The organism is Streptomyces sp. NPDC048644, from assembly GCF_043199105.1.
GTDB lineage: Bacteria > Actinomycetota > Actinomycetes > Streptomycetales > Streptomycetaceae > Streptomyces.
Genome location: NZ_JBICVO010000027.1, coordinates 1 through 46,159, shown reverse-complemented (window position 1 = coordinate 46,159; position 46,159 = coordinate 1). Strand labels below are relative to the sequence as shown.

43 protein-coding genes, 1 tRNA gene and 2 pseudogenes are annotated in these 46,159 nt (G+C 71.1%); 18 read left to right on the top strand and 28 right to left on the bottom strand.

Annotated elements, in window-relative coordinates; genetic code table 11:
* The 9 genes from ACGFNI_RS34600 to ACGFNI_RS34560 form a co-directional block, all read right to left on the bottom strand.
* Positions 1-96, bottom strand: a 96-nt coding sequence (locus tag ACGFNI_RS34600) for an S-adenosylmethionine synthetase N-terminal domain-containing protein (RefSeq protein ID WP_352332740.1), incomplete at its 3' end; no start/stop codon positions are given.
* A gap of 51 nt (positions 97-147) precedes the next feature.
* The gene (locus tag ACGFNI_RS34595) at positions 148-1,728 is read right to left on the bottom strand and encodes an AMP-binding protein (RefSeq protein ID WP_393689528.1); all 1,581 of its coding nucleotides are present in this window, start codon (positions 1,726-1,728) and stop codon (positions 148-150) included.
* Between the two features lie 2 nt (positions 1,729-1,730).
* Positions 1,731-2,729, bottom strand: coding sequence for a methyltransferase (locus tag ACGFNI_RS34590; RefSeq protein WP_393689526.1), 999 nt, complete (start codon positions 2,727-2,729; stop codon positions 1,731-1,733).
* Positions 2,730-2,841: 112 nt separating this feature from the next.
* On the bottom strand, positions 2,842-3,267 hold the full coding sequence (locus tag ACGFNI_RS34585; protein ID WP_393689524.1) for a PaaI family thioesterase: 426 nt from the start codon (positions 3,265-3,267) through the stop codon (positions 2,842-2,844).
* Between the two features lie 28 nt (positions 3,268-3,295).
* Positions 3,296-3,778: a PaaI family thioesterase gene (locus ACGFNI_RS34580; RefSeq protein ID WP_393689522.1), complete on the bottom strand. Its 483-nt coding sequence runs from the start codon at positions 3,776-3,778 to the stop codon at positions 3,296-3,298.
* The gene (locus tag ACGFNI_RS34575; RefSeq protein WP_393689520.1) at positions 3,759-4,955 is read right to left on the bottom strand and encodes an acyl-CoA dehydrogenase family protein; all 1,197 of its coding nucleotides are present in this window, start codon (positions 4,953-4,955) and stop codon (positions 3,759-3,761) included. The genes ACGFNI_RS34580 and ACGFNI_RS34575 overlap by 20 nt, the downstream gene beginning before the upstream one ends.
* 31 nt (positions 4,956-4,986) lie before the next feature.
* Complete coding sequence (locus tag ACGFNI_RS34570; protein WP_393689519.1) at positions 4,987-6,885, bottom strand: FAD/NAD(P)-binding protein; 1,899 nt, start codon at positions 6,883-6,885, stop codon at positions 4,987-4,989.
* Between the two features lie 106 nt (positions 6,886-6,991).
* Positions 6,992-7,363, bottom strand: a complete 372-nt coding sequence (locus ACGFNI_RS34565) for a carboxymuconolactone decarboxylase family protein (protein WP_393689517.1) — start codon at positions 7,361-7,363, stop codon at positions 6,992-6,994.
* Positions 7,364-7,633: 270 nt separating this feature from the next.
* Complete coding sequence (locus ACGFNI_RS34560; protein ID WP_393689516.1) at positions 7,634-8,188, bottom strand: winged helix-turn-helix transcriptional regulator; 555 nt, start codon at positions 8,186-8,188, stop codon at positions 7,634-7,636.
* Positions 8,189-8,292: 104 nt separating this feature from the next.
* On the opposite strand from ACGFNI_RS34560, the gene ACGFNI_RS34555 reads away from it, so the two are divergent.
* A complete protein-coding gene (locus ACGFNI_RS34555) occupies positions 8,293-9,720 on the top strand; it encodes an MFS transporter (protein ID WP_393689514.1) in 1,428 nt (475 codons plus the stop codon).
* Positions 9,721-9,878: 158 nt separating this feature from the next.
* Here ACGFNI_RS34555 and ACGFNI_RS34550 read toward each other — a convergent pair whose 3' ends face one another.
* Positions 9,879-10,880, bottom strand: coding sequence for a LuxR C-terminal-related transcriptional regulator (locus ACGFNI_RS34550; RefSeq protein ID WP_393689512.1), 1,002 nt, complete (start codon positions 10,878-10,880; stop codon positions 9,879-9,881).
* A gap of 995 nt (positions 10,881-11,875) precedes the next feature.
* On the opposite strand from ACGFNI_RS34550, the gene ACGFNI_RS34545 reads away from it, so the two are divergent.
* Genes ACGFNI_RS34545 through ACGFNI_RS34530 form a run of 4 tightly spaced genes read left to right on the top strand, consistent with a single transcriptional unit; the run spans position 11,876 to position 15,492 of the window.
* Complete coding sequence (locus tag ACGFNI_RS34545; RefSeq protein WP_393689510.1) at positions 11,876-12,313, top strand: XRE family transcriptional regulator; 438 nt, start codon at positions 11,876-11,878, stop codon at positions 12,311-12,313.
* Positions 12,310-12,819 (top strand): hypothetical protein, encoded by a 510-nt coding sequence (locus ACGFNI_RS34540; RefSeq protein WP_393689509.1) that lies wholly within the window; start codon positions 12,310-12,312, stop codon positions 12,817-12,819. Before ACGFNI_RS34545 ends, ACGFNI_RS34540 begins: the two co-directional genes overlap by 4 nt.
* Before the next feature lie 7 nt (positions 12,820-12,826).
* Positions 12,827-14,044: an MAB_1171c family putative transporter gene (locus tag ACGFNI_RS34535; protein WP_393689508.1), complete on the top strand. Its 1,218-nt coding sequence runs from the start codon at positions 12,827-12,829 to the stop codon at positions 14,042-14,044.
* A complete protein-coding gene (locus tag ACGFNI_RS34530) occupies positions 14,035-15,492 on the top strand; it encodes an amidase (RefSeq protein WP_393689506.1) in 1,458 nt (485 codons plus the stop codon). Before ACGFNI_RS34535 ends, ACGFNI_RS34530 begins: the two co-directional genes overlap by 10 nt.
* 293 nt (positions 15,493-15,785) lie before the next feature.
* Here the strand turns inward: ACGFNI_RS34530 and ACGFNI_RS34525 are convergent, their stop codons facing one another.
* From ACGFNI_RS34525 to ACGFNI_RS34515, 3 genes and pseudogenes are all read right to left on the bottom strand, one after another.
* On the bottom strand, positions 15,786-16,064 hold the full coding sequence (locus tag ACGFNI_RS34525) for a hypothetical protein (RefSeq protein WP_393689504.1): 279 nt from the start codon (positions 16,062-16,064) through the stop codon (positions 15,786-15,788).
* A 279-nt stretch (positions 16,065-16,343) separates the two neighbouring features.
* The gene (locus ACGFNI_RS34520; protein WP_393689503.1) at positions 16,344-16,841 is read right to left on the bottom strand and encodes a hypothetical protein; all 498 of its coding nucleotides are present in this window, start codon (positions 16,839-16,841) and stop codon (positions 16,344-16,346) included.
* 71 nt (positions 16,842-16,912) lie between these two features.
* A pseudogene (locus tag ACGFNI_RS34515) lies at positions 16,913-17,111 on the bottom strand (DUF2127 domain-containing protein); the annotation flags it as partial.
* A gap of 490 nt (positions 17,112-17,601) precedes the next feature.
* On the opposite strand from ACGFNI_RS34515, the gene ACGFNI_RS34510 reads away from it, so the two are divergent.
* The 5 genes from ACGFNI_RS34510 (at position 17,602) to ACGFNI_RS34490 (ending at position 21,283) form a co-directional block, all read left to right on the top strand.
* Positions 17,602-17,766, top strand: coding sequence for a hypothetical protein (locus ACGFNI_RS34510; protein WP_227049380.1), 165 nt, complete (start codon positions 17,602-17,604; stop codon positions 17,764-17,766).
* 60 nt (positions 17,767-17,826) lie between these two features.
* Positions 17,827-18,120: a Dabb family protein gene (locus ACGFNI_RS34505; protein WP_393689501.1), complete on the top strand. Its 294-nt coding sequence runs from the start codon at positions 17,827-17,829 to the stop codon at positions 18,118-18,120.
* A gap of 349 nt (positions 18,121-18,469) precedes the next feature.
* Complete coding sequence (locus ACGFNI_RS34500) at positions 18,470-19,279, top strand: RNA polymerase sigma factor SigF (RefSeq protein ID WP_393689499.1); 810 nt, start codon at positions 18,470-18,472, stop codon at positions 19,277-19,279.
* A 201-nt stretch (positions 19,280-19,480) separates the two neighbouring features.
* Positions 19,481-20,317 carry an RNA polymerase sigma factor SigF gene (locus ACGFNI_RS34495; RefSeq protein WP_393689498.1) on the top strand — a complete coding sequence of 279 codons (837 nt, stop codon included), beginning with the start codon at positions 19,481-19,483 and terminating at the stop codon, positions 20,315-20,317.
* A 114-nt stretch (positions 20,318-20,431) separates the two neighbouring features.
* Positions 20,432-21,283, top strand: a complete 852-nt coding sequence (locus ACGFNI_RS34490) for a hypothetical protein (RefSeq protein WP_393689496.1) — start codon at positions 20,432-20,434, stop codon at positions 21,281-21,283.
* Positions 21,284-21,307: 24 nt separating this feature from the next.
* On the opposite strand, the gene bla is transcribed toward ACGFNI_RS34490, so the two are convergent.
* Both bla and ACGFNI_RS34480 read right to left on the bottom strand, forming a co-directional pair.
* Positions 21,308-22,240 (bottom strand): class A beta-lactamase, encoded by a 933-nt coding sequence (gene bla, locus ACGFNI_RS34485; RefSeq protein WP_393689494.1) that lies wholly within the window; start codon positions 22,238-22,240, stop codon positions 21,308-21,310.
* A 231-nt stretch (positions 22,241-22,471) separates the two neighbouring features.
* Positions 22,472-22,696, bottom strand: a complete 225-nt coding sequence (locus tag ACGFNI_RS34480) for a hypothetical protein (protein WP_393689492.1) — start codon at positions 22,694-22,696, stop codon at positions 22,472-22,474.
* Positions 22,697-23,111: 415 nt separating this feature from the next.
* Between ACGFNI_RS34480 and ACGFNI_RS34475 the strand changes: the two genes are divergently transcribed.
* The 3 genes from ACGFNI_RS34475 (at position 23,112) to ACGFNI_RS34465 (ending at position 27,203) form a co-directional block, all read left to right on the top strand.
* The gene (locus ACGFNI_RS34475; RefSeq protein WP_393689490.1) at positions 23,112-23,585 is read left to right on the top strand and encodes a MarR family winged helix-turn-helix transcriptional regulator; all 474 of its coding nucleotides are present in this window, start codon (positions 23,112-23,114) and stop codon (positions 23,583-23,585) included.
* Between the two features lie 11 nt (positions 23,586-23,596).
* On the top strand, positions 23,597-26,182 hold the full coding sequence (locus ACGFNI_RS34470) for an MFS transporter (RefSeq protein ID WP_393689488.1): 2,586 nt from the start codon (positions 23,597-23,599) through the stop codon (positions 26,180-26,182).
* Positions 26,183-26,360: 178 nt separating this feature from the next.
* Positions 26,361-27,203: a YceI family protein gene (locus tag ACGFNI_RS34465; RefSeq protein WP_393689486.1), complete on the top strand. Its 843-nt coding sequence runs from the start codon at positions 26,361-26,363 to the stop codon at positions 27,201-27,203.
* A 75-nt stretch (positions 27,204-27,278) separates the two neighbouring features.
* Here the strand turns inward: ACGFNI_RS34465 and ACGFNI_RS34460 are convergent, their stop codons facing one another.
* Together ACGFNI_RS34460 and ACGFNI_RS34455 are read right to left on the bottom strand one after the other, a co-directional pair.
* A complete protein-coding gene (locus ACGFNI_RS34460; protein ID WP_393689484.1) occupies positions 27,279-28,049 on the bottom strand; it encodes a TetR/AcrR family transcriptional regulator in 771 nt (256 codons plus the stop codon).
* Between the two features lie 115 nt (positions 28,050-28,164).
* A complete protein-coding gene (locus tag ACGFNI_RS34455; RefSeq protein ID WP_393689482.1) occupies positions 28,165-29,712 on the bottom strand; it encodes an MFS transporter in 1,548 nt (515 codons plus the stop codon).
* 373 nt (positions 29,713-30,085) lie between these two features.
* Between ACGFNI_RS34455 and ACGFNI_RS34450 the strand changes: the two are divergent.
* Positions 30,086-30,618: pseudogene (locus tag ACGFNI_RS34450) on the top strand (GNAT family N-acetyltransferase).
* Between the two features lie 72 nt (positions 30,619-30,690).
* On the opposite strand, the gene ACGFNI_RS34445 reads toward ACGFNI_RS34450, so the two are convergent.
* Genes ACGFNI_RS34445 through ACGFNI_RS34430 form a run of 4 tightly spaced genes read right to left on the bottom strand, consistent with a single transcriptional unit; the run spans position 30,691 to position 36,459 of the window.
* Entirely contained in the window at positions 30,691-32,814 is a 2,124-nt protein-coding gene (locus ACGFNI_RS34445; protein ID WP_393689480.1) for an ArnT family glycosyltransferase, read from the bottom strand.
* Positions 32,814-34,226: a glycosyltransferase gene (locus tag ACGFNI_RS34440; protein ID WP_393689478.1), complete on the bottom strand. Its 1,413-nt coding sequence runs from the start codon at positions 34,224-34,226 to the stop codon at positions 32,814-32,816. Before ACGFNI_RS34440 ends, ACGFNI_RS34445 begins: the two co-directional genes overlap by 1 nt.
* 26 nt (positions 34,227-34,252) lie before the next feature.
* Complete coding sequence (locus ACGFNI_RS34435; RefSeq protein ID WP_393689476.1) at positions 34,253-35,749, bottom strand: sensor histidine kinase; 1,497 nt, start codon at positions 35,747-35,749, stop codon at positions 34,253-34,255.
* 8 nt (positions 35,750-35,757) lie between these two features.
* A complete protein-coding gene (locus tag ACGFNI_RS34430) occupies positions 35,758-36,459 on the bottom strand; it encodes a response regulator transcription factor (RefSeq protein ID WP_393689532.1) in 702 nt (233 codons plus the stop codon).
* Between the two features lie 427 nt (positions 36,460-36,886).
* Between ACGFNI_RS34430 and ACGFNI_RS34425 the strand changes: the two genes are divergently transcribed.
* The gene (locus tag ACGFNI_RS34425) at positions 36,887-37,426 is read left to right on the top strand and encodes an NADPH-dependent FMN reductase (RefSeq protein WP_393689474.1); all 540 of its coding nucleotides are present in this window, start codon (positions 36,887-36,889) and stop codon (positions 37,424-37,426) included.
* A 48-nt stretch (positions 37,427-37,474) separates the two neighbouring features.
* On the opposite strand, the gene ACGFNI_RS34420 is transcribed toward ACGFNI_RS34425, so the two are convergent.
* The 3 genes from ACGFNI_RS34420 to ACGFNI_RS34410 all read right to left on the bottom strand — a co-directional run bounded on the left by ACGFNI_RS34420 (position 37,475) and on the right by ACGFNI_RS34410 (position 39,771).
* The gene (locus ACGFNI_RS34420; protein WP_393689472.1) at positions 37,475-38,350 is read right to left on the bottom strand and encodes an amidohydrolase family protein; all 876 of its coding nucleotides are present in this window, start codon (positions 38,348-38,350) and stop codon (positions 37,475-37,477) included.
* Positions 38,351-38,539: 189 nt separating this feature from the next.
* The gene (locus ACGFNI_RS34415; protein WP_393689470.1) at positions 38,540-39,487 is read right to left on the bottom strand and encodes a DUF2797 domain-containing protein; all 948 of its coding nucleotides are present in this window, start codon (positions 39,485-39,487) and stop codon (positions 38,540-38,542) included.
* 207 nt (positions 39,488-39,694) lie between these two features.
* Positions 39,695-39,771, bottom strand: a tRNA-Met gene (locus ACGFNI_RS34410).
* A 107-nt stretch (positions 39,772-39,878) separates the two neighbouring features.
* Here ACGFNI_RS34410 and ACGFNI_RS34405 point away from each other — a divergent pair.
* Positions 39,879-40,268 (top strand): hypothetical protein, encoded by a 390-nt coding sequence (locus ACGFNI_RS34405; RefSeq protein WP_393689469.1) that lies wholly within the window; start codon positions 39,879-39,881, stop codon positions 40,266-40,268.
* A gap of 97 nt (positions 40,269-40,365) precedes the next feature.
* Here the strand turns inward: ACGFNI_RS34405 and ACGFNI_RS34400 are convergent, their stop codons facing one another.
* Entirely contained in the window at positions 40,366-40,512 is a 147-nt protein-coding gene (locus ACGFNI_RS34400) for a hypothetical protein (RefSeq protein WP_393689467.1), read from the bottom strand.
* A gap of 1,511 nt (positions 40,513-42,023) precedes the next feature.
* On the opposite strand from ACGFNI_RS34400, the gene ACGFNI_RS34395 reads away from it, so the two are divergent.
* A complete protein-coding gene (locus ACGFNI_RS34395) occupies positions 42,024-42,659 on the top strand; it encodes a molybdopterin-dependent oxidoreductase (RefSeq protein ID WP_393689530.1) in 636 nt (211 codons plus the stop codon).
* A 75-nt stretch (positions 42,660-42,734) separates the two neighbouring features.
* On the opposite strand, the gene ACGFNI_RS34390 is transcribed toward ACGFNI_RS34395, so the two are convergent.
* Positions 42,735-43,184: a DoxX family protein gene (locus ACGFNI_RS34390; RefSeq protein WP_393689465.1), complete on the bottom strand. Its 450-nt coding sequence runs from the start codon at positions 43,182-43,184 to the stop codon at positions 42,735-42,737.
* Between the two features lie 180 nt (positions 43,185-43,364).
* Between ACGFNI_RS34390 and ACGFNI_RS34385 the strand changes: the two genes are divergently transcribed.
* Entirely contained in the window at positions 43,365-44,294 is a 930-nt protein-coding gene (locus tag ACGFNI_RS34385; RefSeq protein WP_393689463.1) for an FkbM family methyltransferase, read from the top strand.
* 47 nt (positions 44,295-44,341) lie between these two features.
* Here ACGFNI_RS34385 and ACGFNI_RS34380 read toward each other — a convergent pair whose 3' ends face one another.
* Positions 44,342-45,100: a glycosyltransferase family 2 protein gene (locus ACGFNI_RS34380; RefSeq protein WP_393689462.1), complete on the bottom strand. Its 759-nt coding sequence runs from the start codon at positions 45,098-45,100 to the stop codon at positions 44,342-44,344.
* A gap of 422 nt (positions 45,101-45,522) precedes the next feature.
* Entirely contained in the window at positions 45,523-45,981 is a 459-nt protein-coding gene (locus ACGFNI_RS34375) for a hypothetical protein (RefSeq protein ID WP_393689460.1), read from the bottom strand.
* Between the last annotated feature and the right edge of the window lie 178 nt (positions 45,982-46,159).

The window sequence follows — 46,159 nt, the reverse complement described above, 5'->3', positions numbered from 1 at the left end:
CAACAGCGCATCGAGAATCGTGTCGCTGATCTGATCAGCGATCTTGTCGGGGTGGCCCTCGGTCACGGACTCCGAGGTGAACAGGCGGCGGGACATCTACTCATCCTTTCCTGGCAGTTCAAGAGACGGGGCGGGGGACGGCTCCCGTCATGGAGTGGTGGCTTTCTCCTCGGAAACGAGTGCACGGGCCCGTTCGCGCAGCAGGTTCTTCTGCAATTTGCCGGTCGACGTCGTGGGCAGCCGGCCGAAGAAAACGCGCCGCGGCGCCTTGAAACGGGCCAGCCGGGACCGCACGAATTCGATCAGCTCCCGTTCGCCGACACAGCCGCCGGGACGGTGGGTGACAAAAGCGATCGGGACCTCGCCCCAGACGTCGTGCGGACCGGCGACCACGGCCGCGTCGGCCACTTCCGGGTGCGCGGTCAGCGCGTTTTCCACTTCCACCGACGTGATGTTCTCGCCACCGGAGATGATGACATCCTTGGCGCGGTCCTTGATCTCCACATAGCCGTCGGGATGGCGCACCGCGAGGTCTCCGGTACGGAACCATGCGCCGGCCGTCGCGTCGGCAGTGGCCTGCTCGTCCCGGAAATAGCCCAGCATGACGTTGTTGCCGCGGAGCAGGATCTCGCCGACCGAATTGCCGTCGGCCGGGACTTCGTTGCCTGCCCGGTCGACCACCCGCGCGGGTTCGCCGACGACATTGGCGATGCCCTGCCTGGCGACCCGTCCGGACCGGTCGCCGGGGGCCAGGCCCTCCCATTCGGGTTGCCCGACGCACAGCAACGCGTTTCCGAAGGTTTCGGTGAGGCCGTAGAAATGCGTGACGTCCAGGCCGAGTTCGGTCACCCGGGCCAGCAGTGTCGGGCGCGGTGGCGCCCCGCCGGCGAATACCCGCACGGGGCGCGCCAAAGGGGTCGCGTCAGAGTGGTCGGCGAGCATCGACAGCACGGTCGGCGCCGCACACAGATGCGTCACGCCGTCGGATATGAGTGCCCGCCAGATTTCGACGGGATCGACCTTGCGCAGACAGTGATGCACTCCGCCGGCCGCGGTGACCGCCCACGGGAAACACCATCCGTTGGTGTGGAACATCGGCAGGGTCCACAGATAGCGCGTCGCGGTGTCCATGGTGGTGTGGAACGCCATGGCGAGCGCATTCAGATAGGCGCCCCGGTGGTGGTACATCACGCCCTTCGGGCGACCGGTGGTTCCACTGGTGTAATTGATCGCGAGCAGCCCCCGCTCATCGGTCACCTCGACGCGGCGGCGGGGGGAATCGGCGACCAACTGGTCATAATCGTCCGAGGTGATGACGCCGGGCCGTTCGCCCGGCTCGCCGAGTGCGTTATCGAGCAGCGGCAGCAGTTCGGTGTCCGCCAGAACCAGGCGGGCGCCGCTGTGTTCGATGATGTAGCCGATTTCACCGGCGGAAAGCCGGGTGTTCAAGGCGACCAGCACCGCGCCGGCCAGCGGCACCCCGTAATGCGCTTCGAGCGTCAGATGGGTGTTGGGCGCGAGCACGCACACCCGGTCACCCGGCTGCACACCGTGTCGCGCGAGCAGTCCCGCCAGCCGCTGGGCCCGCTCCCACAACTCCGCGTAGGTGCAACGGAATTCTCCGTCGACGACGGCGGGGCGGTCGGCGAACACAGCGGCGGCGCGACGCAGGAACGAAACCGGTGTCAGCTCGGTGAATGCCTGGCCGGTCGCGGATGTGGGCGCCATGGTTACGCGCGCTTCGCGACTATGGCGAACATGTCGAGGGACAGCGGAAGCACGGAGTGGAGGGCGAGTCCCGAGCGGTCGAAAAGGTCCGCGTATTCCTTTTCGCTGCGCTCGGTTCCGCCGACCAGGACCATCATCTGCATGTCGAACCAGAGCCCGAGCGAGGATTCGCCGGTCGGCGGGATCGTGCGCTCCAGCACGATGACGGTGCCGTCCGGGTTCAGGGCGTCACGGCAGCGCTTCAGCAGGTCAACGCAGGAGGCGTCGGAGCGGCTGTGCAGAATGCGCGACCACAGGTAGACGTCGCCGCCGTCTGGCAGTGCCTCGGTGTAGTCGCCCTCGGCGTAGGAAACCCGGTCCGTCAGACCGCGGTCCGCCATGGCTTCCTTCGCGGCCTCGATCACGTGCGCCTGGTCGAACAGCACGCCCTTGGTCTGCGGGGACGCCTTGAGAACCTCGGAAAGCAGGCCGCCGGTGCCGCCCGCGATATCCACCACGGTGGGGGTGGCGGAGAAATCGAAGACGCGGGGCAGGTCGGTGAAGAACGCGCCGCCGGCCATGGTGCCGTCGAATCGCCGGGCGGACTCCTGATTGGCGGTGAAGTACGGGTACATCGAGGCGCCGAACGTGGCCTCGAACGCCGGCTGACCGGTCTGGACGTTGTGGAGCAGATTCCCCCACGTCTGGTAGAACTCCTCGCCGTACATCAGCACGAGATCACGCAGCGAATCCGGGGCGTCTTCCTTGAGGAGTTCGCTGGACGGCGTGAGGGAAAAGCCGGTCTCGTCGTCGCCCTGGAGCACGCCGAGGCCCACGAGGAAGCGCATCAGCTGGAAAAGGGAGCGCTCGTGGGTACCGGTCACCGCGGCCAGTTCATGGCTGGTCGTGTGTCCCGCGGCGATGTGCTCGGGGAGGTTCAGCTTGGTGGCCACGTAGACACTCTGCGATGCCCAGTAGCCGATCATCAGGTCCAGTACCTTGCGGGTCGGTGACGCAGTCATGCGCTTTCCTTTCAGGATTCCCACGTTCCCGGGCGTCCCGGGTTCCGTGGTGGTTCTCGGTCGGCACGCCCGGTGGAGGCGTGCGTCGTATGCGCCGGATTTCGGGTCGTCGTCAGCCGTTGCCGGAATTCCGCGCCGGAACGTTCTGGAGCCGCAGCTGTCCGCGGGCCAGCAGGGTGCCGCTGCCTTCGGCGGACACGTCCACCGACCAGACCTGCTGGAGTTCGCCCTGGAATACCGGATAGGCGGTGACCACTGCCGGGCCCTGTACCGTCGTGACGAATACGTCGGTCATGTTGTGCACGCCGACGGCGAACAGGCCCTGGTCGTGCACGGCGCGTGAGGCGCCCACGCTGGCCGCGCGTTCGACGACGGTGCTGTAGACGCCGCCGTGGACGACGCCCCACGGATTGTGGTGCTGCGGGCCGAGTTCGATACGTCCCGCCACCGCGTCCGCGGTGATCTCGTCGAATTCCAGGCCGAGCGCGGCCAGAAAACGGCTCGCCTTGTCGAGACTCATCTCAGGGAATGTGGCCATGCTCTCTCCTGTAACGGCTGCGTGCGGGTCAAGCAGGACCCCGGTCGAGGTCGACGTTCTGCAAGCGGATCTGCCCGCGGGCGAGGGGCCGTTCAGCCGAGATCGTGACCGCCCAGATCTGCTGGGTGCGCCCCTGGTGCACGGGCTCGGCGGTGACCTCGGCGCGGCCTTCGGTCCGCGAGCGCAGCAGGTCGGTGGAGATGTGCAGGGCGACGGCGCGCTGCCCGTCGCCCGCCACCGCGAGGGACGCGCCGACGGTGGCAGCGCTTTCGACGGCCGTGGTGTAAACGCCGCCGTTCACGATTCCCCACGGCGTGTGGTGGTCCACGCCGAGGTCGATATGGCCGCGTACGCGGGTGCCGTCCGCCTCGTCGATGACCAGCCCGGCGGCAGCGGCGAATTCACCGGCGACGCGGAGCGCGAAGTCGGGCAGCGCGGCCCCTGTCGTACGGTTGCGCACCGTTCCGGCCCGCTCATCGGCGGTTGTCAGGTCAGCGGAATGCCTGGACACCGGTCACCGCCTTGCCGATGGACAGCAGGTGCATTTCCTCGGTGCCCTCGTAGGTCAGCACCGTCTCCAGATTGACCATGTGCCGGAACACCGGGTATTCCAGGGTGATTCCGTTGCCGCCCAGAATGGTGCGGGCACTGCGCGCGACGTCGAGTGCCGCCCGCACATTGGCCAGCTTGCCGACGCTGATCTGGACCGGCTGGAGCGTGCCGCTGTCCTTCAGCCGGCCGAGCCGGGCGGCAAGCAGCGATGCCTGGGTGATCTGTACGGCCATCTCCGCCAGCTTTTGCTGGGTCAGCTGGAATCCGGCGATCGGCCGCCCGAACTGCTCGCGCTGACCGGCGTAGTCGAGCACCGTCTCGTAACAGGCGCGGGCGGCGCCGACCGCGCCCCAGATGATTCCGAAACGTGCCTCGCTCAGACAGGTCAGCGGCCCGGAAAGGCCCCTGGCTTCGGGCAGCATCGAATTTCCCGGCAACCGTACGGATTCCAGGACGAGTTCACCGGTCACGGAAGCGCGCAGGGAAAGCTTCCTGGTGATCTGGTTGACGGTGAATCCGGGGGTGTCCGTGGGGACGACGAAGCCGCGGATGCCCTTCGTGCCCTGTTCGGGATCGGTCTGCGCCCAGATCACGGCCACCTCGGCGATCGGGCTGTTGGTGATCCACAGTTTCGAGCCGTCGAGCACCCAGTCGTCGCCCTGCCGCCTGGCCCGCGTCCGCATCGTGCTGGGATCCGATCCGGCGTCCGGCTCCGTCAGGCCGAAACAGCCGACCGCGTCTCCGGCGGCCATGGCCGGCAGCCACTGCTGCTTCTGCTCATCCGATCCCCACCGGTGGATGGCGTACATGGCCAGCGAGCCCTGCGTCGAGACGAAGGAACGCAACCCCGAGTCGACGGCCTCCAGTTCGCGGCAGGCCACGCCGTACGCGGTGGCGCTGGTGCCCGCGCAGCCGTACCCGTCCAGGTGCATGCCCAGGAGTCCCAGCGCCCCGAAGCGCTTGGTGAGGTCACGCGGCATCGTGTCGGCTTCGAACCACTCGGCGATGTACGGGGCCAGCTCCGTCCTGGCGAAGGACCGCACGGTGTCTCTGATGTCCCGTTCGGTCTCGCCGAGTTCGTCGTCGACCGCGAGAATGTCCAGGGGGTCGGGCTCCGCGACGGAAAGCGGGCTCATGTTTCACTTCCTTCTCGTGTCAGGAATACGGTCACGCGGAAAGACCCAGTACGGCACGGGCGATGGAATCGCTGTCGCCGACCGTGATGGAGTTGACGTGCGGGCGGATGCCGGTCTCGGTGACCCAGTTCACGCCCTCCGTCGGGACGCCGAACACATAGCGCTTGGCATGGATCGAACCGTCGCTCCTGATGACACGGAAAGGCCGCTCGGTGACCGCGACGCCCCCGGTGATGTATTCACCGGCCGAAGCGGTCCGCACGGTGAAGTGCTTGACCTGCTGCTGCTCTTTCAGGTGGACCAGAATCGAGTTGCTCGTCCTGGCGAGATCCACCTTGGGCAGCCGCGCATCGATCAGTACGGTGCTCCGGTGGACGTCGTCGGGTACTGCCGAACGCCCGACGAACACCCCTTCCGCCTCGTCGAATTCCACCGAGAAGCGCGGCCCCGCCACCTCGACCACACCGCAGTCGATCAGGGCGATCAGCTCTTCGATCCGGCTCCACGGCGGGCCCAGGGACAAGAACGCGTGCAGCGAATTGAACCAGCCCTCCACGTCGTTCTGGTAGGAGCTGCCCTCGATGCCGCCGTTCTTCATCACGTACCGCATCTCGTTGCGGATGTCGCGCAGGACGTCGAGCGCGGACTTCACGGCACTGCTGACGTTTCCCTGGCGTGCCTCGAATACGTCGGTGACCAGGTACGCCCGGAGGAATGCATGCCAGGACCCGGCCGACGCGATATCGGTCTCGGTCCACGGCTGCGCCACCCTGGACCAGTCCCAGTACTGTTCTTCCGGCACGTCGAACTTGCGCAGGACGACACCCTCGGAGTCACAGGACCAGGGGAGGAAGGTGTAGAGCGTGCTGAATTCTTCCGCCGCTTCCTTCCCTTCCCTGATCTCCACCAGGCGCGTGTAGTAGACGGTCTCGACTTCCTTGGCGACCAGCGGCCAGCAGTCGCGCCGGAAATCCAGTGCGCCGTCGGGTCCTGCATTCGACCGCAGCTTGTCGATGTGCACTTCGGTGAGCACCTTCGGCTCGTAGCGCCGGTCGCCCTTTTCGTTGTCCGCCCGGCCGTGCAGCGGCACGCCGCGGCGCGATCCGCAGACGATGTGCGGCTCCTTGCCTGACGGGAGGTAGCGGAGCGTGCCGTCGCGCCTCTCGTACCTGCCGCCGCGGCCCGCGGTGAGCAGCGACATGTAGTCGAAGAAGGACAGTCCGAGGCCGCGGACGAGTATCCGCTGGCCAGGGGCGATCCGGTCGAGGTCGACGTCGGCGGGGTTGGCCGGCGGCTGGAACAGACCGCTCACGCCGTCGGCGAAGCTCCGCAGCCGCTGCTCGGCGGCGGACAGGCCCACCGCGCCGTGCCCCGTGGCGAGCACCAGCTCGTCGACCTCGACCGCCTGCCCGCCGTCACCGGTCACCAACTGGCCGCCGCCGTCGGTGTCGAGCACCGAGACGACCTTGCAGCGGTGTTCGCGTATGTCGATGGTGGCCGGGCGGTTGCGCACCAGCTCGCGGTATGCCCATTCGAGATAGTGCCCGTAGAAGGACCGGCGGCAGTAGGTGTTCTCGTGCACCTCAGCGGCCTCCGCGATGACCTCGGCGCCATAGGTTCCGGAAAGGTCACCGGCCGCCAGTTTGACCGACCATTCGTACAGGCTCGGACCGTAACGGACCGGACCTGATATCTGCACGCTGTCGTCCGCGAAGGCGGTGATCTGGGAGGAGACGATATTCATGATGAGGTCGGGGGACTGATCGGTCCGCCAGACGTCACCGGAGCCGAAATTCCAGGGTTCGAAGAGGTTGATCACGATCGGGGTGTCGACCCGGTCCCGCGCGTTCTCCACAATGCGCTCCAGGACGGACAGACCGCGGGGGCCCACGCCGATGATGCCGACTGTGTGCACTGTCCTCTGTTTCATGATGGGACTCCGTCAGGTTTTCCCAATTAAGTTGGTGCGGAACGTGGTGGGCCGACGGGCCCGCGGCGGGCGAATGGCCTCGGCCGGATCTTTCAGGGCCGTCGGTTCAGCACACTTCATCGCTGATCTGCTTGATCGACCGCACGGTGTCGATCGCGGCGGGAACCCCGCAGTACACGGCGGAATGGACGGCGACCTCGACGAGTTCGTCGACGGTGCATCCATTGCGCAGTGCGCCGCCGATGTGCAGTTCCAGCTCGTGCTTACGGTTCATCGCGGTCAGCATGGCGACCGTCAGCAGGCTTTTGAGTTTCCGGTCGAACGCCGGCCGCTGCCAGACGGTTCCCCAGGCGAATCGCACGACCAGGTCCTGCAACTCGGCTGCGCCGGCCCAGGCATCGGAAACGCCGTCGACATATGCGTTTCCCAGGACTTCGCGCCGTAGTGCATCGCCGTTCTCCCAATCGGATCCACGCATGCGTGATCCCCTCCCCCGAAACGCCATGGAATGATTCGCGTCCTCAAGGGCGGGGTGTCTCCCCCGGAGCCGCCGCCGTGCCCTCGGAGAAAAGCCTGGCAGAAAGGCATGCGGCGCCGACAGGCCAGGCAACTGTCGTGATCAGGACTGTCGTAAACAGGAGAGTGACAAGGCGGGCATTTCACACGGCCCGGCCGCGGCGGCCCGTCGGGGCGCGCAACCGTGTCCTGAAGACGACGGCGGGCGGCGTACGGCCCGCGGCGCCGTCGCTCAGGAAGCGGCAGGGCCGGTGCGGGCCGGCTCCGGGAACAGGTCCGTCATCAGCCGGTGCGGGCCACCGCGCAGCACCGCGCTGACCCGGTCGTCGCGCAACCCCGGGTCGGCGCCGGGACCTTGACGTACCGCGAGGTCGGCGGGCGGGGGGACGACGCCGCAGGCGGGGCACTCACCGCCGGAGTCGATGTCCGTGCCGCACGGCGCGTGGCTGAAGAGCCGCCGGGCGCCCTGGGGGGCGAGCCAGCGTTCGCCCCACTGCGCCAGGGAGTACACCATCGGCCAGAGGTCGGCCCCGCGCTCGGTGAGGACGTAGTCGACCTCGACTCCCGTGACGTGCGGGTGGCGCTCGATCACCCCGACGGTCACCAGGGCCTTGAGGCGGTCGGCGAGCACGGCGCGGGGGATGTCGAGGTGGGCGTGGAAATCGCCGAAGCGCCGCACCCCGTAGAAGCAATCGCGGAGTACGAGGAGCGTCCAGCGCTCCCCGACCACCTCAAGTGCGCGGGCCATCGAACAGTCCTGACCCGCGTAGCCACGTCCCAATGCCACCCGCTCAGTTTAACAGTACATTCACCGAACTGTGCAGTTCAGTGAATGAACTACCCTGCTAGAGTGCGGTCTCTCGTCCGGTACATCAACCCTTGGGGGTAGTAGTGACGACCGAACCGGTCGCCCGCAGTTCCTCCGCACGCGCGACCCTCGCGCTGTCGTGCGTGGCCACCCTGCTCGTGCTGATCAACTTCACCGCCCCCGTATCGACCGTGCAGACCATCAGGACCGCGCTCGGCTCCGGAGCGGCGGGCCAGACCTGGATCCTGGGCAGCATCAGCGTCGGTCTCGCGGCCTGCCTGATGATGGCCGGCACCCTCGCCGACGACTTCGGCCGCAAGCGGATGTTCGTGATCGGCGGCGGGCTGCTGGCGCTCGCCACCGTGGTGTGCGCCGTCGCCCCCGTCACCCCGGTCTTCGTCCTGGGCCGCATCGTGCAGGGCGCGGCGAGCGCCGCACTCCTGGCGTCCAGCCTCGGCCTCCTGGGCCACGTCTTCCCGCCCGGTCCCGAGCGGGCACGCGCCACCGGCCTGTGGGGAGCGATGGTCGGCGGCGGCATCGCCATCGGCCCGGTGTACTCCGCACTCCTGGGCAAGGTCACCGACTGGCGGGTCACCTACTGGGTCATCGCCCTCGCCGCCGCGCTGGTCATGCTCTGGGGCACCCGGGCGCTGGAGGAGTCCCGCAGCGCGCACCGGCGCAGCTTCGACCTGGCCGGTGTGCTCACCCTCGGCGGCGGCATCATGCTGCTGATCGCGGGCCTCACCGAGGGACGCAGCGGCTGGACCCAGCCGCACGTGCTGGTCCTCCTGGTGGCCGCGGTGCTCCTGCTGGCCGCTTTCGTGGTGGTCGAGAAGCGCGTCGCGGAACCGATGCTGGACCTCGGGCTGCTGCGCCGCCCCGCGTTCGTCGCGTCCATCGTCGGCGCGCTGATGACCGGCATGGGCGTGATCGGCCTCATGACGTACGTGCCGATCGCGGCGCAGACCATGCTCGGCATGAGCCCCCTGGCCAGCGCCGCCCTGCTCGCGTTCTGGTCCGGTCTGTCCTTCGTGGCCGCGCCGCAGGCCCGCCGGTTCGTCGCCCTCGTCGGGGACCGCCTTCAGGTCGCGGCCGGCCTGGTCGTCTGCGGCGTCGGCGAACTCGTCCTGATCGGGATCACCGAGCAGTCCTCGTGGTGGCGGTTCGTACCGGGCCTCGTACTGGCCGGACTCGGCAGCGGCGTGGTCAACGCGGCGCTCGCCGGACTTGCCGTACGGAGCGTGCCCGCCCACCGCGTCGCCGTGGGCTCCGCGGCGAACAACGCCTCGCGCTACCTCGGTTCGTCGCTGGGTGTCGCGCTGGTCGCGGCCGTTCTGGCGCTCGCGCCGCGCGGCGGGGGCGCCGCCCACGAGATGGGCGCGGGGCTGACCTACGCGGCGGCCATCTCCGGCGCCCTCACCATCGCCGGAGCCGTCCTCGTCGCCCTCTGCCGGGAGCGCCCGGAGTCCGAGAGCCCGGTGGAATCCCCGCGCCTGGCCTCGTCGGTCTGAGGCACCGGCCGACGGCGGGACCGCAGCCGACGGATGCGCATCCCCCCTGCGGATGCGCATCCGTCGGCGTCCGTCGGCGGCCAACTCCCGCCGGTACATGGCCGATTCTCGCCCCTGGTGCCGGGCGACCCGTCAGCCGCCCCGGTCGGTCGCCCCGCTCACCACGCCACCGGCTCCTGCTCGCGCAGCAGAAACCCCAGTTGGAGGCGGCTGGAGGCGCCGACCTGCCGCATCATCTCCGAGACATGGCGCTGACAGGTACGCACCGAGATACCCAGGGCGCGGGCCGTCGTCCGGTCGTCGGCGCCGTCGATCAGGTGTTGCAGGATGGACTGCTTCGTCTGGTTCGCCAGCGTATGGATGAACGTTCTGTCCCGCGGTTTGTTCAGGAGATCGCCGGTCAGCCAGAGCGAGTTGAACATCTCGGCGGCGAAGGTGATGAGATCGGAGTTCCGGATCACGAGCGCACCGCCAGGTCCGTCCTGGAGCGGAATGAAGAGCACCTTGCGGTCGAAGATGATGAACCGGGCGAGATCCCCCGTCACGGTCCTGACCTCGGCCCCCGCGTCGATGGCTTCCTGAGCCGTCAACGGGTCGAAGCGGGTGGAGTACTGGTAGAGGGTGCGCAGCCGTACCTCGCGTCCGAGCAGCGACTGGTAGCGGTGGCGGGCTTCGAGCAGCTCCGCGTCCTGGCGTGGCCCGCCGGGTCGGGCGGACAGCACTTCCTGGCGGCATTCGGCCGCCTGCCGCTCCAGGGCCCTGACCAGCTCATCGTGCGAGTCGATCCGTTCCAACTGCGGCCCCTGGGCGGGCTGTTGCTGCGTCGCGTAGATCAGTTTCAGCTCGGCGAACTGGCTGCGCATCCACAGTAAGTCGAACTGCGCGCCGCGCACCCGTTCCTCCCATTTCTCCAGGAGCTGATCCGACACTCCGGCGGGGTCGACGGCCGCCAGATGGTCGTTTCCCAGCCGTCGTACCAGGCCCGCGGCGATCAGATTGTCCACCGCGTGGACGCTGATGCCACCCTGCCCGTCGGACGTCATCTCGCCGACGGGTACCGGACCCTGCTCGGCAATGCGCTGGTAGGACGCTAACTCCGCCGACGTGAGTTCCATCGAGGTCCCGCCGGTCACCGAGCATTCGTTCACCAGAGCATCCATGTCATTTCCTCTCTGTTGACGTGACGTATCGGAGACGGCGGAGTGCCGTGTCCCGGACGTCACGCCGGATGGAATCCGTGGTCATATCCGGATGAATTCGCCGTGCGGTATCGGCCACTCCGGGCCCATCGTCCGTTTCCGGCCGATGCCCCCATGTGCCCCTGTCATATGTGCGACGTCAGTGGATGGCTCAAACGCTACTGTCGAAGAGGAATGCACAGCACTGTGCCAAACATCTGTTGACGGGACTCTTGCGCGCACCGGAACACCATCTCCCGGACTCACACAGCGTTGATTCCCGCCTCAACAATTCGCCGCGAACTCTTCATCGGCCCGCCACGTCACGGAAATTGCGCACCACATGCCCCGAATCGCTCCAGGGAAATCCGCGGAGTGCGGCGACGAAGGGCGAGGGGGCACCGGCGAACCGGCCGCCCTCACGAGAACAGGTACGGCGAAGCTCCCGCTACGGCAGGGCTCCCGTCACAGCAGGGCTCCCGCTACGGCAGGACCCTCGCGGCCGGCCCGCAGGGGCGCCGCTGCTGCGTGGGGGCCCGGTCCGCATTCCGGCCACGTGTCACGTGACGCGGTCCGGTACAAAGGCCGCCATAGGGAATACCACCCGGAAAACGCCAACGTCCATACGGTGGAATGAGCTTGACCTGACATACGCCCGCGGCTGGCAGGCCCTGTCGCCTTCGGCCGCTCCGGGTACTCCACAAGGAGTCGTGGGAATCGTTCATGGCACTGCTTGCTCCTCCCCCAGGGGCAGCACAATGAGGTGGCTGTATACAAACGTCCTGGCGTGCAGGAGGTCTTTATTACAGGCAACTGTGCGAGGTGCGCGATGACATGGCCCTCGCCTCGGTTGATTCGGGAACGGCGCATTACTGCGGTACGGGCTGGTTGGCGTGATTAACCTCAGCTAGTCTGCCGCTGATGAATCTGACACACCCTGCGATGCAACGTCAACACACGCCACCCGGGGGGCCTTCGTGCCGGTAGACGCATTCGGCGGGCGCCTGAACAGGCTCTTTGAGGAGGTGCACCCGCCGGACCGCGGCCCCTACACGAACCAGGAAGTCGCCAGGATGCTGGTCGACCGCGGCGGCCCGACGCTCTCCCACGTCTACCTGTGGCAACTGCGCACCGGACGGCGGGACAATCCCACCCGACGCCATCTGGAGACGCTGGCGAGGTTCTTCGGCGTCCCGGTGTCCTACTTCTTCGACGACGACGTCGCCGCCAAGGTCGAGGGCGAACTCGGCTTCGTCAGGCAGCTGCGCGAGTGCGGGGTGCGGCGCGTGGCCACCCGCGTCGCCGGGCTCTCCCCGCAGAGCGTGGAGCAGGTACTCGACACCATCGAGCACATCCGCGAGCGGGAAGGACTGCGTCCAGGACCGGCCGGCGAGCGGACGGACGAGTGCAGGTGAGGCGCAGGGACACCACACGGCGCGACTGCCGGCGCTTCGTCCGCGACCTCAACCTCCCGCAGGCGGCGTGCATTCGGGACCTGCTGCCTGCCATCGAGGAACGGTCGGGCCACTCGATCCGCGTCGCGCCCGCCCCCGTGGACAGCGTGCAGGGCGTCTGCGGCATGTGGATACGGACCGTGGAAGGCATCGACTACGTCTTCGTCCACCGGAAGACCAGCCGCGCCCACCAGGACCACATCCTCGCCCACGAGCTGGCCCACATCCTGTGCGCCCATCACGAGAACCTGGACACCCCCGGCTCGAAGCCGCTGACGGACCGGCTGATCACCACCCTCGACCCGTCGGCGGTGAAGATGATGCTGGGCCGCAGCGACTACACGTACCAGGACGAGCGGGAGGCCGAGCTGATCGGCTCCTACCTCCAGCGTCACGTGCACCACCCGGGACGGCGCACCGGCGGCCACGATCTCGTGGCGGCGACGTTACTGCGCAAGAGGGGATAGCGGGCGCGTGCAGCAACTCCTCCACCCCCTGTGCGCGGTGCTGGCCGTGGCCGGATTCCTGCTGCTGCTCTGGCCGCCGCGGCGGCTGCGCCAGGACCCCGCGCTGGCCGCGCTGACCTGCGTCTACGGCTTCTGCGCCGTCTCCTTCCTGGTGTCCATCGCGCCGGTGTGGACGCTGCTCGGCGACGCCACGGGACGCCCCGCCTTCGGCATCCTCGCCGCCTTCACCGCCGTGGTGGCCCAGGTCTCCCACCAACCGGTCGTCCTCGCCCACTGGGTGCTGCCGCCGGAGAAGGCCCGCAGGCGGGCCCGCCTGTACCGCGGGGCGGGAGCCGCGGTCATCCTGGCCCTGGCGGCACTGTTCCTCCAGCTCCCCGCCACGGACCGCACCACCCCGCAGGGCATCACCGCCGCGTACCTCCACTCCGGCGTCTACCAGGCGTACTTGGCGCTCTACCTCGTCGTCTACTGCGCGGGCCAGGCCGTGCTCGCACTGGGCTGCCGGGCCGCCGCCCGCCGTACGGACCAGGCGTGGATCGCCCGCGGACTGCGCATCGTCGGCGCCGGAGCGGTGCTGACCTTCGGCTACAGCGCCATCCGCATCGCCGGCGTGGGATCCGCCCTGTTCGGCCTGAGCCGCCCCGCACCCGCCGTCGAGAGCCTCGCCTGGCTCTGCGCCGACGGCGGCAACGCGCTCGTGCTGACCGGGTTCTTCCTCCCGACCCTGGCGGTGCACGTCGTCCCGCGCCTGCGGGCCTGGAGCCGCGCGCGCCGCGACCACCAGGCCCTGGCGCCGCTGTGGGACGCGGTGCACCACGCCGTACCCACCGTCGCCCTCCAGCCCGCCCGCACCCGCGCCGCGTCCCGACTGCGGCTGTGGGACACCACTTGGCACCTCTACCGCCGCACCGTGGAGATCCGGGACGGCCAATGGGCGCTGCGGCACCGCCTGGAGGAGTCGGTACGCACCGCGTCCGAACGGCGCCACCGCGCGGCAGGTCTCGACGGCGCCGAACTGGCCTGCGCCGTCACCGCCGACCAGCTCCGCGCCGCGCTCGCCGCCCACCGGCACGACGTGGCACCGCAGACCCCGGCCGAGTACGCCGACGCCGGCACCCGCGAGGACGTGCGCACCCCGGACGACGACGTCCGCGCCCTGCTCCGTATCGCCGCCCACTTCACCCCCGCACCCGCAGAACAGGAAACGACACCCTCATGGACCTGACGCACCGCCCGGCAGCCGACCAACTGCGCGCCATGGAAAGGGGCGAGATCTCCAGCCGCGAGCTGACCGCCGCCCACCTGGAGCGCATCGCCCGGCACCCTGAGCAGCACGCGGTGGTCACCGTCGACCACGACGGCGCCATGGCCGCAGCAGCGGAAGCCGACGAGCGGCGGGCCGCGGGCCGCGCCGGCGGGGCACTGCTCGGCCTTCCGGTCACCGTCAAGGACTCGCTGGAGACCGCGGGCCTGCGCACCACCTGCGGATCACAGGACCTGGCCGCGCACCTGCCCGAACGGGACGCCGACGCCGTGGCGCGGCTGCGGACCGCGGGCGCGGTCGTCATCGGCAAGACCAACACGCCCCCGATGTGCCAGGACCTCCAGACCAGCAACCCGCTGTTCGGCACCACGCCCCACCCGGTCGACCCGCGGCGCACCGCGGGCGGCTCGTCGGGCGGCGAGGCCGTGGCCGTCGCGACCCACCTGAGCCCCCTGGGCATCGGCAGTGACCTGGCGGGATCGCTGCGGCTGCCCGGCCACTACTGCGGCGTCCACAGCCTGCGGCCCAGCCACGGCATCGTGCCGACCCGCGGCCACATCCCCCGCCCGCCCGGCTGGCTGACACCGACGGACATGCTCACCGTCGGCCCGCTCGCCCGCACCGCCGCCGACCTCGACCTGGCCCTCGACGCCCTGGCGGGCCCGTCGCCCGACGATGACGTCGCATGGCGCCTGGAGCTGCCCGCCCCCCGGCACGAGCGGCTCCACGAGTACCGCATCGGCATCTGGGCTGACGATCCGTACTGCCGGGTGGACGCCGAGACCCGCGCGCTGCTCGACGACGTCGCCAAGGCCCTGCACGGCGCCGGCGCCCGCGTCGACGCCACCGCGCGCCCCGTCGGCATGGCCGATTCCGACCGCCTCTTCCAGCGCCTGATGTTCGCCGCATCCGCCGCGAGCGCCGCCCCGGAGGCGTTCGCCTCCGAGGTCACGGCCGCCGGGAACCTCCCGCCGGGGAAGACCTCAGCCGGTGCGGCCTTCCTCCGTGCCCGCACCATGCGCCACCGGGACTGGTTGCTCGCCGACGAGGAACGCGCGCTGCTGCGGAAGCGGTGGGCGGCCTATTTCGACGGCATCGACATCCTCATCACCCCGGCGGCACCGACCGCAGCCCTGCCCGACCTGTCCGGCGTGCCCGTCCCCGAGCGGTACCTCACCGTGGACGGCGAGCGCCGCGGGTACTGGGAGCAGACCGCCTGGCTCAACCTCGCGGGCCCCGTGCGCCTGCCCGCGGCCACCGTCCCCGTGGGCAGCACCGCCGACGGGCTCCCGCTCGGCGTCCAGCTCATCGGGCCCTACCTGGCCGACCGCACCGTCACGCACGTGGCCGGGCTGCTGGCGTCGGGCATGGCAGACGATCGCCCCGCTCGCGGCGGCAACTCCGGCTGACCTCGGGGGATTCGGCGCACGGATCGGGCCTGGCGGGCTCCTGGCCGACGGCGGCGGCCCAGTCCGTGAGCAGCTGCTCGTAGGCGTCCTGTTCCTCGGGCCACAGGCCGCGGCCGGCGCGCTCGGCCATAAAGGTGCGTATGGCCTCGTTCGCCGCACTCACGGACTGCGCCGTGACCGAGGGGGACCAGGAGGTTTGAGGCATACCGCGATCTTACGGTCGGCCACCGACAATGACGCCTGCTTTACCGAGAGTCAGCCGATGCCCCAAGCTGCGTACGGGGCGGCGCCCGTCATTCCCCCTCGCCATCCCGCCTTTCCCCGGCGCGGGCGCGCAGACGTCCCAGCAGGGCGGTGCCCGCCAGGACCAGGCCGATGGCGAGGATTTTGGCCACCCCGTAGAAGGCGGTGCCCGGCTCGTCCGGGGTGCCGGGCAGGCGGAGGAAGAACCACAGGCCCACCGCGGCCCCGGCGACGATCAGGCCGACGGCGCCGACCGGCCCGATCCCGGCCCACCAGGGACCGTCCCCGGCCGGCCGGTCGTCACGCTCGGCGGATCCGTCACGGGCCATCGTCAGCTCTCCTGTCATCTCCACTCGGCGGGCACGGGCAGCGCCTCTCGGCGGCACCACGGGCATGAAGAGGAAGACGCCGGCCACGGCCCCACGGTTCACCGATGCGGGCACCCGCACGGCGGAACGGTCCGCCCCCGCACCGCCGTCACCCGCCGATGCCAACCAACGCCCCGACATGCAAAGGGAGTTGACGACCCGCCCGCTCCAGCCCCACGCACGAAAAACCCCTCCGCCCCGGAGAAACCGGGCCGGAGGGGTGATCGCAGGTGCGCCGTCTCAGTCCCTGCGGCGGCGGAAGGCGCGCCGTATGAAGTGGATGATCAGCCAGATCACCAGGACGATGACCAGCAGGAAGATCACGAAGAGCACGATCAGGAAGATGCCGAGCTTCTTGAAGAAGCCCTTCTTTTTCTTCTTCGACTTGTCCTTGGCCAGGACCACCGGCTTGGCGGCCATCGCCTTCGCGGCCACCGCCGACGCGCCGGCCGGAGCCGCACCCGCCGTCCGCGCGCCGGCGTTCAGGGCGCCCGGCGCCTGCGCGGCGTGCGCCGGCGTGCCGTGCGGCGCGGCCACCTGATGTACGACGGCGGCACGCGGGACGTCGCCGCGCACCGCCGCAGCGGCGGGCGAGACGGCCGCGGCGAGCAGGCCGAGGAGCAGCGCCAGCACCAGGGCGGGCCGGCGCGCGGCGGCCGAACCTGCCGGGCGGCGACCGGAGTTCGCCCCGTTCGTGCCGCCCTCGTCGGCCACTCCGGGCGCGGAGTGCGTGTCCATGGTCGTCTTCCCCCTTGGTCGGTGGGTCGTGCCGTGCGTCGCGGGCTCGGACGCCCGCGGGTCGTCAGCCATTATGCGGTGACGACGGACGCCGCGGCCGAGGTCTCCACCTCCGCCGGACAGGCGCTGTACCGCTCCTCGCCGACCGCCGCGCAGCCCGAACAGCCGCCCGGTGAGCAGGATGTGGAGCATCGCGAGGACGTTCACCAGCAGTACGGCGATCTTGAGTCGGCTGATCTTCTCCGTCAGCTCGTGGATCTCCAGCGGCACGGGCCGGGGGCCGTCCAAGGGTGCGAGCGGCAGCGGAAATCGGTATACGCCGGGCGATACGCCACGGGCGGGGGTCGGGGGAGGCGGCCTCGTCGGGGGACCGGCCGCCTCCCCCGGAGGGGACCGGACCTCCAAGTCCACGCCGCGGTCAGGGGGGATCGCGCGGCGCGGACCCCGCAGTGAGGTCCGGATCCCGGCCCTGCGGACTCCTGCCAGACCCGCCGGGGCACTTCCATCCTGCCTCCGCCGCACACCCCGCGCGGCAGACAAAGGACCTTCCCCCGGGGGCCTTTGGTCCCTAAAGACCAGATGAGGACGCCGCCCGCGCCGCGGGTGCACGAACCGGACGGACCGGACACGGCGCACCGCACCCGCCGGGCCCGTCCGGTGCCGGGCGGGGATCTCCCCGGGGTACCGGCGCGCCGGTGTGGTTAAACTCGCCCGACTGCACCGGGGAACTGCAGGGACTGCCGTAGGGGAGACGGGACTGATGGCGCAAGCGAAGAAGATCGCGTTGTATCTGGTCATCGTCTTCGTGCTCTACACGATCATCACCTCCCCGGGACGGGCCGCCGATCTCGTCCAGATAGGCTTCGAGGGCATCTCGTCCGCAGCTCAGGGTGTCGGCGAGTTCATGACGCAGCTGGTCAGCTGACCGCTGCCGCCGCGGCCGGCCAGGACCGGCCGCGCACCGTCCGCCCGCACGGAGGCCCCAGTGATCCGCCACCTGGTCCTGTTCCAGCTCAACGAAGGCGTCTCCCGCGACGAGCCGCGCGTGCAGGACGCCGCACGGGCCTTCAGGGAACTGGGGGACAAGATCCCGGAGCTGACCCACTGGGAGTGCGGCTGGAACATCACCGACCGCCCGATCGCCCGCGACTTCGCGATCAATTCGGCCGTCGCCGACCGGGAAGCCCTCACCCGCTACATCGAACACCCGGCCCATCAGGCGGCAGCCGCGCAGTGGCGCGCCTTCGCCACCTGGGTGATCGCCGACTACGAGTTCTGAGCGCACCCGGCGGCCCCGTCCGCCCCCACTTCCGGCCACCGCCCGGCCCCTCGGCCACCTTCCGGCCCGCACGCGCCTCCTGACGGCCCGTAGAGCGCCCGCGGCGGCCCGGAGCACCCTCAACCCCACGGCGTACGCCCGCGCGCCTCTGCGCGCCACTCACGCGCTCCGCACGCGCGTCCGCGCCGTCACACGTCGCGCCACCACAGGCGCCCGCACCCCCTTCGCGCCCCTTCGCGCGCCCTTCAACTCACCACCCAACACGGCGTTATGCGGTGCTTGCGCATACTGCACATGTCTTGTGATGCTATGACCGCTTTTGCCGGATACATGCACTGTGAAGGGTGGCGTGACCGTGACGGCCCGTACTGCGCCCAAGGCTCCATCCCGCGAGAGCCGGAGCGCGGACACGCGGGCGCTCACGCAGGTGCTGTTCGCCGAGCTGGCCGGGCTCGAACCCGGCACGCCCGAGCACACCCGGGTCCGGGCCGCCCTGATCGAGGCGAACCTGCCGCTGGTCCGCTACGCCGCCGCCCGTTTCCGCAGCCGCAACGAACCGATGGAGGACGTGGTCCAGGTCGGCACCATCGGCCTGATCAACGCGATCGACCGCTTCGACCCGGACCGCGGCGTGCAGTTCCCCACCTTCGCGATGCCGACCGTCGTCGGCGAGATCAAGCGCTACTTCCGGGACAACGTCCGCACCGTCCACGTACCGCGCCGGCTGCACGAACTCTGGGTGCAGGTCAACGGCGCGACCGAGGACCTGACGGTGCTGCACGGCCGCTCCCCCACCACCGCCGAGATCGCCGACCGTCTCAAGATCGGCGAGGAAGAGGTCCTGGCCTGCCTGGAAGCCGGGCGGTCATATCACGCCACTTCCCTCGAAGCGGCCCAGGAAGGCGACGGACTGCCCGGCCTGCTGGACCGCCTCGGCTACGAGGACCCCGAGCTGGCCGGCGTCGAGCACCGCGATCTCGTGCGCCATCTCCTCGTCCAGCTGCCCGAACGCGAGCAGCGGATCCTGCTGCTCCGCTACTACAGCAACTTGACGCAATCTCAGATCAGCGCGGAGCTCGGGGTGTCGCAGATGCATGTCTCGCGGCTACTGTCACGGAGCTTCGCTCGGCTGCGGTCCGCAAACAGGATCGAGGCGTAACCGGGACGGGGTACCGAGGGCCCCGCGATCCTGCGCAGATATGTCGACTTGGCGCTACAGCGTGTTGCCGACATGTGACATTCTGCAGGAACCGCGTTTGCCACGGCGCTGCCTCCGGTATTCAGGTGGAGGTATCACTTCCCGGTCCGCCTCGGTCCGGGGACGCCGCAGCGACCCGACCCGCGACCTCAAGGGGGTGGCATGTCCGTAGAACTGGGCAGCTCAAAGGTGCTTTCCGCGATTCCCGCGCCCGCACCGCACGTGCACGACGACGACGCCATCAACACCCGCACGCTCTCCCGCTCCCTGTTCCTGCGGCTGGCCACGCTCGACAAGGACTGCGCGGAGCGTACGTACGTACGCGACACTCTCATCGAGCTGAACCTCCCGCTCGTGCGGTACGCGGCGGCCCGATTCCGCAGCCGCAACGAGCCGATGGAGGACATCGTCCAGGTCGGCACGATCGGTCTGATCAAGGCCATCGATCGTTTCGACTGCGAACGCGGCGTGGAATTCCCGACGTTCGCGATGCCAACCGTCGTCGGCGAGATCAAGCGGTTCTTCCGCGACACCTCGTGGTCGGTACGGGTACCGCGCCGCCTCCAGGAGCTGCGGCTCGCGCTCACCAAGGCCAGTGACGAACTGGCCCAGAAGCTCGACCGCTCGCCCACCGTCCCCGAACTCGCCCGCTGCCTCGGGGTGTCGGAGGAGGACGTCGTCGACGGACTGGCGGTCGGCAACGCCTACACCGCCTCCTCGCTGGACTCGCCATCCCCCGAGGACGACGGCGGCGAGGGCTCCCTCGCGGACCGCCTCGGATACGAGGACAGCGCCCTGGAGGGTGTGGAGTACCGCGAGTCGCTCAAGCCGCTGCTGGCCAAACTCCCGGCCCGCGAGCGCCAGATCATCATGCTGCGCTTCTTCGCCAACATGACGCAGTCCCAGATCGGCGAGGAGGTCGGCATCTCCCAGATGCACGTCTCCCGGCTGCTCACCCGCACTCTCTCGCAGCTGCGCGAAGGGCTCATCGCGGAATGAGGAACGGTCCGCCGAGAGGTCGTTGAGGCCATCGAGCACCACTCGGCGGACAGCAGTGAAGCACGGTGCCGCGCGACTCTAGGAATCTGACGGGCCGTCATCGACACTGTGCCGATGCGACAGTTGCCCCGCATACCCGCTGCGCACCCGCGACGTACGCCGCCGCCCCGGCGCGCCCGCCTCGCGCCCCGCACGCCACGGACACCCGCACTCGCCGCCTCCGCGGCCGTCGCGCTCTGTCTGGGCGCCCTGCTCACCGGCTGCGGCAGCCCCACGGACACCGGCTATCTGGCGCCGGCCGCCGCAGGCCCCGGCCGGGCACCGACGAAGGCCGTGCCGCCCGACGACGACGTCGAGCTGACCCCGCTGGACGGCACCGAAGCGCCGCACTCCGGAACTCCCGGCACCCCGGACCCGAAACCGGGACACCGCCCGGGATCCGACGGCCCCCCCTCGGACAACGGTCGGAATCCGGCCAACTCTCCGAACGATCCGGCCACTTCGCCGAGCCCTTCCGCGCCGGGCGACGACACCGCCCCGCCCGGCGGCGCCGACGGCGGTCCGGGCTCCCCCGGCGGCTCACCAGGACCCGGCGCCCCGGACGGCGAATCCCCCGCACCGAAGCCGCCGTCCCCCACGATCCCCGCGGGCCCCGGCGCACCCGCGGGCCTGGTGATCGGCAAGCCCCGCCTCGACGACAGCGGCGAGCGCTGGTGCGAAAAGGTCAGCTTCGACGTGCTGAACACCGGGAAGAAACCGGTCACCGCCGGCACCGTCACCTTCGGCACCCACATCATCGGCGGCCTCGGCGTCGACTGGGCCACGGTCACCTCGTCCCGCCCCCTCCCGCTACCGATCGGATCCGGCCAACTCCGCACCGCCGCCTACCGGATCTGCGTGGACGCCTGGCGGGTGCCCCTGGGCATGCACCTCGACACCAAGGACGTCACGTTCACCTGGAGGTGACGCCCGGCCCGGCCGTGCCGCGCGTCAGGTGAGGGCCGCTGCCGCCAGCCCGGCGGCCCTGGCGACCAGCGGGTTGTCCGTCGGCCCCGCCGCGTCGAACTTGGTCGACAGGACGGAGAGCACGATCGGCGGGCGGTTCGGCGGCCAGACGACACCCACGTCGTTGGCGATGCCGTACGCCGCGCCGCCGCCGGTCTTGTCCGCCAGGATCCAGTCCGCTGGGAGGCCGGCGCGGAAGCGCTCGGTGTTGGTGTTGTTCGCCACCAGCCAGTCCGTCAGCCGCTTTTGGTCCCCCGCGGTGAGCGCGTCGCCCACGACGAGGTCGCCGAGGGTGCTCCCGATGGCGCGGGGGCTGGTGGTGTCCGTCACCCGCCAGGGCTCCGCCGAGTTCAGCTCCGGCTCCCAGCGGTCGAGCCGGGTCGTCCCGTCGCCCAGCGAGCGGCAGAAGCGGGTGATCGCGGTCGGGCCGCCCAGCTCCCGCAGGAGGAGGTTCCCCGCTGCGTTGTCGCTCCGGCCGACCGTGGCGGCACACAGCTCGGCCACGGTCATGCCGTGCGCGAGGTTCTCGGGCAGGCCGGTGACCGGGGTGTACCCCGCTTCCTTGACGTCCTTCTCGGTGTACCGGATGCGCCGGGCCAGGTACTCGCCGTGCCGGTCGAGGTCCCGCAGGACGGCCGCGGCGGCGAGCGACTTGAACACCGAGCACATCGGGAAGCGCTCGTCCGCGCGGTAGGCCACCGTCCTGCCGGTGGCCGTGTCGCGGGCGAACACCCCCAGCCGGGCGGCGTACTCCTGCTCCAGCTCCCGCAGCTGCCGGGAGATCCCGCCGGCGGCCGAAGTCCCGGCGGGTGTCGCGGCGTTCGCGCCGCCGGCCGCGGCCAGCCCTGCGGCCAGCGCCGTTCCGGTGCCGAAGGCGAGTACCGCGCGACGGGACGGACGTACTCCGGTGTTCTTCATGCTCGTCCTCTCTACTGGTGGACGGGGAGTCTTCGGGGCCGCCCTTGCCGGACGGCCGCGATCTTGCGGGAAAAGGACGCCGCGGACGGGCCCGGCGGTTTCACCCCGGCCCCCGCATCGGCGGCTGACAAACGGAAAGGGGCCCGGAAGACAGCTCCGGGCCCCTTGTACGTACGGGGTGGGTGAGAGAGGGGAGGGAGAGATAGCGGGGAGGGGACGCGTGGGCGGGTGTTACGCCAGGGCCAGCCAGGCGGCGCCGGCCACGACCACCAGGGCGACGATCACGCCGACGATGAGGCCGACGCGAGGCCCGGAGGACGCCGGCTGGGGGGCCGCGGCGCGGCGTCCGCCGGCGGTGGGGGCCGGGGCGCCCTCGTCCACGAAAGCTCGGAACATCTGCGTGCTGCCCGCCGGGTCGTAGTTGCCCTCGGCCTGGTTCTGCGGGTTGGTCGCCATGGGCAAGGACCCTAGCGAACCAGGGGCGTCGGGGCACCCCAGGGGCGCGCGTGGGACGACGCGCGGAACGGCGCGCGGACGGCTCGCAGTTCGGCTCGCGGGGCAGCGGTGCGGCGGCGGTTCGCGGGCCGCGGATCCCCCCGGCGATACGTGAGGTCGGCGGACGGGCGCGGGAGGGGCGTCGGGCGGCGTCCGGCACCGGGTGAAGAGAGCCTGCTCACAGTGGATACACAGCAGATGCACAGCGCGGCGACAGCCCTGACCTGTGGCTTTTTCGGTGGCGGTCGGAGGGCTTGACCGGGTGCGTAGGAGTGCTTTGGCGTCCCTTTACCTGGGGCACCTCCATACGTTTGCCTTCAGCAACCAACTGAGTTTATGGTTGCCCCAAGCAACAAAAACATGCGTGGAGGAGCCCATGGCCGCTCAGACTCAATACGAAGAGCTGGCCAGGCAACTCAGTGCCATCGGAGCCGTCAAGCGCGAAATGGGGCGCATCCTCCCCCAGGACTGCCCGCCCGCTTCGGCCGGTGTGCTCACCCTTCTCGACCGGCACGGTGAGATGCGGATGAGCTACCTGGCCGAGCTGCTCGCGATCGACATGTCGGTGACCAGCCGGCACGTCGCCCACGTCGCGGAGCGCGGCTGGATCGAGCGGAAGCCCGACCCGGCGGACAAGCGGTCGCGGCTGCTGCGCCTGACCCCGAGCGGCAAGGAACTCCTCACGGAGCTCTCCGAGCGCTACACCCAAACACTCGCCCGGTATCTGGACGACTGGACCGACAGCGACGTCGGCAACCTGATCGAGCTGCTCGCCAGGCTCCGTACGAGCTTCGGCGACTGCCGGACCCGGGCGCATCACGACTCCACCACCCGTACACCCGCAGGATGAAAAGGAACTACATGGCTACGACCACACCAGCCGGTGTGCGGGGCGGCCACGCCAAGCATGGAGGCGGCGGCGCCCCCTCCAGCGGAGCCCCCATGACGCACCGTCAGATCATGGAGGCGCTGTCCGGGCTGCTGCTCGGGATGTTCGTCGCCATTCTGTCCTCGACGATCGTCTCGAACGCGCTGCCGGAGATCATTCACGATCTGCACGGCGGGCAGAGCGCCTACACCTGGGTCGTGACGGCCTCGCTGCTGGCGATGACCGCGACCACTCCCCTGTGGGGCAAGCTCTCCGACCTGTTCAGCAAGAAGCTGCTGGTGCAGATCGCGCTGGTCATCTACGTGGCGGGCTCGGTCGTCGCCGGTCTGTCGCAGAACGCCGGGATGCTGATCGCCTGCCGTGTCGTGCAGGGCATAGGCGTGGGCGGTCTGTCCGCCCTGGCCCAGATCGTCATGGCCGCGATGATCTCCCCGCGTGAGCGCGGGCGTTACAGCGGCTACCTCGGTGCCACCTTCGCCGTCGCCACCGTCGGCGGCCCGCTGCTCGGTGGCGTCATCACCGACACCAGCTGGATGGGCTGGCGCTGGTGCTTCTACGTCGGCGTGCCCTTCGCGGTGATCGCGCTGATCGTGCTGCAGAAGACCCTGAAGCTCCCGGTCGTCAAGCGCGAGGGTGTCAAGGTCGACTGGGCGGGCGCCTTCTTCATCAGCGCGGCGGTCTCGCTGCTGCTGGTGTGGGTGACGCTGGCCGGCGACAAGTACGACTGGCTGTCGTGGCAGACCGCCGCGATGGTCGGCGGCTCGGTCGTGCTCGGCGCGATCTTCATCCTCGTCGAGTCCAAGGCGAAGGAACCGATCATCCCGCTGCGGCTGTTCCGCAACAAGACGATCACCCTCGCCTCGCTGGCCTCGCTGTTCGTCGGTATCGCGATGTTCACCGGCACCGTCTTCTTCAGCCAGTACTTCCAGCTGGCACGCGGCAAGTCGCCGACGATGTCCGGCGTGATGACGATCCCGATGATCGCGGGCCTGTTCATCTCGTCGACCGTCTCGGGCCAGATCATCACCAAGACCGGCAGGTGGAAGGCGTGGCTGGTCTCCGGCGGCGTCCTGATCACCGCGGGTCTGGGGCTGCTCGGCACCATCCGGTACGACACCGAGTACTGGCACGTCGCGATCTTCATGGCCCTGATGGGCCTGGGCATCGGCATGATGATGCAGAACCTGGTGCTCTGCACGCAGAACCAGGTCGCTCCCGAGGACCTCGGCTCCGCCTCGTCCGTCGTCACCTTCTTCCGCTCCCTCGGTGGTGCGGTCGGCGTCTCGGCGCTCGGTGCGGTGCTCGCCACCCGCGTCACCCACTACGTCGAGGACGGCATCGCCGAACTCGGCCCGAAGGCGGCGAAGGCGGCGGCATCGGCCGGCGGCGGCGGTGGCATCCCGGACCTTGACGCGCTCCCCGCACCGCTCCGTACCGTCATGGAGAGCGCGTACGGTCACGCGGTCGGCGACGTCTTCCTGATCGCCGCGCCCTGTGCGCTGCTCGCTTTCCTGCTCACCCTGTTCATCAAGGAGGTCGCGTTGAAGACTCGCGGCGGACTGGCCCAGAACGCGGACGGCGAGGAGGCGACACCGGCCGGCATACCGTCCGGGGCCGACGCTCCGGCAGCCGCAGCCGCGGCCCCTGTCGAGGAGCGGGAGCCCGCCCTGGTGGGCGCCCCCTCCGTTCCTTCCGACGACGATCACACCCCCTCGTGGGCGCAGCCGGCCGCGGCGGCGGCCACCCAGCCCCTGGCGGCGTACGCGTCGGCCGGCGGCGGTGACCTCCCCGCCGGGCCCGCGATCCACGGATTCGTGCGCAACCCTGAGGGCCACCCCGTGCCGCGCTCCGCGGTCACGCTGATCTCGCTCAGCGGGCGCCAGCTCGGCCGCTCGGTGGCGCAGGCCAACGGCTCGTACGTGCTGAACGCCCCCGGCGCCGGCTCGTACGTGCTGATCGCGGCGGCCGACGGCCACCAGCCGCAGGCGTCCACGGTCGTCGTCGGCGAGCAGCCGCTCGGCTACGACATCCTGCTCAGCGGCACCAGCGGCCTCGGCGGCCAGGTCCGCAGCGCGGTCACCGGTGCCCCGGTGGACGGCGCGATGGTCGTCGTCACCGACGTCCGCGGCGAGGTGCTGGCCACCGGCAAGACCGGCGCCGAAGGCTACTTCTCCTTCGACGAGCTGCCCGCCGGTACCTTCACCGTCGCGGTGAACGCCGCGGACTTCCGGCCGACCGCGCTGCCGGTCGAGGTCGGCGGCCAGGGCACCACCCGCGTCGAGATCGAGCTGCTGTCCGGCGCACGGGTCCAGGGCATCGTCCGGGCCGGCTCCGCACGGCGCCCGCTGCCCGACGCCCGGGTCACCCTGGTGGACGCGGCGGGCAACGTCGTCGCCACCTCGACGACCGGTGAGGACGGCGCGTACGCCTTCACCGACCTGGACGCCGGCGACTACACGGTCATCGCGAGCGGCTACCCGCCGGTCGCCAACGGCCTGCAGATCGACGCACGCGGGGTCGACGGCTACGACGTCGAACTCGCCCACCCCGGGGACTGACCCGGATCCCGGGACGACCACCCGGGTGACCAAACCCCGGACCGGGACGCGACTTTGAGCGGAGACGCGTCCGGGACCGGACCCCAGGGCTCCGGCGGCGGCACTGCGCACAGGCAGGGGACGGCCTGCAGGCCGCCGCCGGAGCCCGCCATGTACCAGGCAAGAATCGGGAGTGGGAATGACTTCGACGGGCGCGGGAGCTGCGGGAGTACGGGCGCAGGTCCGCACACGGGACGGCTGGGCGGTCCAGCACGCCGTACTGACCGTCACCGACATGACGGGCGCGCAGGTGCTGCGCAAATCGGCCGACGAGGACGGCGTCATCCGCAGCGCACAGCCGCTGACACCAGGCCCTTACACGGTCATCGTGACGGCGGTCGGTTACGCGCCGGTCGCCTCCAGCTCGATCGTCACGGCCAGCGGCCGGATGGACATCGGGAACGTGGTGCTGGCACGGCAGGGCGGCGCCGAGCTGCCGCCGCCCGGTGTCTGGACGATCGACCCGATGCACTCGACGGTGGCCGCGACCGCCCAGCACCTGGGCATCACCAGCGTGCACGGCAGGTTCACCGACTTCAGCGGCCGGATCGAGATCGCCGAGGACCTGGAGAAGTCCCGTGTCGACGCGGTCATCAAGGCCGCGTCGATCGACACCGGCAACGGCATGCGGGACGGCCATCTGCGGTCCGACGACTTCCTGAGCGTGGAGACGTACCCGGACCTCACCTACCGCAGCTCGGGCCTCGAACCGGCCGGGCCCGACCGCTGGACGGTGCACGGCGAGCTGGCGCTGCACGGCGTCGTACGGCCGGTCGACCTCAGCCTCAGCTACCTCGGCACCGGGCCCGACCCGTGGGGCGGCACCCGCGCGGCCTTCAGCGCCACCGCCGAGCTGCGCCGCGAGGACTTCAAGATGAACTACAACCAGGTCGTCGCGGCCGGTATCGCGGCGATCGGTACGACGCTGCGGGTCCAGCTCGACATCCAGGCGGTGCAGGGCGACTCGCTGCCGACGGGCTGACGCCACGGCAACGGGCCGCGGCACAGCGGCCGACCGGTACGGGACCGGGCCGGGAGCCGGCACCTTCAGGGGTGCTCAGCTTCCGGCCCGGTCCCGCATCGTTTCGACACCCGCGATCTGGAGGTCGAGGGCGAAGGTGAATTCACGGTTCAGCATCTCCACGGCGCTGTGGCCCTGTCGCGCGTGGCCGGCCCGCTGGGAGAGCGCCATCGTCTCGGCGTGCTCGGGGCGGCCCGCGATGGCCTCGACGACCTGCGCGAAGTAGTCGTCCAGGCTGATGCCCGCGGCCCGGCAGCGGGCCTCGTGCAGGGCACGGATGGTGGCGAAGCCGTAGACGAAGTGGAAGACCGCGGCCAGCGCGCCCGACGTCCGCTCCGGGTCGAGGCCGCTGCGGGCCATCACGCGCAACGTGGCGTTGGAGAAGGCCGTGGAGTGCGGGCCGATGTTGAGGAATTCGCCGAGCAGCCGGGCCGCCCAGGGGTGCAGCAGCAGCATGTCGCGGTAGGCGCAGGCGAGTACCCGCAGCTGGTCGCGCCAGTCGGCGGCGGCGTCGCTCTCGTCCGGCAGCCGCATCTCGCCCGCCACCGCGTCGACGGCCAGCTCCAGGAGGTCGTCCTTGGTGTCGACGTACCAGTAGACGGACATCGCGGTGACCCCCAGCTCGGCGGCGAGGCGGCGCATGGAGAACTTCGCCAGGCCCTCGGCGTCAAGGAGCCGCACCGTCGCCCCGACGATCTTGTCGAGGTCGAGTCCGGCCGGCTGGTCCGCCTTCCGCTTGAGCGGGGGGTGTTCGGTCAGCCAGACGCTCTTCGGCCGCTTGCCCGCGCGGCCTTCCGTCGCCGCCATGGCGCCCTCCCTCTTGCTGAACTGGTGGTACGGAGGCGGCGTACCGGCCCTGCCGTTTCCGGCCGTGGCCGGTACGCCGCCCGCGGTGCACGCCCGTGGGCGCGCACCGCCGATGCTATTCGGCCGGGGCTGCGGCCTGTTGCGCCGCCGTCGGCGCCCCGCCGTCCGCCGCGGCGCGCTCGGCCCTGCGCAGCAGCACGGCGGCGACCAGACCGCCGAGGAACACGGCGGTGGCGCCCACCAGTTGGCTGGTGCCGATGCCGGCGGCGAACGCGTCGTGCACGGCGGTCCGCTCGGCGTCCGTACGGGCCAGGCCGAGCGCCGCGGGCAGCGATCCCGCGCCGGCGGCGACCACCGGGAGCAGCGCCACGAAGCGGGAGTTGAGCACCGCGCCGAGCACGGCGACGCCCAGGCCCTGCCCGAATTCCATCAGGGTGCCGTTGACGCCCGCGCCGACGCCGGCCTTGGCTGGCGGTATCGCGGACATGATGGCGTTGGCCATGGTCGGCATGGCCAGGGCCACGCCGATGCCCATCACGATCAGCCCTGCCAGCATGCCGCCGTAGCCGTCGCCGCCGAGGGTGGAGATGAGGACGAGCCCGGCGGCCAGCAGCGACATACCGGAGACGATCATGCCGGGGGTGCCGATCCTGGCGGCCAGCCGGGCGCTCAGACCGGTGAAGTTGACCAGGACGACCGTGACGGCGAGCGGCACCATCCGCAGACCGGCCTCCAACGGGCCGTAGCCGAGCACCAGTTGGAGGTGCTGGGTGAGCAGGAACATCGAACCGCCCATGCCGAACGCGACGAGGATGCCGCCCGATACGGCGCCGATGAAGCGGCGGTTGCGGAAGAAGTGCATGTCCAGCATCGGGTGCGGGGTGTGCAGCTCCCACAGCGCGAAGAGCGCGAGGCCGACGATGCCGACGGCGGCGGAGAGCAGCACCTTCCCGGAGAGCCAGCCGTCGACCGGGCCCGAGATGATCGCGAAGACCACCCCGACCATGCCGATCATGGACAGCAGCGCGCCGAGCGGGTCGGGCTTCTCACCGCTGGGGTTCTTCGACTCCGGCACCAGCGCGAGGACCGCGACCAGCGCGAACACCGCGACCGGCAGGTTGACCAGGAACAGCGAGCCCCACCAGAAGTGGTCGAGGAGCACGCCGCCGATCAGCGGCCCGGCGGCGAAGCCGAGCGAGTTGACCGAACTCCAGATGCCGATCGCCTTCGGGCGCTCCGCGTCGTCGAATATCTGCATCACGACGGCGAGCGTCGTGGTGACCAGCAGCGCGCCGCCGACGCCCATGCCGGCGCGGGCGGCGATCAGCTGTCTTGGCGACTGAGCGAGCGCCGCGCCGAGCGAGGCGGCGCCGAACAGCAGCAGCCCGACGGCGAGCATCTTCTTGCGGCCGTAGCGGTCGGCGGAGTTGCCCGCGGTGAGCAGCAGTCCCGACTGGACCAGCGAGTAGGCGTTGATCATCCACTGGACGTCGGCGGTGGTCGCGCCCAGCTCTTCGGTGAGCGAGGGGATGGCGACGTTCAGCACGGTGTTGTCGAGGACGACCGTGAGCTGGGCGAGGCAGATGACCCCGAGCACCAGCCAGCGGGTCGCAGATCTGTCGGGCGATCCAAGAGGGGTGGCAGCGGTGGCCACGGGTGGCATACGGGCTCCCTGTACGGGTGAGCGGGGGCGCCATCGGGCCCTGCCGTCCACGCCGGACCGGGCGGGATGAGGGCGGCACCCCGGAGCGGGGACGAAGCGCTGTACACCGTACAAGGGCGGGGTGTGTGGCGTACAACCCATTTCTGCGGGCGGATATGCGGCGGGTTCGATGGTCGCTTGCATCGCAGCGGCCCGGGGCGGGGCGTGCGCGCAAGCTCTCAGCATCGCCGCGGTTGCTGAGCAAGATCCGGGAGTTCCGGCGGGCCGCTGCCCGAGTCGACAGTCCAGCGGCCCGCGAGTGCGGCGAGCGCATGATCGAAACCGTTCGAGGGAGCACCACGTGAGGCAGCAGGGAAACATCACCGTGGAGCGCATGACCGGACCGGCCGCAGCGCAGGCCGAGGGCGCGTTCAGGCTGGTCTACGCCGAGGCGTTCGCCGAACCGCCCGATGGCGAAACCGAAGACGACGTCGCCGCCGCCTTCCGGCGCTTCCGCTCACAGACCCGCAAACGCACCTTCCGCGCCGCCCTCGCCCGCGCGGAGGACGGCACGCCGGTCGGCATGGCGCACGGCTACCCGCTCGGGCCCCACACGGGCTGGTGGGATCAACTCACCCAGCCCGTGCCCCATGACATGCGTCGCGAGGACGGGCACCGGACGTTCGGTCTCATGGAGCTTGCCGTACGAGGACCGTGGCGCAGACAGGGCGTCGCGCGCCGGCTGCACGAGACAGTGCTCGACGGCACCGAGACCGAGCGCGTGCTGCTCAACGTCCACCCGACAGCAGCGCGGCGCAGGCTGCCTACCGGGCATGGGGGTACCGCAAGGTGGGCGAGGCTCGCCCATGGGAAGGCGCTGCCCTTCATGACGTCATGCTCCTCGACCTGCGCCGGGCTGAGACGTAGGACGGACGAGCGGGGGCGCGCCGCTACGACTCACCTCCGGCCCGCCGCCCGTCACGAGGAGGAACCGGCAGGTCAGCCCGCCGGAGCCGTCAGGTCGTAGAAGGTGGCGCCACCCGCCGTGACCTTCGGGAAGGACTTCTCCACCCAGGCGGAGATCTGCGACGCGGTACCCCGGCCGCCGCCGGGGCCGCCGCGTCCGCCCGCGATGAAGTAGTGGATCCTGCCGTCCGCCACCAGCTTCTTGAACTGGGCGAGGGTCGGTGACGGGTCGCTGCCGTTGAAGCCGCCGACCGCCATCACAGGCCGCTCGGTGGCCAGTTGGTAGCTCGCGGCGTTCTGCGAGCCGATCGCCGCCGCGGCCCAGGTGTAGCGGCCGGCGTCCTTCGTCACCAGCGCCCCGGCCTTGGCTGCCACCTTGCTGCCGCCGAGCAGTCCGCCCATGCCGCCGCCCGTGCCCCGGTGGCCGCGGCCGTGCCCGGCGAAGCCGCCGGGACCGCCGGGGAAGCCGGGCCCCGTGCCCTGGCCGCCGCCCCGGGACGGCATCCGGCCGCCCGAGGGCTGCGCCGCCCCCGATGCGCCCTTCGCGCCCTTCATGCCGGGCGGACCGCCCATGCCTCGGTGCCGTCCCCCGGGGAACCCGCCGCCTCCCTGCACCGAGGGCCCGGCCGTGATGATCGAGCCGCCGTGCGCGGTGGCGACGGTGTCGAGCGTGTACGCGAGCGGCCCCGCCAGCGCCGTCGCCACCCCGAGCCACGCCGCCACGACCGCGGCACGGCGGCCCGCCCGTGCGGGCAGCAGCAGACCTGCCGCCGCGACGAGGCCGACGGCGAGCACCGTCCAGCGCAGCCAGGGCAGCCAGTCGGGCGAGCGGTCAAGCAGCACGTACGACCAGCCCGCGGTCGCCGCCACCGCCGCCGCCAGGACCAGCGACGCCGTGCGCCCGCCGCGCCGCCACAGCAGCGTCGCCCCCATGCCGGTCAGCGCCGCGATGTAGGGCGCCAGCGCGATGTTGTAGTACTGGTGGAAGATCCCGGACATGAAGCTGAACGTCGCGAACGTCATCAGCAGCGCCCCGCCCCAGACCAGGAACTCCGCGCGCTGGGCCGCCTCTTGGGCCGCCGTCGCCCGCCTGGCCCGCCACAGCACCAGCACCGCGGCGGCCAGCAGGATCAGCGCGGCGGGCAGCAGCCAGGAGATCTGCCCGCCCATGTCCGACGAGAACAGCCGGGTGATGCCGGTCTCGCCCCAGCCACCGCCGCCGCGCCGGCCGCCGCCACCGCCGACGCTGCCGGTCTCGTTCCCCGTGATCCGGCCGAAGCCGTTGTAGCCGAAGGTCAGCTCCAGGAAGCTGTTGGTCTGCGAGCCGCCGATGTACGGCCGCGAGGACGCAGGCCACAGCTCGACGGCCGCCACCCACCAGCCGCCCGACACCACGATCGCGAGCCCGGCGAGCAGCACCTGGCCGATCCGGCGGCGCACCGCCACCGGACCGCAGCACAGGTACACCGCGGCGAGCGGCGGCAGGATCAGCCACGCCTGGAGCGTCTTGGTGAGGAAGCCGAACCCGAAGCAGAGGCCGGCCAGCAGCAGCCACCGCGTCCGCCCGTCCTCCAGGGCCCGCAGGACGCAGGCGATGGCGCAGGTCATCAGCGCGCACAGCAGCGCGTCGGGGTTGTTGAAGCGGAACATCAGGGCGGCTACCGGCGTCAGCGCCAGCACCGCACCGGCCAGCAGCCCGGCGCCCGCGCCGAACCTGCGCCGCACCGCCGCGTACAGCACCCCGACCGTCGCGACCCCCATCAGCGCCTCGGGCACCAGCACCGCCCAGGAGCTGAGCCCGAAGATCCGTACGGACAGCGCCATCGGCCACAGCGCGGCCGGCGGCTTGTCGACGGTGATCGAGTTCGCCGCGTCCGACGAGCCGAAGAAGAACGCCTTCCAGCTCTCGCTGCCCGCCTGGACGGCCGCCGAGTAGAACTGGTTGGCGTAGCCGGAAGCCGACAGGTCCCAGAGGAGGAGCACGGCGGTGACGGCCAGCAGGGCGAGCAGCGCGGGCCCGGCCCAGCGGGGGTCGTCCGGGTGTCCGCGCAGGATCCGGCCCGGCAGCCCGCCCAGGCCGGGTCGCGGCCCGTCGTGCGGGAGGGGCGGGACGGCCGCGGTCTGCGGGACTGCCGCGGTCTGCGGGTGGGGGATCATCAGGCGCTCCTGATCGGGTCGTTCAGGTCATGCGGATCGTTCGCGTCGTTCGCGTCGTTCAGGTCATGCGGATCGTTCGCGTTGGTCGCGTTGGTCGCGTTCGTCGCGTTCATCGCGTTCGTCGCGTCGTTCAGGTCATTCGCGTCGTTCGGGCCGTCGCGCCGCTCGCGGTCGGGGAAGACCCAGGCGCGGAAGAGCAGAAAGCGCAGCACCGTCGCCGCGAGGTTGGCCGCCACCAGGACGGCGAGTTCGGTCTCGTGCGAGGGGCTGCCCGCCGCGGCGTCGAGCGCCGCGAGGGAGCCGCTGGTCAGGGCGAGGCCGATGGCGAAGACGACCAGGCCCTGTGCTTGGTGGCGGACCACACGGCCGGGCCCGCGTACGCCGAAGGTCAGCCGCCGGTTGGCCGCGGTGTTGCCGATCGCCGACACCAACAGGGATGCCGCGTTGGCGAGTTGAGGACCTGCGGCGATCCGGAAGAGGGAGTAGAGGGCGAGGTAGAGCAGGGTGCTGAGCGCGCCGACGGCGCAGAAGCCGACGAGCTGGCGGGCCAGTCCGCCCGGCACCCCCGGCAGTTCGCGGTCCCGCGGATCGTCCCCGAAGGGCCGGGCGAGCCGGTCGAGCGGCAGGGCGCCGGTGGCCAGCGCCCGCCCCACCCGACAGAGCCCCTTGAGGTCGTCGGTCGCGGTCCGCACCAGGTGCACCGTGCTGTCCGGGTCGTCCCCCCAGTCCACCGGCACCTCGTGGATCCGCAGCCCGGCCCGCTCCGCCAGCACCAGCAGCTCCGTGTCGAAGAACCAGCCGGTGTCCTCGACCATCGGCAGCAGCCGTTCGGCGACGTCACCGCGGATCGCCTTGAACCCGCACTGCGCGTCGGAGAACCGGGCGGCCAGCGAACCGCGCAGGATGAGGTTGTACGTCCGCGAGATGAACTCCCGCTTCGGGCCCCGCACCACCCGCGAGGTACGCGACAGGCGCGAGCCGATCGCCAGGTCCGAATGGCCGGAGATCAGCGGCGCGACCAGCGGCAGCAGTGCGTTGAGGTCGGTGGACAGGTCCACGTCCATGTACGCGAGCACCGGCGCGGCGGACAGCGACCACACGGTGCGCAGCGCCCGCCCGCGTCCCTTCTGCTCCAGACGCACGGCCGTGACCCCGTCCAGCGCATCGTCGAGCCGGGCCGCGACGTCCGGCGTGCGGTCCGTGCTCGCGTTGTCGGCAATCGTGATCCTGAACCCGTAGGGGAAGGTCCGGGTCAGGTACGCGTGCAGCCGCCGCACGCACGGTTCGAGGTCGGTCTCCTCGTTGTACACGGGGATCACGACGTCGAGCACCGTCGTGATCTCACCGAGTCGCAGAGGCGCGCGGGGCGGCAGGGATCCCAGAGGATCGCCGGCCGGCTGAGTCGTCGTCATGCCGACGACACTCGCCAGCCCCGCTGTCACCTCGGTGTGCTGACGCTGTGCCCCCGCTGTGAGTCGCGGGAACCGCCCCGCGCGGGCGGCAGCGTGACGGTGAAGACCGTACGGCCCGGGGCGCTGGCGACGCCGACCGTGCCGCCGTGCGCCGCCACCACGGCCTGCACGATGGCCAGGCCGAGCCCGGTGCTGCCGGCCGACCGGGAGCGCGAGGCGTCGCCGCGCACGAACCGTTCGAAGACGTCGGGGAGGAGCGCCGCGGGGATGCCGGGACCGTCGTCCTCGACGTCCAGGCGGACGCCGTCGCGGCCCCCGGTCCGCACCCGCGCCGTGACGACGGTCCCGTCGGGCGTGTGCGTACGGGCGTTGGCCAGCAGGTTGACCAGGATCTGGTGCAGCCGCCCGCCGTCGCCGTGCACCAGCGCGGGCTCATCGGGCAGTTCGAGCCGCCACCGGTGCGCGGGGCCAGCCACCCGCGCGTCGCTCACCGCGTCCACGACCAGCGGCGACAGATCCGTGCTCCGGTACGACAGCGGGCGCCCCGCGTCGAGCCTGGCGAGCAGCAGCAGGTCATCGACCAGGCCGGTCATCCGCTCCGCCTCGGACTCGATGCGGCCCAGCGCGTGCCGGGTTTCGGGCCCGGGGCGCTCGGTGCCGCGCCGGGTCAGCTCGGCGTAGCCGCGGATCGACGCGAGCGGGGTGCGCAGTTCGTGGCTGGCGTCGGCGACGAACCGCCGCACCCGCATCTCGCTCTCCTGCCGCGCCGACAGCGCCGAGCCGACGTGTCCGAGCATCCGGTTCAGCGCGGCGCCCACCTGCCCCACTTCGGTACGGGTGTCCGACTCGCCCGCGGGAACGCGGACGTGCAGCGCCACCTCGCCCTGGTGGAGCGGGAGTTCGGAGACCCGGGTGGCGGTGGCGGCGACCCGGCGCAGCGGGCGCAGCGCGATCCCCACCATGGCCACCCCGGCGATCCCGGCCGCCACCAGACCCGCACCCGTCACACACGCCTCGACCAGCACCAGGGTGCCCACGGTGTCCTCGACGTCGCTCATCGGCAGGCCCAGCACCAGCGAGCCGTCATCGGCCGACGCCACCCGGAAGTCGCCGAGTCCCGGCAGCTCGGTGGTGTGCGCCCGGCCGTCCCGCACCACCGAGTTCAGCGCCGCGACCTGCGCCCCGGACAGCGCGTCCAGCCGCTCGGACGGGATTCTGCTGGTCGAGTCGTTGCTCTGCGCCCCGGCCCGTATCGAACCGTCCGGCTCCACGCGGGCGCCGACGGTCCCCCAGTGCTGGCTGCCCAGCGCGACGAAGTCGAGGCTCCCGGCGTGCGGCGGCTCGTGCGGTCGCGGCGCCTGCGCGCGCACCACCGCGTCGCGCAGCTGACCGTCCAACTGGTGCTGAAGGTACGAGTGCAGGGCGAGGGTCGTCACCGTCCCGATGACCGCGCCGACCACCGCGATCAGCGCCACCGCCGACACCACGAGCCGGTTCCGCAGCGACCAGCGCCACCTGCTCATCGGGCCCGCTACCCCGCCGGCTTGATCAGATATCCCGCGCCCCGCCGGGTGTGGATCATCGGCTCGCGCCCGGCGTCGATCTTCCGCCGCAGGTACGAGATGTACAGCTCGACGACGTTGGCCTGGCCGCCGAAGTCGTAGCTCCAGACCCGGTCCAGGATCTGCGTCTTGCTGAGCACCCGGCGCGGGTTGCGCATCAGATACCGCAGCAGTTCGAACTCGGTGGCCGTCAGATGGATGTCCTGACCGGCCCGCGCCACCTCGTGGCTGTCCTCGTCGAGCACCAGATCGCCCACCGTCAGCAGCGACTCGCTGCGCGCGGCGGCGGCCCCGGCCCTGCGCAGCAGCCCCCGCAGCCGCGCGACCACTTCCTCCAGGCTGAACGGCTTGGTGACGTAGTCGTCCCCGCCCGCCGTCAGCCCCGCGATCCGGTCCTCGACGGAGTCCTTGGCGGTCAGGAACAGCACCGGTACGTCCGGGAGTTCACGGCGCAGCCGGGAGAGGACGGTCAGCCCGTCCATGTCCGGCAGCATCACATCCAGCAGTACCGCGTCCGGCCGCCAGCTGCGGGCACAGCGCAGCGCGCTCGCGCCGTTCCCCTCCGCCCTGATGTCCCAGCCCTCGTAGCGCAGGGCCAGCGACAGCAGATCGGCGAGCGACGACTCGTCGTCCACGACCAGCACCCGTACCGGGCTGCCGTCGTTCCGCAGCAGATCCGGCTGCTTGCCGGCCGCCCGCGCCGCACCCCCGGCACCCGCGGCCGGTCCGGACGACGGGGCACCCGAAGGAACCCGGGAATCAGAGGACAGCGATGAAGTCACGGTCATGCGCCAGAGCGTGACCCGCCCCCGTGAGAGCCCCCTTGCCGATATCTGTGAATCTCCTGAGAATCCCCTCCATCCGAGCCGCCAGGCCCCTGCTTCCCCCGCTCCCCGCCCGTGCGACCGAGCGCTCCCCGTCCTGTGCAACCGAGCTGGGCCGCCCCCCGCGCGGTCCAGCCCGACCAGCACTCCAACAGCATCTCAGCCCCCACTGACAATCGCCCTGACCTGCAACGATGCCCCTATTCACGGCCCGTCACAGGAACCCGCGCCGCCCCGCTCCACCGCCTCGGCGCCCGCCCCGTACCGTCGCCTCATGAGACTCCTCGCCCTCTCGGGCAGCCTGCGGGCCCGGTCGTCGAACGGCGCGGTGCTGCGCTCCGCCCTCGACTTCTTCGACGGCCCTTCCGGCACCGCGGACATCGGCGCGCTGCCGCACTTCAACCCGGATCTGGACGGCGAGGACGCCACCCCGCCCGCCCCCGTCGCCGCACTCCGCGCCGCCGCCGCGGCGGCCGACGCGCTGCTCGTCGTCAGCCCCGAGTACGCGCACGGCGTGCCCGGCGTCCTCAAGAACGCCCTGGACTGGCTGGTCAGCAGCGGCGAATGCGTGCACAAGCCGGTCGCCGTGATCACCGCATCGCCGTTCCCCACCGGCGGCGACCACGCCAACGCCCAACTGCGCGAGGTGCTGCGGATGATGACCGGCGAGGTCGTCACGGCTGCCTGCCTGGAGATCCCCGCCATCGGCCCGAAGACCGACCAGGCGACGGGACGCGTCACGGACGAGGCGACGCTCAAGGACCTGCACGCCGCCGTCACCGCCCTCACGGCGGCGGCCGGCGCCGCGGCCTGAACCGCATCCGCTGCAGGGCCCGGGGCGCCCCGGGCCCGTACCCGCCGCTCAGATCCCGAACAGCCGCGCCCCGTTCCCGTAGCAGACCCCCCGCAGCCAGGAATCCCCCAACTCCAGCCGGGTCAGCGCCTCCAGGGCATGGGCGTACCCGTAGGGGATGTTCGGGAAGTCGCTGCCGAAGAGCACCCGGTCGCCGAGGTCCCGCAGGCGCCCCCGGGCCTCGCGCGGGAACGGCGCGTCGTGTTCGGCGAAGTCGGTGAAGGCCATCGTCGTGTCGAGGTGCACGTGGGGATAGTGCTCGGCGAGGTCCAGGAAGTCGGTGTACTCCGGCATCCCCAGGTGCGCGATGACCAGCCGCAGCCTGGGGTGGCGGGCCAGCAGCCCGCCGATCGGCCCGGGGCCTGTGTGCCTGCCCGGCACGGGCCCCGACCCGCAGTGGATGACGATCGGAGTGCCCGCGTCCGCGAGGGCGCCCCACGCCGGGTCGAGCAGCGCGTCGCCCGGGTCGTACCCGCCGACCTGCACATGGGCCTTGAACACCCGGACCCCGCCGTCGATCTCGGCCGCCACATAGTCGGCAACGCCGTCCTCGGGAAAGAACGTCGCCGTCCGCAGGCAGTCCGGCGTGCGGGTCGCGAAGCCGGCCGCCCAGCCGTTGAGCCAGCGCGCCATCCCCGGCTTGTGCGGATAGATCATCGAGGTGAACGCCCGTACGCCGAAGCCGCGCAGGACGGCGAGCCGCGCGTCCTCCTCCATGCGGTACGCGATCGGCCACTCCCGCCCCACCAGCGGCCCCGCGGCGTCGAAGTACGCCTGCACCTTCGCCATCACCCGCTCCGGCATGAAGTGCGTATGCACATCGATCAGCCCCGGCAGCCCCAACTCCCGCCAGAACGCGCCGACCCGCTCGTCACCCTCCGCCACACCGGCCTCCCGACCCGATTCCGCACCACACCCGCCCCTGCCGCCCCAGCCCTATCAGAGCGCACACCACCCTGGTAAGACCTGCCCACCGGCCGGACACCCCGGCACGGGACGCCCAGGCACCGGACATCCAGGCACCGAACGCCCCGGCACCGACCCCGAAGCCGGACCACCCCGCCCAAGAGCCCCTCAGAACAGCCCCTCCTGCCCCCCGTCGTCCGCCTCCCCGTACAGCACCTCCCGTACGGGAACCGTCGTCACGCGCCCCACGGCAGGCGCCAGCACCCACCCGGACAACAGCCGGGCGTCCAGCACCGCCACCGCCTCCTCGCCCTCCGCGCCACCGGATCCCCCCGGCACCCGCAGCCGCAGATACACGTCAGGCCCCGCCCCCGCCAGCACCTCACCCACGATCTCCGCACCCGCCGTCAGCGCGCCCAATTCCCCCGCACCCGGCGGAATCCGGTCGAGCCCGAACACCACGGAGTGGTCACCGAAGACGAAGTCCACCGGCGCCAGCGTCTCCGGCCAGCCGTCCAACTCCCGTGCCCGCGCGTGCAGTCGGGCCAGCTCGGCCCGCCGTTCCGCGAGCGGCGGCAGCGCGCCCCTGGCCGCCCGCTTCGCCGCCTTCGCAAACCGGTCGGGCACCCCCAGCGCGCTCCCCAGCAGCGCCTCGGCCCGCCGCGCCGCCATCAAGGGCCCCCGCCCCAGCCACGCGTACGCCACCGCCCCCTGCTCCACCAGCCTGGCCGGTCCGCGCGCCGCCGCCGTGATGCCCACCTTCAGCAGACCGGGCCCGAAATACGCGAGGTAGACGCCGTACGGGCGCGGATCGTCGGCCATGGTGTCGGCGGCCACCAACCGCGATCTGTCGAGCCGGGCGCACGCCGCGCACTGGTCCCTGGCCGCCGCCCCGTCGATCACCGCCGCATACGGGCAGACGATCCACCGCCCGCCCCGCCACACCCCGAGACAGCGCCGCTCCCCCTCCGCGGCGAACGCCAGCACCTTGCCCGCGGGCAGCGCACTCGTCCGCGCCTCACCGCGCTCGGCGCAGTACCACCCGAGCCGCTGCTCGTACCCCCCGGCGGCCCGCGCACCGCCGTCCGACCACCGCGGTCCCGTACATCGCCACACCCCGCAAGCGTACGGCCGACCACCGACACAACGCTCTGACCTGCGAAGACACCCCGCGCCCGAAGCGCCCGCCCGGCCGGTGCCAGGACCGCCGCCCCACAACGGCACCCCACGCCCCCACCCCACGAAAAAACGCGGGCACGGCAAAACCGCAGGCACGACAAAAAACCGTAGGCCCGGTGGACGAATCCACCGGGCCTACGGCCTTGGTAGCGGGGACAGGATTTGAACCTGCGACCTCTGGGTTATGAGCCCAGCGAGCTACCGAGCTGCTCCACCCCGCGTCGGTAAACACGACTCTACGCGAACTCCTCACCAACGCCTAATCCTTATCCCCGGCCCCCCCTCACACACCCCGCACCCACCCCGCCACACCACCCCAGGAGGCCCCGTGCCACCCCACCACTACATCCGCTTCCAAGCCGCGACCCGCCACCGCAACGGCCACTTCCCCGGCGTCTTCGCCCTCGTCAACACCCTCGCCAAGGAAGGCCGGCTCACCCCCGCCCAGGAACGCTTCCGCCGCACCCACAACGACTGGTACGACGCGAACTACCCGGACCCCAGCACCGTCGACCCCGACGTCTACGACCGCACCCTGCACCCCGGCGCCGCCGCCTGGTTCAAGTCGACGTCGACGCACCTGATCACCCGCGTCGACGGCTACCTCGCCATCCTCCGCACCCACCGCATCCCCTGCCACCGCCTGCACTCCCGCGCCCCCGGCCAGGTCATCTACGAGGACCAGGACCAGGTGGTCGTCATCCCGCCGCCCCGCTGACCGCCGCCCCGCTGACCCGCCACCCCGGCCCGCAGCCCCCTCGGTCCGCCGAGGGGGCTGCGCCTGTGTCTCTCTCCTGCGGTCCGTTCCGCGGGCCTCAGCCCTGCGAGCCGAGCTGCGCCAGCAGCCAAGCGATCACCGCACGGGCCGCCCCGACGCAGACGCCGCCCACCGCCGCGACGGCGAGCTTCCCTCGGGGACTGTCGGAGAACCTGTCGTGCCGTTCCTTGCTGCGGGGTGCCATGGGGTTCCTCTCCGGAGGCTCGGACGTGCTGATACCGACGACCGTGCACCGCGCGGAATTGTCCGGCCTCCCTCCAAGGGTTTCCGACAGGTGAGGCCCGGACAATGGACAATGTCCGGGGAACAATGCGGCAGTGTCCGGAGCGCGTCGGGGTGGGGGTTCACGTGGCAGGCAGGGGGCGGCCGGGGCGCGGCTGGGGCACGCTGCGCGGCTCCAGCCAGGAGATCAACGACCTCGCCTGCCTCCTCAGGGAACTGATCGACGGCAGGGGCATCGGCCTCCGGGCCTTACGCGGCCTCCTCACCCCCGACCACTTCCCCACCGGCGTCGTACCGCCCCTGAGCACCCTCTCCGAGCGCCTCAGCGGCAAGGGCCTGGACTGGCCGCTGGTCGAGGCGGTGATCGACATCTGCGTGGCGGGCCCGGCCACCCGGCGGCGTACGGACGAGGCCAAGCGCCTGTGGCGGCAGCACCGGCGCGCACCGACCCCGGCGCACCCGGATCCCACACCCGCGCTGCCCGCCGCACCTCCCGCCGCCGGCGGCCCCCTCGTGGCGGCCCAGCAGCACACGATCGAGGCGCAGGCCCGTCTCGTGCACGCCCTGGAGGCCCGCGCGGCGAGCGAGCAGGCGCTCACCAACAGCACCCAGCTGATCGGCGCGCTCCTCGTGATGATCGGCAGGCTCGAAGCCCAGGTCGCCGCGCTGGAACGGGCCGCGGGCCCCGGCGAACGGATACGCCACCGGCTCGCCGCGGCCCGCAGCCAACTCGGCCGGGCCGGGCGGGAGATGGCCGGCGCCACGACGGACCAGCGGGAGGCGCTGGCCCTGGTCAGAGCGACCGATGAGCGCGTCGCCGACCTGACCGCCGCCCTGCGCGCGCTGGACTGGGAAGCTCCGGTTCCCCAGGACGGGACCGTCGACGTCTGGGCGGTGACCGGGCTGGTCGCGCGGGCTTCCGACCCCACCGACGGAGCCCTCCTGGAGGACGTGTCCGCCGCCTTGCGCCGGGTCCACACGGCCATCGACGCATGCGTGTCCCTCATCCACGGCACGCCGTCCACGGCACAGGGCGCTGACACGGAAACGGACACGGCGGGTGCCCCCACCGGCGAGCGGACCACACGCGAGCCCCCCGCACCACCCACCACCTGGTCACCGGCCCGCCCGCCACGGCCCACGACGACACCAACGCCCAAGCACCCCAAGGCGATCCACGCCCAGCACGTATGGCAGTCCGACGAGTGGCAGAAGCCCTTTCCCGAGCTGCTGCGCGCCCTCGACACCCTGTACCGGTCCGGCAGCGCCGCCCAACTGGCCGACCTGCTGCGGGAGGTGAGCCTGCTGCCCCCGGGCGACCTCGCCGAAGCCCTCGCGGCCCTGCGCGGCGCCGGCCACGAGACCGCACTCAGGCGGGTGCTCAAAGGCGTCGCCGAGCGCCCCACGGCGACCGTGTTCGAGGCCGTCCTGGCGCTGCGCGGACGCAGCCTCCCCCAGGACGCCGAGCGGCTGATGTGGGACTTCACCAGCAGGCAGCGCGGCCCTCTGGCCCCCATCGGGGCGATCACCGCGCCCGGACAGCGAGCCAGGTCCGCGTTCGTCACCCACTACGGGCCGGTGCCGGCCTTCCGCCCGGAACGCTGGAAGTTCCGGGTGTTCGGCGCCACGGCCTTCGGCGCGGCGCACGATCTCACCCTGGAGCAGCTTCACGGTCTGCCCACCGCACAGCTCACCGCCGACCTGCACTGCGTAACGAAGCGCACCTGGCCGGACAACAACTGGGGCGGCGTCCTCGTGTCCACGGTGCTCGATCTCGTCCCACCGGCCGCCGACGTCACGCACATGATGGTGTGGGCCGAGTACGGCTACAGCGCGAACCTCCGGCTGAGCGACGTGACGGACGGCCGCGCCATCCTGGCCACCCACCACCACGGCGAACCGCTCTCCCTCGAACACGGCTTCCCGCTGCGCCTCGTCACCCCCCACCTCTACGGCTACAAGGGCCCGAAGTGGGTGCGCGGCATCGAGTACATGGTCGGCGACCGCCGCGGCTTCTGGGAGGAGCGCGGCTACCACAACCGCGGCGAGGTCAGGCACGAGCAGCGCTACTCCTACCAGGAGGCACCGGACGAGGGCCCTCCGCTGTAACCACCACCCCAAAAGCCCGCTCCGCACACCCCACGCCGTTCAACTCACCCGCCGATCACGCCACTCGGCTCCCGCTCACACGAACACCCCCACCACCCCATCGACCGACCAGCTCTGCCAGCTCATCCCGAACAGCGCCACCACCGAGATGAGCGCCATCATCAGGTTCTGCCCCTGCTCCGCCCAGTCGTGGATCATCAGCACGAAATACAGCAGGTTGAGCAGCAGCCCCGCCACCAGGGCTACGGGGGTCAGAAACCCGGCCACCAGGCCGAGGCCGAGGGCCAGTTCGGCATAGGCGACGACGTACGCCATCGCCTTCGGCCGCGGCGTGACGACCGCCGCGAACCCTCGGCTCACCACCGCCCACCGATGCTTTTCCGCGATACCGACGGCCCAGTTCACCCCGCCCCCGGTGAACCACTCCTTCTTGTCCTTGTGGCGCCAGCTCTCCAGCCACCACAGGCCGAGGCCGATGCGGAGTACGGCGAGCCATTCGGCGCCGTCGAGCCAGATCGTCTGCATGGCGTGCGACCTCCCGCGGAGTTGCCCGGCTTCTCATTACCTGACGGACCGTCAGTTCAGCGCAAAGAGCGCGAGCCCGCAAGATGCGGACGCGGCACACTTGGCCGCGACGGACCACCGCACCGGAAGATCCGTCGGCCCTGTCCCGCACCGCCCCACCGGCCCGACCCAGGAGCTGCCGTGACCCCCGACATATCCGCCGCCGCCCGCGAGATCGCCCTGGACCTCACCCGCTGGTACGTCCGCCACGCCCCCGGCACCGCGGGCAAGGCCGCCGCCACCGAACGCTTCCTCAACGCCGGCCTGCGCGACCACCCCCGGCTGCGCCGCGCCAGGACCCGCTTCGGCGCGACGTTCCTCACCGACACCCAGGACCTGATCCAGCGCTACCTCTACGAGTTCGGCATCTGGGAACCGCATCTGACGCACTGGCTGGCGCAACGCCTCCGGTCCGGCGACGTGTTCATCGACGTCGGGGCCAACATCGGCTACTACAGCGTGCTGGCGTCCAAACTCGTCGGCCCCGGCGGCGTCGTCGTCTCCGTCGAAGCCTCACCGGCCTTCCACCAACGGCTGCGCACACACGCCCGCATCAACGGCTGCCACAACATCCGCGCCGTGAACGCGGCCGTGTCCGACCGCGAGAAGACGGTCAGGTTCATCCTCGCCAGCTCGCGGAACATGGGCGCGAACAGCATCGTCCCGTACGACGGCACGGCGGAATCCACCTTCGACGCGGTCGCCCGCCCCCTGCCCGAGATCGTCACGGCAGAGGAGATCGCCCGCGCCAGAGTGATCAAAATCGACGTGGAGGGCGCCGAGGGCTCCGTCCTGCGCGGCCTGGCCCCGATGCTGGACACCCTGCGCCCGGACGCCGAACTGGCCATCGAGGTCACACCCCAGCGCATGGCCGAACTGGGCGACTCCGCCGCGGAACTCCTGGAAACCCTGGCATCCCACGGCTTCCACGCCCACCGGCTCCCCAACGGCTACGCGCCCGGCGCCTACGCGACAACCGCCCACCGGACACCACCGACGAAACCCACCGCCCTACAGCGCCCCCTGCACGACCTCACCGACGAGACCGAACTCATCTTCACCCGCACCTGAAAGCCCCCCGGCCACTCAACGGCCAGGCCGCGCCCCCTTCCCACTCCCTACACCCCGCCGAACCGCCACCCACCCAGCGAAGCCAGCGCCAGCGCCCGCGCCTCCACCACCGCGAACCGGGCCTGCCGCTCGGCCTCGTCGGCATGCGACGGCTGGCTCGTGACCTGCCCCGGCCACTTCCGGTAGAGCAGACCGGTGTCCGCCGAGAACCAGCCACGGCTCACCGCGCTGAGCGCCATGAGCAGACCGGTGTCCTCGGACGCCGGCAGCGCCATCCAGCCACCGAGCGCGAGCAGCAGCTCACGGCGTACGCACAGGGTCGCCGGATGGACCTGGGCGCGGTAGTCGTGCTCCTGCCAGTACCGCAGAACGGTGCCGCGCTCGATCGGCCCCTGAGGCGGATCCTCGTCGAAGCCGACGGTGCTGCCGTCGGGCAGATAGTCGAGCACGCGGCACGTGGCCCAGCCGAGCGACGGATCGTCCGTCAGCGCCTGGAGATCCCGCGCGAGGGCACCGGGCGCCAGCATGTCATCGGCATCGAGAACCTTCACGAACCGCCCGTCGGCCCGGGAGAGCCCGACCGTACGGGCCATCGCCGCACGCCCCCGCCGCCCCTGCCCGAAACTGATCCGAGAATCATCCGGCACATACGGAGCGACGTCCCCCGTCTCACCGTCCTCCTGAATGACCCACTGCCAGTCCCAGCCGTCCGGCATCTCCTGCCCGAGCAGCGAGGCATAGGCATCGGCGAGATGGACAGCGGACGGCGCGTGTACGGCCGTCACGACCGTGATCAGCTCCGTCATGGTCACCACCTAGCCGGCGGGGTCGAGATCTTGCGGAGTTGCCTCACCAAAACGCCCTTCCGGAGGCCGCCCGAACTCCTCGGCCCCCTCCGCTCGACGGGGCCGGGTCCAGCGCCCCGCGCAGGGTACCGCCGCCGGTTGCCGTCGGCCCCTGTGTGCCGTTGTTGCCGTCAGAACTGCCGTCGACCGGGCGTTGTCCCGTAAACGATCTTTGGCGTGCGTCCGTTTGCTCACGCCTCACCCCCACGGCCTTCGTCCCAGTCATATGCGTCCGCGGTCGGAGCACATGATTCAGACGAAGGCCGCCCCGACGTACGGCGGTTACCGCCACGAGCGGTCGAGCTCAAGGAACGATTCGGCCTCGGCCGTCAAGCGACAGGCCAAAGGCGCCGGCCTGCTCTCCTCGGGAGAATGAGACCCGCTCAGCGAGCTGCTGGGGCAATCTTCCAGCAGAAACTGGTCGGCGGTACCCCTTCTTTGACCTGCGGGGAGCTGAGCCGTTGCAGGAATCCGGCCGACCCGCCGTCAGAGCTAGCGCGCAAGTATCGGCCGCGGTTGTCGATGAGCACGTAGGCGTCCCCATCCTTGATCGCCGTCCAGCGGAGCACGTCGTGATGAGGGCTGTGGCCGCGCTCGTCGGACAGGACCAGGGCATCCGCCGCGTCATCCTCTTGGTAGTGCCGCCCGGTCAGGGTGCCGCCTGGAGCGTCACCCGCCCTGAGCACAAAGGACCCGTCTGCCGGATCGGTCACCGTCCACGTGATGGACGCCCCCGACGCCGACTGGAAGGCCAGCTCGTCCTTGTCCTGCCCTAGCTTGTAACTGCTGAGGTACCCGCCCGTGTGGACGTTCCGTAGGGTCACGTTCCCCTTGAAGGGCACAGTCTCCTCGGGAGCTACCTCGCCCCGGCAACCTTGTAGGCGGTGTCGCGGAACTGCTCAAAGCGATTGTCGGCTACGCAGCCATTCCTAATCCTTGAGTAAGCGGTTCCGGTTCGTCCCGGCAGGGACTGTCCGGACTGTCGATGCGGTGGGTTTCGTGGTGGCTGCGTGGGCACCG

Bases quoted from the DNA above. Each gene is read 5' to 3' on its own strand.
- ACGFNI_RS34595 (WP_393689528.1), bottom strand. From the start codon at position 1,728: ATGGCGCCCACATCCGCGACCGGCCAGGCATTCACCGAGCTGACACCG.
- ACGFNI_RS34590 (WP_393689526.1), bottom strand. From the start codon at position 2,729: ATGACTGCGTCACCGACCCGCAAGGTACTGGACCTGATGATCGGCTAC.
- ACGFNI_RS34585 (WP_393689524.1), bottom strand. From the start codon at position 3,267: ATGGCCACATTCCCTGAGATGAGTCTCGACAAGGCGAGCCGTTTTCTG.
- ACGFNI_RS34575 (WP_393689520.1), bottom strand. From the start codon at position 4,955: ATGAGCCCGCTTTCCGTCGCGGAGCCCGACCCCCTGGACATTCTCGCG.
- ACGFNI_RS34570 (WP_393689519.1), bottom strand. From the start codon at position 6,885: ATGAAACAGAGGACAGTGCACACAGTCGGCATCATCGGCGTGGGCCCC.
- ACGFNI_RS34565 (WP_393689517.1), bottom strand. From the start codon at position 7,363: ATGCGTGGATCCGATTGGGAGAACGGCGATGCACTACGGCGCGAAGTC.
- ACGFNI_RS34550 (WP_393689512.1), bottom strand. From the start codon at position 10,880: ATGGATGCTCTGGTGAACGAATGCTCGGTGACCGGCGGGACCTCGATG.
- ACGFNI_RS34530 (WP_393689506.1), top strand. From the start codon at position 14,035: ATGGACCTGACGCACCGCCCGGCAGCCGACCAACTGCGCGCCATGGAA.
- ACGFNI_RS34525 (WP_393689504.1), bottom strand. From the start codon at position 16,064: ATGGCCCGTGACGGATCCGCCGAGCGTGACGACCGGCCGGCCGGGGAC.
- ACGFNI_RS34520 (WP_393689503.1), bottom strand. From the start codon at position 16,841: ATGGACACGCACTCCGCGCCCGGAGTGGCCGACGAGGGCGGCACGAAC.
- ACGFNI_RS34510 (WP_227049380.1), top strand. From the start codon at position 17,602: ATGGCGCAAGCGAAGAAGATCGCGTTGTATCTGGTCATCGTCTTCGTG.
- ACGFNI_RS34495 (WP_393689498.1), top strand. From the start codon at position 19,481: ATGTCCGTAGAACTGGGCAGCTCAAAGGTGCTTTCCGCGATTCCCGCG.
- ACGFNI_RS34490 (WP_393689496.1), top strand. From the start codon at position 20,432: ATGCGACAGTTGCCCCGCATACCCGCTGCGCACCCGCGACGTACGCCG.
- bla (WP_393689494.1), bottom strand. From the start codon at position 22,240: ATGAAGAACACCGGAGTACGTCCGTCCCGTCGCGCGGTACTCGCCTTC.
- ACGFNI_RS34480 (WP_393689492.1), bottom strand. From the start codon at position 22,696: ATGGCGACCAACCCGCAGAACCAGGCCGAGGGCAACTACGACCCGGCG.
- ACGFNI_RS34475 (WP_393689490.1), top strand. From the start codon at position 23,112: ATGGCCGCTCAGACTCAATACGAAGAGCTGGCCAGGCAACTCAGTGCC.
- ACGFNI_RS34470 (WP_393689488.1), top strand. From the start codon at position 23,597: ATGGCTACGACCACACCAGCCGGTGTGCGGGGCGGCCACGCCAAGCAT.
- ACGFNI_RS34465 (WP_393689486.1), top strand. From the start codon at position 26,361: ATGACTTCGACGGGCGCGGGAGCTGCGGGAGTACGGGCGCAGGTCCGC.
- ACGFNI_RS34460 (WP_393689484.1), bottom strand. From the start codon at position 28,049: ATGGCGGCGACGGAAGGCCGCGCGGGCAAGCGGCCGAAGAGCGTCTGG.
- ACGFNI_RS34455 (WP_393689482.1), bottom strand. From the start codon at position 29,712: ATGCCACCCGTGGCCACCGCTGCCACCCCTCTTGGATCGCCCGACAGA.
- ACGFNI_RS34445 (WP_393689480.1), bottom strand. From the start codon at position 32,814: ATGATCCCCCACCCGCAGACCGCGGCAGTCCCGCAGACCGCGGCCGTC.
- ACGFNI_RS34440 (WP_393689478.1), bottom strand. From the start codon at position 34,226: ATGACGACGACTCAGCCGGCCGGCGATCCTCTGGGATCCCTGCCGCCC.
- ACGFNI_RS34435 (WP_393689476.1), bottom strand. From the start codon at position 35,749: ATGAGCAGGTGGCGCTGGTCGCTGCGGAACCGGCTCGTGGTGTCGGCG.
- ACGFNI_RS34425 (WP_393689474.1), top strand. From the start codon at position 36,887: ATGAGACTCCTCGCCCTCTCGGGCAGCCTGCGGGCCCGGTCGTCGAAC.
- ACGFNI_RS34400 (WP_393689467.1), bottom strand. From the start codon at position 40,512: ATGGCACCCCGCAGCAAGGAACGGCACGACAGGTTCTCCGACAGTCCC.
- ACGFNI_RS34395 (WP_393689530.1), top strand. From the start codon at position 42,024: ATGTGGGACTTCACCAGCAGGCAGCGCGGCCCTCTGGCCCCCATCGGG.
- ACGFNI_RS34390 (WP_393689465.1), bottom strand. From the start codon at position 43,184: ATGCAGACGATCTGGCTCGACGGCGCCGAATGGCTCGCCGTACTCCGC.
- ACGFNI_RS34380 (WP_393689462.1), bottom strand. From the start codon at position 45,100: ATGACGGAGCTGATCACGGTCGTGACGGCCGTACACGCGCCGTCCGCT.